The sequence below is a fragment of the Klebsiella sp. GB_Kp056 genome (assembly GCF_040064755.1).
Lineage (GTDB): Bacteria > Pseudomonadota > Gammaproteobacteria > Enterobacterales > Enterobacteriaceae > Klebsiella > Klebsiella quasipneumoniae.
Window position 1 is genome coordinate 1 of the sequence record NZ_JBEAJA010000040.1, and the last position, 55969, is coordinate 55969.

At 58.6% G+C, this 55969-nt stretch carries 55 protein-coding genes, 5 tRNA genes and 1 pseudogene; 37 read left to right on the top strand and 24 right to left on the bottom strand.

What is annotated here, in order from left to right:
* Positions 1–307 precede the first annotated feature (307 nt).
* Positions 308–1732 carry an exodeoxyribonuclease I gene (gene sbcB, locus ABLV52_RS06845; protein WP_348890203.1) on the bottom strand — a complete coding sequence of 475 codons (1425 nt, stop codon included), beginning with the start codon at positions 1730–1732 and terminating at the stop codon, positions 308–310.
* 180 nt (positions 1733–1912) lie between these two features.
* Between sbcB and dacD the strand changes: the two genes are divergently transcribed.
* From dacD to cobT, 6 genes are all read left to right on the top strand, one after another.
* Positions 1913–3076, top strand: coding sequence for a serine-type D-Ala-D-Ala carboxypeptidase DacD (dacD, locus tag ABLV52_RS06850; protein WP_023290332.1), 1164 nt, complete (start codon positions 1913–1915; stop codon positions 3074–3076).
* A 185-nt stretch (positions 3077–3261) separates the two neighbouring features.
* Positions 3262–3735 (top strand): DNA gyrase inhibitor SbmC, encoded by a 474-nt coding sequence (gene sbmC / locus ABLV52_RS06855; protein ID WP_032453434.1) that lies wholly within the window; start codon positions 3262–3264, stop codon positions 3733–3735.
* A gap of 98 nt (positions 3736–3833) precedes the next feature.
* Complete coding sequence (locus ABLV52_RS06860) at positions 3834–4892, top strand: FUSC family protein (RefSeq protein WP_004203544.1); 1059 nt, start codon at positions 3834–3836, stop codon at positions 4890–4892.
* A gap of 167 nt (positions 4893–5059) precedes the next feature.
* Entirely contained in the window at positions 5060–5383 is a 324-nt protein-coding gene (locus ABLV52_RS06865; protein WP_002911883.1) for a DUF496 family protein, read from the top strand.
* A 311-nt stretch (positions 5384–5694) separates the two neighbouring features.
* Positions 5695–6435: an adenosylcobinamide-GDP ribazoletransferase gene (cobS, locus tag ABLV52_RS06870; RefSeq protein ID WP_023290330.1), complete on the top strand. Its 741-nt coding sequence runs from the start codon at positions 5695–5697 to the stop codon at positions 6433–6435.
* A 27-nt stretch (positions 6436–6462) separates the two neighbouring features.
* A complete protein-coding gene (gene cobT / locus ABLV52_RS06875) occupies positions 6463–7530 on the top strand; it encodes a nicotinate-nucleotide--dimethylbenzimidazole phosphoribosyltransferase (protein WP_048336052.1) in 1068 nt (355 codons plus the stop codon).
* A gap of 44 nt (positions 7531–7574) precedes the next feature.
* Here cobT and ABLV52_RS06880 read toward each other — a convergent pair whose 3' ends face one another.
* Positions 7575–8684, bottom strand: coding sequence for an adenosylhomocysteinase (locus tag ABLV52_RS06880; protein ID WP_048336050.1), 1110 nt, complete (start codon positions 8682–8684; stop codon positions 7575–7577).
* 199 nt (positions 8685–8883) lie between these two features.
* Here ABLV52_RS06880 and ABLV52_RS06885 point away from each other — a divergent pair, with 199 nt between their 5' ends.
* The gene (locus ABLV52_RS06885) at positions 8884–9615 is read left to right on the top strand and encodes an HPP family protein (RefSeq protein WP_087786133.1); all 732 of its coding nucleotides are present in this window, start codon (positions 8884–8886) and stop codon (positions 9613–9615) included.
* A gap of 21 nt (positions 9616–9636) precedes the next feature.
* Here the strand turns inward: ABLV52_RS06885 and ABLV52_RS06890 are convergent, their stop codons facing one another.
* Positions 9637–10026, bottom strand: coding sequence for a tautomerase family protein (locus ABLV52_RS06890; RefSeq protein WP_348890204.1), 390 nt, complete (start codon positions 10024–10026; stop codon positions 9637–9639).
* A gap of 116 nt (positions 10027–10142) precedes the next feature.
* On the opposite strand from ABLV52_RS06890, the gene ABLV52_RS06895 reads away from it, so the two are divergent.
* Positions 10143–11099, top strand: coding sequence for a LysR family transcriptional regulator (locus ABLV52_RS06895; RefSeq protein WP_348890205.1), 957 nt, complete (start codon positions 10143–10145; stop codon positions 11097–11099).
* On the opposite strand, the gene ABLV52_RS06900 is transcribed toward ABLV52_RS06895, so the two are convergent.
* Together ABLV52_RS06900 and shiA are read right to left on the bottom strand one after the other, a co-directional pair.
* Positions 11059–11799: a lipoate--protein ligase A gene (locus ABLV52_RS06900; RefSeq protein ID WP_032453426.1), complete on the bottom strand. Its 741-nt coding sequence runs from the start codon at positions 11797–11799 to the stop codon at positions 11059–11061. The two genes, ABLV52_RS06895 and ABLV52_RS06900, sit on opposite strands and share 41 nt — an antisense overlap.
* A 46-nt stretch (positions 11800–11845) precedes the next feature.
* Entirely contained in the window at positions 11846–13165 is a 1320-nt protein-coding gene (gene shiA / locus ABLV52_RS06905) for a shikimate transporter (protein WP_023290324.1), read from the bottom strand.
* Positions 13166–13506: 341 nt separating this feature from the next.
* On the opposite strand from shiA, the gene ABLV52_RS06910 reads away from it, so the two are divergent.
* Positions 13507–13968, top strand: a complete 462-nt coding sequence (locus ABLV52_RS06910) for a molybdopterin-dependent oxidoreductase (RefSeq protein ID WP_023290323.1) — start codon at positions 13507–13509, stop codon at positions 13966–13968.
* A 10-nt stretch (positions 13969–13978) separates the two neighbouring features.
* Positions 13979–15889 (top strand): EAL domain-containing protein, encoded by a 1911-nt coding sequence (locus ABLV52_RS06915; RefSeq protein ID WP_032428929.1) that lies wholly within the window; start codon positions 13979–13981, stop codon positions 15887–15889.
* Here ABLV52_RS06915 and ABLV52_RS06920 read toward each other — a convergent pair.
* Entirely contained in the window at positions 15860–16114 is a 255-nt protein-coding gene (locus ABLV52_RS06920; RefSeq protein WP_087824153.1) for a hypothetical protein, read from the bottom strand. The two genes, ABLV52_RS06915 and ABLV52_RS06920, sit on opposite strands and share 30 nt — an antisense overlap.
* On the opposite strand from ABLV52_RS06920, the gene ABLV52_RS06925 reads away from it, so the two are divergent.
* The gene (locus tag ABLV52_RS06925) at positions 16113–16445 is read left to right on the top strand and encodes a DUF1971 domain-containing protein (RefSeq protein WP_002911866.1); all 333 of its coding nucleotides are present in this window, start codon (positions 16113–16115) and stop codon (positions 16443–16445) included. The genes ABLV52_RS06920 and ABLV52_RS06925 overlap by 2 nt on opposite strands.
* Before the next feature lie 4 nt (positions 16446–16449).
* The gene (locus ABLV52_RS06930) at positions 16450–16785 is read left to right on the top strand and encodes a DUF1869 domain-containing protein (RefSeq protein WP_348890206.1); all 336 of its coding nucleotides are present in this window, start codon (positions 16450–16452) and stop codon (positions 16783–16785) included.
* A gap of 5 nt (positions 16786–16790) precedes the next feature.
* On the opposite strand, the gene ABLV52_RS06935 is transcribed toward ABLV52_RS06930, so the two are convergent.
* Positions 16791–17705, bottom strand: a complete 915-nt coding sequence (locus ABLV52_RS06935; RefSeq protein ID WP_348890207.1) for a LysR substrate-binding domain-containing protein — start codon at positions 17703–17705, stop codon at positions 16791–16793.
* A gap of 131 nt (positions 17706–17836) precedes the next feature.
* Between ABLV52_RS06935 and ABLV52_RS06940 the strand changes: the two genes are divergently transcribed.
* The 3 genes from ABLV52_RS06940 to ABLV52_RS06950 all read left to right on the top strand — a co-directional run bounded on the left by ABLV52_RS06940 (position 17837) and on the right by ABLV52_RS06950 (position 20617).
* Positions 17837–18412, top strand: coding sequence for a hypothetical protein (locus tag ABLV52_RS06940; RefSeq protein ID WP_348890208.1), 576 nt, complete (start codon positions 17837–17839; stop codon positions 18410–18412).
* 192 nt (positions 18413–18604) lie between these two features.
* A complete protein-coding gene (locus tag ABLV52_RS06945; protein ID WP_044524034.1) occupies positions 18605–19441 on the top strand; it encodes an alpha/beta hydrolase in 837 nt (278 codons plus the stop codon).
* Positions 19442–19645: 204 nt separating this feature from the next.
* On the top strand, positions 19646–20617 hold the full coding sequence (locus ABLV52_RS06950; RefSeq protein WP_023290317.1) for a sensor domain-containing diguanylate cyclase: 972 nt from the start codon (positions 19646–19648) through the stop codon (positions 20615–20617).
* Here ABLV52_RS06950 and ABLV52_RS06955 read toward each other — a convergent pair.
* The gene (locus tag ABLV52_RS06955; RefSeq protein WP_348890209.1) at positions 20614–21717 is read right to left on the bottom strand and encodes an AarF/UbiB family protein; all 1104 of its coding nucleotides are present in this window, start codon (positions 21715–21717) and stop codon (positions 20614–20616) included. The two genes, ABLV52_RS06950 and ABLV52_RS06955, sit on opposite strands and share 4 nt — an antisense overlap.
* Before the next feature lie 253 nt (positions 21718–21970).
* Positions 21971–22046: transfer RNA gene (locus ABLV52_RS06960), tRNA-Asn, on the bottom strand.
* Between the two features lie 193 nt (positions 22047–22239).
* Between ABLV52_RS06960 and ABLV52_RS06965 the strand changes: the two genes are divergently transcribed.
* Positions 22240–23676, top strand: a complete 1437-nt coding sequence (locus ABLV52_RS06965; RefSeq protein WP_023290315.1) for an EmmdR/YeeO family multidrug/toxin efflux MATE transporter — start codon at positions 22240–22242, stop codon at positions 23674–23676.
* Positions 23677–23802: 126 nt separating this feature from the next.
* A tRNA-Asn gene (locus tag ABLV52_RS06970) sits at positions 23803–23878 on the top strand.
* Positions 23879–24046: 168 nt separating this feature from the next.
* Here the strand turns inward: ABLV52_RS06970 and ABLV52_RS06975 are convergent.
* Together ABLV52_RS06975 and pmrD are read right to left on the bottom strand one after the other, a co-directional pair.
* Positions 24047–25501 carry an AMP nucleosidase gene (locus tag ABLV52_RS06975; RefSeq protein ID WP_147733329.1) on the bottom strand — a complete coding sequence of 485 codons (1455 nt, stop codon included), beginning with the start codon at positions 25499–25501 and terminating at the stop codon, positions 24047–24049.
* Positions 25502–25630: 129 nt separating this feature from the next.
* On the bottom strand, positions 25631–25876 hold the full coding sequence (gene pmrD, locus ABLV52_RS06980; protein WP_023290305.1) for a signal transduction protein PmrD: 246 nt from the start codon (positions 25874–25876) through the stop codon (positions 25631–25633).
* 272 nt (positions 25877–26148) lie between these two features.
* On the opposite strand from pmrD, the gene ABLV52_RS06985 reads away from it, so the two are divergent.
* Positions 26149–27771, top strand: a complete 1623-nt coding sequence (locus tag ABLV52_RS06985) for an alpha/beta hydrolase (RefSeq protein ID WP_186983070.1) — start codon at positions 26149–26151, stop codon at positions 27769–27771.
* Here the strand turns inward: ABLV52_RS06985 and ABLV52_RS06990 are convergent.
* The 3 genes and pseudogenes from ABLV52_RS06990 to ABLV52_RS07000 all read right to left on the bottom strand — a co-directional run bounded on the left by ABLV52_RS06990 (position 27682) and on the right by ABLV52_RS07000 (position 30411).
* Positions 27682–28614 (bottom strand): nucleoside recognition domain-containing protein, encoded by a 933-nt coding sequence (locus tag ABLV52_RS06990; RefSeq protein ID WP_348890210.1) that lies wholly within the window; start codon positions 28612–28614, stop codon positions 27682–27684. The genes ABLV52_RS06985 and ABLV52_RS06990 overlap by 90 nt on opposite strands.
* A gap of 118 nt (positions 28615–28732) precedes the next feature.
* Entirely contained in the window at positions 28733–29647 is a 915-nt protein-coding gene (locus ABLV52_RS06995; RefSeq protein ID WP_224222706.1) for an MDR family oxidoreductase, read from the bottom strand.
* A pseudogene (locus tag ABLV52_RS07000) lies at positions 29586–30411 on the bottom strand (TetR/AcrR family transcriptional regulator). The gene ABLV52_RS06995 and the pseudogene ABLV52_RS07000 overlap by 62 nt, the downstream one beginning before the upstream one ends.
* A 62-nt stretch (positions 30412–30473) precedes the next feature.
* Here ABLV52_RS07000 and ABLV52_RS07005 point away from each other — a divergent pair.
* The gene (locus ABLV52_RS07005; RefSeq protein ID WP_186983072.1) at positions 30474–30755 is read left to right on the top strand and encodes a hypothetical protein; all 282 of its coding nucleotides are present in this window, start codon (positions 30474–30476) and stop codon (positions 30753–30755) included.
* Positions 30756–30894: 139 nt separating this feature from the next.
* Positions 30895–32529, top strand: a complete 1635-nt coding sequence (locus ABLV52_RS07010) for a Na+/H+ antiporter (RefSeq protein ID WP_102006922.1) — start codon at positions 30895–30897, stop codon at positions 32527–32529.
* Positions 32530–32623: 94 nt separating this feature from the next.
* Here the strand turns inward: ABLV52_RS07010 and ABLV52_RS07015 are convergent.
* A tRNA-Asn gene (locus ABLV52_RS07015) sits at positions 32624–32699 on the bottom strand.
* 330 nt (positions 32700–33029) lie between these two features.
* On the opposite strand from ABLV52_RS07015, the gene nac reads away from it, so the two are divergent.
* The 3 genes from nac to ldtA all read left to right on the top strand — a co-directional run bounded on the left by nac (position 33030) and on the right by ldtA (position 36024).
* Entirely contained in the window at positions 33030–33947 is a 918-nt protein-coding gene (nac, locus tag ABLV52_RS07020) for a nitrogen assimilation transcriptional regulator NAC (protein WP_004203498.1), read from the top strand.
* Positions 33948–34053: 106 nt separating this feature from the next.
* Positions 34054–35004 (top strand): HTH-type transcriptional regulator Cbl, encoded by a 951-nt coding sequence (cbl, locus tag ABLV52_RS07025; RefSeq protein ID WP_004180456.1) that lies wholly within the window; start codon positions 34054–34056, stop codon positions 35002–35004.
* 78 nt (positions 35005–35082) lie between these two features.
* Positions 35083–36024 (top strand): L,D-transpeptidase, encoded by a 942-nt coding sequence (gene ldtA, locus ABLV52_RS07030; RefSeq protein ID WP_348890211.1) that lies wholly within the window; start codon positions 35083–35085, stop codon positions 36022–36024.
* A gap of 198 nt (positions 36025–36222) precedes the next feature.
* Here the strand turns inward: ldtA and ABLV52_RS07035 are convergent, their stop codons facing one another.
* Positions 36223–36459, bottom strand: coding sequence for a hypothetical protein (locus ABLV52_RS07035; RefSeq protein WP_048297836.1), 237 nt, complete (start codon positions 36457–36459; stop codon positions 36223–36225).
* Positions 36460–36765: 306 nt separating this feature from the next.
* Positions 36766–37686: a LysR family transcriptional regulator gene (locus ABLV52_RS07040; RefSeq protein WP_032453414.1), complete on the bottom strand. Its 921-nt coding sequence runs from the start codon at positions 37684–37686 to the stop codon at positions 36766–36768.
* 140 nt (positions 37687–37826) lie between these two features.
* Here ABLV52_RS07040 and ABLV52_RS07045 point away from each other — a divergent pair, with 140 nt between their 5' ends.
* Positions 37827–38216 (top strand): RidA family protein, encoded by a 390-nt coding sequence (locus ABLV52_RS07045; RefSeq protein ID WP_180265105.1) that lies wholly within the window; start codon positions 37827–37829, stop codon positions 38214–38216.
* A 279-nt stretch (positions 38217–38495) separates the two neighbouring features.
* Here ABLV52_RS07045 and ABLV52_RS07050 read toward each other — a convergent pair.
* A tRNA-Asn gene (locus ABLV52_RS07050) sits at positions 38496–38571 on the bottom strand.
* A gap of 100 nt (positions 38572–38671) precedes the next feature.
* Positions 38672–39472 carry a DgsA anti-repressor MtfA gene (gene mtfA / locus ABLV52_RS07055; protein ID WP_072096628.1) on the bottom strand — a complete coding sequence of 267 codons (801 nt, stop codon included), beginning with the start codon at positions 39470–39472 and terminating at the stop codon, positions 38672–38674.
* Positions 39473–39562: 90 nt separating this feature from the next.
* Between mtfA and ABLV52_RS07060 the strand changes: the two genes are divergently transcribed.
* Positions 39563–39652: transfer RNA gene (locus ABLV52_RS07060), tRNA-Ser, on the top strand.
* 275 nt (positions 39653–39927) lie between these two features.
* Here ABLV52_RS07060 and ompC read toward each other — a convergent pair.
* Positions 39928–41064, bottom strand: coding sequence for a porin OmpC (ompC, locus tag ABLV52_RS07065; RefSeq protein ID WP_023290294.1), 1137 nt, complete (start codon positions 41062–41064; stop codon positions 39928–39930).
* Positions 41065–41606: 542 nt separating this feature from the next.
* Here ompC and drpB point away from each other — a divergent pair.
* From drpB to ABLV52_RS07085, 4 genes are all read left to right on the top strand, one after another.
* Positions 41607–41888 (top strand): cell division protein DrpB, encoded by a 282-nt coding sequence (gene drpB, locus ABLV52_RS07070; protein ID WP_348890212.1) that lies wholly within the window; start codon positions 41607–41609, stop codon positions 41886–41888.
* A 42-nt stretch (positions 41889–41930) separates the two neighbouring features.
* A complete protein-coding gene (locus tag ABLV52_RS07075; RefSeq protein ID WP_023290292.1) occupies positions 41931–42641 on the top strand; it encodes a phosphohydrolase in 711 nt (236 codons plus the stop codon).
* 76 nt (positions 42642–42717) lie between these two features.
* Positions 42718–44118, top strand: a complete 1401-nt coding sequence (locus ABLV52_RS07080; protein ID WP_348890213.1) for a DNA cytosine methyltransferase — start codon at positions 42718–42720, stop codon at positions 44116–44118.
* Complete coding sequence (locus ABLV52_RS07085; RefSeq protein WP_050533831.1) at positions 44099–44593, top strand: very short patch repair endonuclease; 495 nt, start codon at positions 44099–44101, stop codon at positions 44591–44593. The genes ABLV52_RS07080 and ABLV52_RS07085 overlap by 20 nt, the downstream gene beginning before the upstream one ends.
* On the opposite strand, the gene yedA is transcribed toward ABLV52_RS07085, so the two are convergent.
* Positions 44568–45479 carry a drug/metabolite exporter YedA gene (yedA, locus tag ABLV52_RS07090; RefSeq protein WP_023290289.1) on the bottom strand — a complete coding sequence of 304 codons (912 nt, stop codon included), beginning with the start codon at positions 45477–45479 and terminating at the stop codon, positions 44568–44570. The two genes, ABLV52_RS07085 and yedA, sit on opposite strands and share 26 nt — an antisense overlap.
* A 183-nt stretch (positions 45480–45662) precedes the next feature.
* Here yedA and ABLV52_RS07095 point away from each other — a divergent pair, with 183 nt between their 5' ends.
* Together ABLV52_RS07095 and dgcQ are read left to right on the top strand one after the other, a co-directional pair.
* Positions 45663–46574, top strand: coding sequence for a DUF808 domain-containing protein (locus ABLV52_RS07095; RefSeq protein ID WP_044524012.1), 912 nt, complete (start codon positions 45663–45665; stop codon positions 46572–46574).
* 116 nt (positions 46575–46690) lie between these two features.
* Positions 46691–48370, top strand: a complete 1680-nt coding sequence (gene dgcQ / locus ABLV52_RS07100; RefSeq protein ID WP_023290287.1) for a cellulose biosynthesis regulator diguanylate cyclase DgcQ — start codon at positions 46691–46693, stop codon at positions 48368–48370.
* A gap of 299 nt (positions 48371–48669) precedes the next feature.
* Here the strand turns inward: dgcQ and yodD are convergent, their stop codons facing one another.
* The gene (gene yodD / locus ABLV52_RS07105; RefSeq protein ID WP_072413467.1) at positions 48670–48891 is read right to left on the bottom strand and encodes a YodD family peroxide/acid resistance protein; all 222 of its coding nucleotides are present in this window, start codon (positions 48889–48891) and stop codon (positions 48670–48672) included.
* A gap of 136 nt (positions 48892–49027) precedes the next feature.
* Here yodD and dsrB point away from each other — a divergent pair, with 136 nt between their 5' ends.
* Positions 49028–49219: a protein DsrB gene (gene dsrB, locus ABLV52_RS07110; protein WP_004203477.1), complete on the top strand. Its 192-nt coding sequence runs from the start codon at positions 49028–49030 to the stop codon at positions 49217–49219.
* Positions 49220–49251: 32 nt separating this feature from the next.
* Here the strand turns inward: dsrB and rcsA are convergent, their stop codons facing one another.
* Positions 49252–49875 (bottom strand): transcriptional regulator RcsA, encoded by a 624-nt coding sequence (gene rcsA, locus ABLV52_RS07115; protein ID WP_348890214.1) that lies wholly within the window; start codon positions 49873–49875, stop codon positions 49252–49254.
* Between the two features lie 374 nt (positions 49876–50249).
* Here rcsA and yedD point away from each other — a divergent pair, with 374 nt between their 5' ends.
* Entirely contained in the window at positions 50250–50684 is a 435-nt protein-coding gene (gene yedD, locus ABLV52_RS07120) for a lipoprotein YedD (RefSeq protein WP_072413406.1), read from the top strand.
* Between the two features lie 41 nt (positions 50685–50725).
* On the opposite strand, the gene amyA is transcribed toward yedD, so the two are convergent.
* A complete protein-coding gene (gene amyA, locus ABLV52_RS07125) occupies positions 50726–52213 on the bottom strand; it encodes an alpha-amylase (protein WP_086075592.1) in 1488 nt (495 codons plus the stop codon).
* Positions 52214–52413: 200 nt separating this feature from the next.
* Between amyA and tcyJ the strand changes: the two genes are divergently transcribed.
* The 4 genes from tcyJ to tcyN all read left to right on the top strand — a co-directional run bounded on the left by tcyJ (position 52414) and on the right by tcyN (position 55729).
* Positions 52414–53214, top strand: coding sequence for a cystine ABC transporter substrate-binding protein (gene tcyJ, locus ABLV52_RS07130; RefSeq protein WP_004203468.1), 801 nt, complete (start codon positions 52414–52416; stop codon positions 53212–53214).
* 95 nt (positions 53215–53309) lie between these two features.
* Complete coding sequence (dcyD, locus tag ABLV52_RS07135) at positions 53310–54296, top strand: D-cysteine desulfhydrase (RefSeq protein ID WP_044524005.1); 987 nt, start codon at positions 53310–53312, stop codon at positions 54294–54296.
* A 15-nt stretch (positions 54297–54311) separates the two neighbouring features.
* Positions 54312–54980 (top strand): cystine ABC transporter permease, encoded by a 669-nt coding sequence (tcyL, locus tag ABLV52_RS07140; RefSeq protein ID WP_008804215.1) that lies wholly within the window; start codon positions 54312–54314, stop codon positions 54978–54980.
* A complete protein-coding gene (gene tcyN / locus ABLV52_RS07145) occupies positions 54977–55729 on the top strand; it encodes an L-cystine ABC transporter ATP-binding protein TcyN (protein ID WP_004203465.1) in 753 nt (250 codons plus the stop codon). The genes tcyL and tcyN overlap by 4 nt, the downstream gene beginning before the upstream one ends.
* Positions 55730–55969 lie beyond the last annotated feature (240 nt).

A 55969-nucleotide genomic window follows, 5' to 3' on the forward strand; every position in this document is an offset into this window, starting at 1 on the left:
GCAAAAAGGTAAGCACGAACCGGGGATGCAATGCCCGGCGGCGCTGCGCTTGCGCGGGCCTACGGTCAGGTGTCCTCCCCGGTCATCGTTTGTATCCCGGGTAGCGGCTTCGCCTTACCCGGGATACTCTGGTACCAGCGCCCAGGCCCGGTAAGGCGAAGCCGCCACCGGGCAAAAAGGTAAGCACGAACCGGGGATGCAATGCCCGGCGGCGCTGCGCTTGCGCAGGCCTACGGTCAGGTGTCCTCCCCGGTCATCGTTTGTAGCCCGGGTAAGGCGTTAGCCGCAACCCGGGAATTTCAGCCAATCAGACAATATCCTGCGCGTACTGCCACAGCGCCTTCAGCTGCGCCAGCTTCTCTTTATCATCCGCATACTGCTGATACAGCATCTGCAGTTCATCGGCATAGGCCTGCAAAAACTCAGGCGTAAATACCTGACGACGGTGCTCTAACCAGCGCTGCTGCTCGGCTTCATCGAGCGTGCCGGGAAAGTTGCGCGCCCGGTAGTTAAACAGCAGGCGTTCGATGCGCTTGTCGGCGAAGGTGATATCCAGCGCCGGCAGATTGCGCGGTTCCGTTTCCAGCACGATTTTCATCGCCGCGCGGTCGGCATCGCTAAAGAACCCATTGTAAAGCTGGGCGTCGACGTTTTCGGATGGCACGAACGGCTCGGCTTCGGCATACACCGCCACCACTTTCTCCCGCACCTGCGGATTCGCCCGCAGCAGCTGGGCATTCTCCAGACAGCGCTGAATGGAGATCCCCAGCCGGTCGGCATCCTGCGGGCGCAGGGTATTGGCCTGAGCCAGCACCGGACATTTATTGAGATGCACCAGCTTGATCGGCGCCGCCGGCAGATCGCCAAGCTCGGCGCGCGGGGTGTAAAGCCGCTCGCGCAGGGCGTCCGCATCCAGCTCCAGCAGCGGCGCTATATCCCCCGCCAGATCGACCATAATCACCGCATTGCGGTTTTCCGGATGCCAGGCCAGGGGCGCCACCAGGCTGGTGTTGCCGCGCGCGGCGCCGAACATGCCGGAGACATGCACCAGCGGCTTCATCTGCGGCACGTCGATGAGTGTCGCCAGCTTGCGCTTATTGCGGTGGCTGTAGAGATAGTCAAACAGCCGCGGCTGCCGGGTTTTCACCAGCTTCGCCATGGCGATGGTGGCGTACACGTCGGCCATCGCGTCATGGGCGTTCTGGTGTTCAATACCGTTGGCGACGGTCAGATGTTCAAGACGGAAGCTCGGCAGACCCTCGTCATTTTCCGGCCAGGCGATCCCTTCCGGACGCAGGGCATAGCAGGCGCGCATCACGTCGAGCAGATCCCAGCGCGAGTTATCGTGCTGCCAGCTCCAGGCATAAGGGTCATAGAAGTTGCGATAGAAGATATTCCGCGTCACTTCGTCATCAAAGCGCACGTTGTTATAGCCGACGATGCAGGTTTGCGGCACCGTGAACAGATCGTGGATGCGGCGGGCAAACGCGGCCTCGTTATCCCCTTTGGCCAGCGCTTCCTGCGGGGTGATCCCGGTGATCATTACCGCCTGCGGCTGCGGCAGGTAGTCGTCAGCGGGCTTGCAGTAAAACACCTCGGGCTCGCCCAGCACGTTCAGCTCCGCGTCGGTGCGGATGGCGGCGAACTGCGCCGGCCGGTCAAGGGAAGGGCTGGTGCCGAAGGTTTCATAATCGTGGAATAAAAATCCGGGCTGGTTGACGCTGTCTTGCATAGTCTGTTCATTATCCGTGGTGGCGTGCGACCGGTATGGTAAACGATTTGCCCGGTCATCAGAAGGGTAACGGCAAGCAACATCCTCCGCCGTGTCATATTTTCTTGCAATTAAACCCTGATATGAAACGCGAAGTTCCGTAAAAAGGACGGCGGATCTGTAAATCTAGAGGATATGCCGTTGAAAGGCCGTTTGTTTATTGCTGTATCTTTGCTCGCTTCGAGCGTTTCCTGCGCATTTGCCGTCGACTTACCTGCTACGGTCGCGCCGCCTTCCATTCAGGCTGGCTCCTGGGTGCTGATGGATTACACCACCGGTCAGGTACTGACCGCGGGTAACGAACATCAGCAGCGCAATCCTGCCAGCCTGACCAAACTGATGACCGGCTACGTGGTCGATCGCGCCATCGACAGCCATCGTATCACCTTTGACGATATCGTCACCGTGGGGAAAGACGCCTGGGCGAAGGGCAACCCGGTGTTCGACGGGTCATCCCTGATGTTCTTAAAGCCAGGGGATCGCGTCAGCGTCCGCGACCTCAGCCGTGGGCTGATTGTCGACTCCGGCAACGACGCCTGCGTCGCGCTGGCCGACTATGTCGCCGGCGGTCAGCCGCAGTTTGTCGCCCTGATGAATCAGTATGTCGAAAAACTGCATCTGCAGGATACCCATTTCGAAACCGTCCACGGCCTCGATGCCCCGGGCCAGCACAGTTCGGCCTATGACCTGGCGGTGCTGTCGCGGGCGATTATCCATGGCGAGCCTGACGTCTACCACATGTACAGCCAGAAAAGCCTGACGTGGAACGGCATTACCCAGCAAAACCGTAACGGTCTGCTGTGGGATAAAACCCTGAACGTCGATGGCCTGAAAACCGGCCACACGTCGGGCGCCGGGTTCAACCTGATCGCCTCGGCGGTGGATGGCCAGCGTCGGCTGATCGCCGTGGTGATGGGGGCCGACAGCCCGAAAGGCCGCGAGCAGCAGGCCGCGAAACTGCTGCACTGGGGGCAGCAGAACTTCGACACCGTGCAGGTGCTGCAGAAGGGGCAGAAGGTCGGCAGCGAGCGCATCTGGTACGGCGATAAAGAGCAGATTAAGCTCGGCACCGATCAGGATTTCTGGTTAGCGCTGCCGAAGGCGGAAGTGTCGCGGATTAAGGCGAAATACGTGCTGGATAAAAAGGATCTGGAGGCGCCGATCGCCGCCAACCAGCGGGTCGGCGAGATTTCGCTGTATGACGGCGACAAGGTCGTGGGCCACTATCCGCTGGTCACCCTCGAAAGCATTAATAAAGGCGGGGTGTTCTCGCGAATGAGCGATTACCTGCACCACGAGCTGTAACCACGCCAACCGCCTCTTTGCAGGCGGTTTTTTTTCGCCTGCCGCCCGGCAGACGCGGTGACAACATCGCCGTTTTTTTCATCAGCCGCAATGGCGACTCTGTGAATTCGCGCACATACTGAGGGGGGATCTCCTGTTAAATTAACTGTATATTCATACAGTCATTTATCTCCAAAGGAGGCAAGATGAACTACAGCGTCACCCCCCTCGGCAAGAAAACCATTGCCGGTTTCCATCTGGTCGGGCCCTGGGATCAAACCGTCAGGCAGGGGTTTGAGCAACTGATGATGTGGGTTGAGGGCCGGCAGGTGCCCGCCCGCGAGTGGCTTGCCGTCTACTACGATAACCCGGAGGACGTGCCGGCGGAAAAACTGCGCTGCGCCACCGTGGTCGCCGTTGACGAGGATTACGTCATTCCCGCCAACAGCGAAGGGGTGATCATAACGGCGATTGCCGGCGGGGATTACGCCTGCGCCCGCGCGCGGGTGGTGGATCACGACTTCGCCACCCCGTGGAGGCAGTTTTTCGACAGCCTGCTGCAGAGCACGGCGTATCGCATCGCCCCCCAGCCCTGCTTTGAGGTCTATCTTAACGACGGCAACCACGACGGCTACTGGGAAATCGACATGTATGTTCCCGTCGCCCGCGTCGCGTCGTAGCGATTTACCCCTGTTCCTGACAAGGATTTTTACATTCCCGGCACGCTCCGGGCGAAAAAGCAGTTACAATTGGCCTTTTCGTTTTGCCGGAGAGGGTTGTGCGCGCTGATAAATCACTCAAGCCATTTGAGATCCGCTTGTATCGCCATTATCGGGTGGTGCATGGTGTGCGGATTGCGCTGGCCTTTGTGCTCACCTTTTTGCTGGTGCGGCTGCTGAACGTGCCTGAGGGGACCTGGCCTCTCATCACCCTGGTGGTGGTGATGGGGCCGATCTCCTTCTGGGGCAACGTCGTGCCGCGGGCGTTTCAGCGCATCGGCGGCACGATCCTCGGCTCGGCGCTGGGGCTGGTGGCGCTGAAGCTTGAGCTTATCTCCCTGCCGCTGATGGTCCTCTGGTGCGCGGCGGCGATGTTCCTCTGCGGCTGGCTGGCGCTGGGCAAGAAACCCTATCAGGCGCTGCTGATCGGCATCACCCTGTCGGTGGTGGTCGGGGCGCCGCCGGGCGATATGCATACCGCCCTGTGGCGAAGCGGCGACGTGATCTTCGGCTCGCTGCTGGCGATGCTGTTTACCGGTATCTGGCCGCAGCGGGCGTTTATCCACTGGCGCATCCAGATGGCCAGCTATGTCACCAACTTCAACCGCCTCTACCAGGCCGGCTTCTCGCCAAATCTGGTGGATCGGCCGCGGCTGGAAAAGCATCTCCAACAGGCGCTCAACGACGTCGTCAAAATGCGCGGGCTGATCACCCCCGCCAGCAAAGAGACGCACATCCAGAAGGCGATCTTCGAGGCTATCCAGACCGTCAGCCGCAACCTCGTGTGCATGCTGGAGCTGCAGATCAACGCCTGGTGGGCAACCCGTCCGGGCCACTTCGTCATGCTCAATGCGCACACCCTGCGGGAGACGCAGCAGATGACCCAGCAGACGCTGTTGGCCATCGCCCACGCGCTGTACGAAGGGAACCCTCAGCCTGTGCGCGCCAATAATGAAAAGCTGAATGAAATCGTCCTCGAACTGCGCCAGCTGATGAAAGAGCAGGGGGACGATAGCCTGGCGGAAACCCCGATCCATGGCTATGTTTGGCTCTCTATTGAACTGGCGCGCCAGCTGGAGCTGCTGTCGCATCTGATCTGCCGCGCGTTGCGCAAATAAGCACCAGATGCACCGGGTAACTGCACGGGTTGTTTCGATTCAGCAGCGTTTAGGGTTATGATAAACGCAAAGGAAAAAACATTGTCATCAGCGACTGCTAGCAGTTATGTTAGCCCTATAACGCAGTCGCTTTACGAATCCGAATCTCAATTATTAGGGGTGTAAAAATGGAAACAACTAAGCCTTCTTTCCAGGACGTACTGGAGTTTGTTCGTCTGTACCGTCGTAAGAACAAACTGCAGCGTGAAATTCAGGACGTTGAGAAAAAGATCCGTGATAACCAGAAGCGCGTTCTGCTGCTGGACAACCTCAGCGACTACATCAAACCGGGCATGAGCGTGGAAGCCATCCAGGGCATCATCGCCAGCATGAAGAGCGATTACGAAGACCGCGTTGATGACTACATCATCAAGAATGCCGAGCTGTCCAAAGAGCGCCGCGACATCTCTAAAAAACTGAAAGTGATGGGTGAAGCCAAAGTCGAAGGCTAATCCCAGCTGTCCGGCGGCGGTCAGCGTCGCCGGGCTGTTCTGCACTACCACCTCCCGTCTCTTTTTCTGCGAAAACTTTGTCCCGGCAACTGCCTCTCTGCACCGACTCTTTGCTATACTGCCCCGCGAAAACGTATTGATATCGGAAAGGTTTCTCTCATCCTGGCCGGGCATCTGACGCAGCGGCGTCAGGGCGATATCTCAACACCTCTCACCTCTCCGACGATCGATTCGCCAGAAGACAAACTCAGGTGCTGACCGGGCGCGACAGAATCTCTTCCGCTGCTTTCGCCGACAGGAGTCAACCCCACGTGATTAAGTCATTCTTTGCCGCACTCTCGTTTATCAGCCGTCTGCCGGTCCCGGCGCGGTTATCTCAGGGCCTGGAGATCGAACAGTACCAGCGCAGTATCGTCACCTTCCCGCTGGTCGGTTTATTGCTCGGCGCCATCGCCGGCGCGGTGGTGTACCTCCTGCAGCCGTGGTGCGGCGTCCCGCTGGCGGCGCTGTTCGGCGCGCTGGCGCTGGCGCTGCTCACCGGCGGATTTCACCTTGACGGGCTGGCCGATACCTGCGACGGCATCTTCTCCGCCCGCACCCGCGATCGAATGCTGGAGATCATGCGCGACAGCCGGCTGGGTACCCACGGCGGGCTGGCGCTGATTTTTGTGCTGGTGGCGAAGGTGCTGGTGGTCGGCGAACTGCTGCTGCGCGATGTCAACCCCATCGCGGCGCTGGCGGCGGCCTGCGCCGTCGGTCGCGGAATGGCGGTGCTGCTGATGTATCGCCATCGCTATGCGCGGGAAAAAGGGCTGGGCAATCTGTTTATTGGCAAAATTAGCCTGCAGCAGACGCTGGTGACGATGGCGCTGGCGATCGCGCTGGCCACCGCCCTGCTGGGGCTGCAGGGGCTGCGCGCCGCGCTTATCGCCCTGGTGCTGATCTGGGGTCTGGGGTGGGCGCTGAAGCGAACCCTCGGCGGGCAGACCGGGGATACCCTCGGAGCGGCGATCGAGCTGGGTGAATTACTCTTTTTACTGGCGCTACTGTAAGGCCTGGCATCAACGGTGAGGAACAGAATGGAAACACTTTCGGCGTTACTGGCTGCCATTCCGCAGCCCGATGTGACGGGCATGGCGCGCGCGCAGCAGCATATTGATGGCCTGTTAAAGCCGCCCGGCAGCCTTGGCCGTCTGGAGAGCCTGGCGGTACAGCTGGCCGGTCTGCCGGGGCTGCAGGGGCAGCTGGCGCTGACTGAAAAAGCCATCGTGGTCATGTGCGCCGACCACGGCGTCTGGCATGAAGGCGTGACCCCTTCCCCGCAGGCGGTGACGGCCATTCATGCCGGCAATATGGTGCGGGGCAACACCGGCGTCTGCGTGCTGGCGGCGCAGGCTGGCGTGAGAGTGGAGGTGGTGGATGTCGGCATCGACGCCGAGCCGCTGCCGGGCCTGATCAACCTCAAGGTGGCCCGCGGTAGCGGGAATATCGCCCGGACGGCGGCGATGAGCCGTCAGCAGGCGGAGACGGTGCTGCTGGCCAGCATGCGTTTCACCCGCCAGCTCGCCGCCGACGGGGTGAACGTCTTTGGCGTGGGGGAGCTGGGGATGGCCAATACCACCCCGGCCGCTGCGACGATCAGCGTCCTGACCGGCAGCGACCCTGACGCGGTGGTGGGCTGCGGGGCCAATCTGCCGCTGGCGCAGCGGGGCCATAAGGTGGCGGTGGTGCGCCAGGCGATCGCTCATAACCAGCCGAACCCGGCGGACGGGCTGGACGTGCTGGCGAAGGTGGGCGGTTTTGATCTGGTGGGTATGACCGGGGTGATCCTCGGGGCGGCCTCCTGCGGCCTGCCGGTGGTGCTGGATGGCTTCCTCTCCTACGCTTCGGCTCTGGCGGCCTGCCGCATGGCCCCGGCGGCGCACCCGTATCTTATCCCTTCGCACCTGTCGGCGGAGAAAGGGGCGCGGATCGCCCTCGACGCGCTGGGTCTGCGCCCGTATCTCGATATGGACATGCGCCTGGGGGAGGGCAGCGGCGCCGCGCTGGCCATGCACCTGCTGGATGCCGCCAGCGCGATGTACCACCAGATGGGGACCCTGGCGCAGAGCAACATTGTGCTGCCCGATAGCGCGCCAGCGTCCTGATGATAAAGCGCATCGTCTCGAGGATGGGGGACGGTGCGCCGGGTTTACAGCGCCTGCTGCCAGACCGCCTGCGGCAGCAGGTAAACCTGCGCCGGGGCGCGCATACCGTCGCTGACAATATGGCCGATACCGCTGGCCATCACCGCCAGGGTGACGTCAAAGGCGTTAAGGCTGTCGCCGAAGCCGGCGGTCAGGTTGAGCATCGAGCCATTGGCCATCAGGTAGACGGTTTTGTCAGCCATGCGGTAGGCGTTGATATACGGCATCACCTCTTCCTGAGGGTACTGGCGCAGGTACTCGCCGTCGATCTCTTCCGCCACGTGGCCGACGTTAAGGATAAACACGCCCGCTTTCGCCCGGTCCAGCGCCTGGCGATTAACCACGTTTTTACCGCCTGTCGCGGTGGCTACCACGTCCGCCGAGGCGATAGCCTCCTGCAGATCGACCACGTGCCAGCCGTCATAGGCCGCCTGCAGGCGACGGGCAGGATCGATCTCCGCCACCATCACCTGGCCGCCAAAGGCTTTTGCCGCCGCCGCGACGCCCTGGCCAACCAGGCCGTAGCCGATCACCAGCACTTTTTTCTCATGCAGGGTGAGATGAGTGGTCTGGAAGAAGGTGTGCCAGGCGGTGAGTCCGACCATATGGCGGTTATGCAGCCCCTCTTTGACCGGCAGATCGTCCCAGTTAAAGATCGGATAGCCGGGCTGAATATCCCCCAGCCGATTGACGCCGGAGCCGGTGGCTTCCAGACCCGCCATGATGTTGCCGAACTCGCCGCGCTGATGGAGGAGGGTGGTGATATCGGCTCCCATTTCGCACAGGTGAGTGGGCTGCCAGGCGATCGCTTTTTCCCACGACTGTTGCCAGTCGGCATCGCTCATATTGCGCCAGGCGCAGGCCTCGGCGCCGCGCTCCACCAGCCAGGCCACCACGTCGTCCTGCACGGTGGTGGGGTTACAGGTGGTTAAAAAGACCTGAGCGCCCTTGTCGAGGATCCCCTGCACCAGCGGGATCATTTTCATGTCGAGGTGCATACAGCAGGCAAGGCGGACGCCGCTGAGGTCGGGCAGGGCGGCGACCTGACGCAGGGTACGCGGCATATTCTGGCTGGCCCATGCCACTTCTTTCGCTAAAGAGATTTTATTATTCACTGGGTTATGACCTTCAGTTCGCAAAAGGGGTATCCCCCTGACAGAAAAGGGATTCTATCAGCCCGGGCGAGAATTCACAGCCCTGTGCCGCCCGGAAATCGCCGCCCGCGCGATCCCCTGCTAAATACAGGGTTGTTAATGTAAGGTTAAAAAAAGAAAATAAAATATAAGTAACTCCTATGATCTGAGCGATAAAGCGATGTTAAGTGTTATTCCCGCGGGCCTGTTTTCACGGCTGCGGATTTTCTTTGGGCGGCTGAAGCCGCACGCGCTGCCGGTGGCTCGTCGGCATATTGTGCTGGGCTCTATCGGCGCCGGTACCGGGCTGGCGGTGACCAGCATGTTCAGCCACTGGCTGCTCGGCGAAGTCAACCTGTGGTTTATTGCCCCCATGGGCGCATCGGCGGTACTCCTGTTTGGCGTGCCGAGCAGTCCGCTGGCGCAGCCGTGGTCGATTGTCGGCGGCAATGTGCTGTCGGCGCTGATCGGCGTCACGGTGGGTATGCTGGTGCCCGACCCGGCGCTGGCCTGCGGGCTGGCGGCGGCGCTGGCCATCGCCGGGATGTATTTTCTGCGCTGCCTGCATCCTCCCGGCGGCGCGGTGGCCCTGACGGCGATCCTCGGCGGCGCCGGGGTGCACAGCGAAGGCTATCACTTTGTGCTGACGCCGGTGCTGCTCAACTCGCTGATGTTGGCGCTGCTGGCCATCGTGTTTAACAATCTGGTTGGCCGCCGCTACCCCCATCCGCTGGCGGCGGAGGAGGTCAAATCCCGTGCGGTGCCGCTGGGCATTTCGGTTACCCGGGAGGATATTCACGCCGCCCTGCTGGAAGGCCAGTTCCTCGACATTGACGAAGACGATGTCCAGGAACTGCTGGAAAATATCGAACAGCAGGCGCGCCAGCGCATCGCGGCGGCTGGCCGCCGCTGACAGCGCCCTCCCGGCCGCGGGTTAGAGATCGCCGGTAAGATACTGCGCGACCCCGCGGCCAAAACTCCAGTCGCCTTTCTGGTTGCTGATAATCGACACCATCACATCATCCCCGCTCAGGCCGCAGTGTTCCGCCAGCTCCTCCTGCAGAATGGCGAAGAAACGCTGCTTCTGCGCGTCGCTGCGCGGGCTGGTATAGACCCGCACCACCACCTGATCCCGCGTGCGGGTCAGTCCGAGGCCGGTGTCTTCAATCACCATATGATGGGCTTTGTTTTCGTGAACAATCTGGTAGCGGTCGCGTTCCGGTACTCCGAAGGCGCGCAGCACGGCGCGATGAGCGGCATCCAGCAGGGTTCTGATCTCCTGTTCCGTACGGCCTTCAATCAGGTCAAATGTCAGTAATGGCATGCAGGTGGTCCTTATCGTTAGGGAATAATCGCTGTCTGATATGGATGCTAGCCGATGCCGTCGCGGGCAAAAACCGCTATAGTTGAATACATTGTTTTTACTGGTGAACAATCAATATGAGCGAGAGTCGTCCGGAGAGTTACTGGGCCCATCTCTACTGGCTGACGGTGCTGGAAGAGCAGAAAAGCTATACCCGGGCCGCGGAAAAGCTGGGGATCAGCAAGTCGGCCATCAGCCAGAAAATCAGCGAGCTGGAGCGGGTGACCGGTAAAACGCTGGTCCATCGCACCACTCGCAGCGTCAGCCTCAGCGACGACGGGCTGCGGCTGGTGGCGGAGCTCAGTGAACCGTTTGGCCAGCTGCGGGATATTTTCACCGGCGCCTGCGATGAGGGCGGACCGCTGCGGGGGACGTTGCGCCTGACCGCGCCGGTGGCCTTTTCCCGTCAGCAGCTGGTGCCGGCGATCGCGCCCTTTTTACATCAACATCCCCAGCTGCATCTGCAGCTGGAGGTGACCGACCGGCTGGTCTCTCTCGGCAGCGAAGGGTTCGACCTCGCCATCCGCCACTGTCGGCGCGAGGCGCTCCCGGACACCCACGTCGCCTGGCCGCTGTGCCACACGGCCACGCTGATCGTCGCATCCGCCGAATATATTCGCCGCCATGGCCGCCCGGAGACGCCCGACGATCTGCGTCAACACCAGTGCCTGACCTATCCCCGTGGGCCCCAGCGCCCGCAGTGGACGTTCGCCTCCCGCCAGACGCCCGATGAGCGGGTGACCATCAACGTGCAGGGGCCGTTCGCCACCAACAACAGCGAGTCGCTGCGCGATGCGGTGCTGGCGGGGTTGGGGGTGGCGCTGCTGCCGGATTTTAGCGCCCGGGAGGCTATCGGCCGCGGGCTGGTGCAGGAGCTGCTGCCGGCGTGGCAGCCGGTGGAGGTGTTCGCCGATCGGCTGTACGTCATCCGGCCCTATACTCCGCGGGTGTCGCGCGCGGTGGAGACCTTTAGCCGCTACCTGAAAGCGACCTTCAGCGAGCCGCGTCCAGCTCCCGGGCCAGCGCCTCGCTGAAGCGGGGGAGCAGATGGCGCTCGCCGGGAAGCAACTGCGCCAGGGTGACGGTTTTGTCGGCGCGGTAGACCCGCCCGCTGCCGAGCTGCGCTTCGAAGGCGTTCGCCGCCTGATGCGCCGCGCTAAGGTCGGCGTCAATAAGGATCACCGCATGGGCCAGCACCACATGGCCGCCGCTCGCCGTCTGCGGCCGCCAGTACTGGGCGGTACCGACAATCTTGCGCGCCTCCTCTCCCTCTCCGCAGGCGAGGTTATACCGGCCATCGCAAAAGGAACCGCTCACCGCCCGGGCGTGGCTGGCAACGCCGAAGCGCGCGAGGGTGCGCTGCAGCACAGCGCACAGCGAGTGATAGATGGGTTCGGCGGCCTCGCCGAGCGGCTGCTGCACCGGCCAGGCGAGGCTGAGGTTGATAATCCCCGGCCCCTGGGGCACCAGACCGCCCCCGGAGCGGCGGAGCCATACCGGCCAGCCCCGCGCGGCAAAACGCGCACTGACCGCCGGCAGGTCCGCAAACTGACGATAGCTCCCCGGCACCACGAATCCCTGCGGCGCCTGCCAGAGCTGGGCGACGGCCTCGCCGGCGCCGGCTTTGGCAAACAGCGGTTGTTCCGCCTGGGTGGGGTCCTCGCAAAACTGCAGCGCCAGCGAGGCGGGGGTAAAGCGGCGTGGCCAGCAGTCGGCCAGGGGCAACAGAGACATGCGTTCTCCTTACCGGAGGGCGCGGGTCGCGCCCTCCGAAGGCTGGTCAGTCGACGGTATGCTTTTTCATCAACAGCGCGGTGAGCGCTGACAGCAGGCATCCCGCGGTCAGATAGAGGGCCACGCTGTGCCAGGAGCCCCCGGAGAAGGTGACCAGCGCCGCGGCGATAAAGGGCGTAAAGCCGCCGCCGACCACGCTCGCCACCTGGTAGCCGACGCCGGCGCCGCTGTAGCGATAGCTGGCGCCGAACAGCTCGGTAAACATCGGCTGCTGGACGCAGACCACCATATCATGGGCGATATTGGCCAGCATCAGGGCGAAGAACAGGATCCAGAAAACGGACTGACTCTCCAGCGCCATAAAGAACGGAAAACCGCTCAGCGTGCCGATCAGCGCCCCGGTAATATAGATCCGCCGGCGGCCAAAGCGGTCTGCCAGCCAGGCGAAGCAGGGGATAGTCAGACAGCTGAGGCCGCCCACCAGCAGGCCGATGTTGAGGAACAGCTCGCGCGGCAGGCCGAGGTTTTGCGTCGAGTAGTTGAGGGCGAAGGCGGTGACGATGTACATGGTCAGCAGTTCGCACAACCGCAGGGCAATAATCAGTAAAAACGCCCCGGGATGGCGAAGCAGCGCTTCCACCACCGGCAGTCGCTTTTTCACCTGCGGCGCGTTGGCCTGGCTCTGCTGGGCTTCAAACTCCTGCGATTCGGCCATACCGTTACGGATCCACAGCGCAATCAGGACCAGCGCCACGCTGAACAGGAAGGGTAAGCGCCAGCCCCAGCTGAGGAACTGCTCGTCGGTGGTCAGGCTGCTGATCAGCGATACCAGCCCGGTGGAGAGCAGCAGGCCGACGCCGTAGCCCACCTGCACCCCGCTGCTGTAAAAGGCTTTTTTTCCCTTCGGCGCGTTCTCCACCGAGAGCAGCGCCGCGCCGCCCCATTCGCCGCCGACGGCAAAGCCCTGAACCGCCCGCAGGAACACCAGCAGCACCGGCGCCCACCAGCCGATCTGGCTGAATGAGGGGAGCAGGCCGATGCAGGCGGTGGCGATACCCATCATCCAGACGGTCATCATCAGCATCCGCTTGCGCCCGAGACGGTCGCCGAAGTGGCCAAAGATAATCCCGCCCAGCGGGCGAAAAAGAAACCCGACGCCGAAGGTGGCAAACGCGGCAAGGGTGCCCATCGCCGGGCTGATTTGCGGGAAAAATTCGCGGTTGAACACCAGCGCGGCGGTAATGCCATAGAGAAGAAAATCGTACCAGTCGACCACGGCGCCGGCAAAGCTGCCCCATGCCGCCCGCCGGGCCCGATGCAGCGAATCCGGCGCCTCGCCGGGCTGCACGCTTATTGTTGAATCCATACCCTGTCCTGTCAGTCACGTAATTCGTTGTTATTGGAATGAGACGCTTTTCGCGTAGCGTCTGCACTGAGACTACCGCGCAGCGGCCGTGGAGGAAAGTAGTTTGCCTGCTAAGCGGCGAGCTGGTGCAAAAATAAGCGACCGGAAAGGCGGGCGAAATCACACCCTTTACTCAACATTCTGGCAATTTGCCAGCAAGCTTATACTTTTAATTAAATCAACGGATAACAAAGAGGAGCACCTTTTAAGAATTGACGTAAATGGTTTACACTTAACATGTCTCCTTCTCTGGAATGGTGAGTTAAATGCGTCTACTTCTTGCAGTTTTATTTTGTTCTGTCATGTTGCCTTCTGCTTATGCTGAAAAACTGCCTGCGCCGACAGGAAAACCTGTACTGACCATTTCCGGCAAAATCGGAAATACGAACGTCGGTGACAAGGCGGTTTTTGATCTCGCGATGCTGGAAAAGTTGGGCATGAAGACGGTGGAAACCACCACCCCCTGGTACACCGGCAAGGTCCGTTTTGACGGCATTCCCCTTAATAAACTCATGGATTTAGTCGGCGCTAAAGGTCAATCCGTCCGCGTGCTGGCGCTCAACGACTACACCACCATTATCCCGATGGACGATTTTTATAAATTCCCGGTCATTATGGCGTTAAAAATGAACGGCCAATATATGCGCGTTCGGGATAAAGGCCCGTTATTTATCGTCTACCCTTACGACAGCAGCGCTGAATTACAGAACCAGATCTATTATTCCCGATCGGCCTGGCAAGTTTCTAAGATTATAATAGAGTAAGGGTCGGATCTTGAATCGAATACTCACGGCTATTATTTTGTCGTTGTTTATTGTGACTGGATATATTACTTATCTGGTGCATGAGCGACAAAGTGAGTTGCAAAAATTTACCCGCTATACGGACTCGTGGTCAATGTCGCAGATGGTATCGGAATATATGCGACTGGAGTCTCGTCTGGCGGGAATGGCGATTGGGGCCGAAGGGGCGGACCACGATGAGGTGCGCCTGCGCCTCGAAATCATGATGAGCCAGATCGAACTCCTGCAGGAGGGCGATCTGGGTCGCTTTATTAATAAAAGCGAACAGCGGAAGGCGGTGGTCGCCACGCTGATCCGCAATCTCCATTTGCTTGATAAACAAGTTGATACCATGACGCCGGCGCAGGTTAAAGCGATCCTGCCGGTGTTAAGCGAGCTGGATGGCCCCCTGACCTCAATGGCGGCCGCCACGCTGACGCAAGATATTAATATCGTTAATATCACCCATGATAAAATTCAGCATCTCTATTATATCTACTCGGTGATCTCCATTCTGCTGATCGCCATGTGTATTTCCCTCGGCCTGCTGATGCTGCGGCAGAATAATAACCTGCGGCGCGCCCACGTTCGTATGAAAACCCTGGCCAACGATCTGCAGGCCTCGAAAGAGAAGCTGCAGGTGCAGAACCGTCGACTGCAGTACGATGCCTACCATGATTCGCTGACCGGTATGCCCAACCGTCTCTCTTTCTGGCAGCGTCTGCAGGAGATCGTCAATCAGGTGCGCCCCTATAATGGCTGCGCCGTGGTGATGCTTTTCGACCTCGACAGCTTTAAGGATGTAAACGATACCCTCGGGCATGACGCTGGCGATAAGCTGCTGCAGGATCTGGCCAGCCGCCTCTCTTTTTTCCGTAAAACCTCAGAGACGCTGTATCGTCTCGGCGGCGATGAGTTCGCGATGCTCTCTTACGATCTGACCGAAGAGATGGCGCTCGAGCGGGCCAATGTTATCCGGGAGAAGATCAGCCAGCCCTATCAGATCTACGATGCGCAGATTAATATCGACGCCTGCATCGGGATCGTGATCTCTGATGGCGAAAGCCGGACCGATTATCTGTACAAGTGCGCTGACCTCGCCCTGTATGAGGCGAAAAAAGAGGGCAGCGGCCATGTGCAAATCTTCCGGCCGGGAATGCTGCAGCGTCTGCAGGAGAATAAATCGTTTGAAGACGATCTGCTGCAGGCCCTGGCCCATGACGAATTCAAAGTCTACTACCAGCCGATCGCCGATACCGTTACGCGCGAAATCTACGGTTATGAAGCGCTGGTTCGCTGGTTCCATCCGGTGCGCGGCGCCGTGCCGCCGACGGTGTTTATCCCGGTGGCAGAGAAAATCGGCCTTATCAATGCCCTCGGCGAGTGGGTGCTGAAAACCGCCTGTGCCGAAGCGGCCAGTTGGGCGACGCCGCTCAAGGTTTCGGTCAACGTTTCACCGATTCAGCTGATGAACACCTCGCTGACCGACACCATTATCAGCGTATTGCAGCAGACTGGCCTCGATCCGCGACGGCTGGATCTGGAGATCACCGAGTCGGATGTGTTCAATGAGAACACCCGTTCGCTGGAAATTCTCAGCCAGCTGCGCGAGCAGGGCATTCAAATCTCCATCGATGACTTTGGTACCGGCTATTCTTCGTTGTCGCGTTTAAGCTACTTCCCGTTCGATAAAATCAAAATCGACCGCTCGTTTGTTATCAATATTCCGGAGCAAAAAGACGATCTGGATATCGTGCGCCTGATTATCAGCATGGGAAAGAGCCTGCATATGCGCATTGTGGCTGAAGGCGTGGAGACCGAAGAGCAGTTGGCCTCGCTGCAGGCGCTGGGCTGCGACCTGGTGCAGGGCTATTTAATCGGCAAACCGAGTCCGCTGCGCTAAATGAAATATGAAGGCCCTTAAAGATATTATTCCGGGCGATTTCAGCAAGCTGAAATCGCCTTTTTTATTTTCCCTTAGCGCTAATCCCAGAGGGGTATAAAAAGGAGTAGAGATAAAATTCGCCAGGAAAATAATATCCTTCACCTTTGAAAGAGGTATATGATATGCATCATATAGGCTATTTCTGACCGTATCCTTTGCGACGGTAAAGTGAGGCGCAATCATGCAGCGAATTATTATTCCCACCCATTACGTTCATACCCGCAGCACGCCGCTGTGGACTAAGGAGACCGCTCCGGCCTCTATCTGGCGCCGCCATCTGGACGCTGGCACCCGCCAGGGGGTCTATCCCCGGCTGTCGGTGATGCAGGGGGCGATCCGCTATCTCGGCTATGCCGATGAAACCAGCCCCGAACCGGTTGAAACGCTGACCATTGAAGCCGGCCAGTTTGGCGTTTTTCCGCCGGAAAAATGGCACTGCATTGAGGCCCTCTCGGAGGACACGGTATTTAATGTCGACTTCTATGTTGATCCGAAAATTCTCATCGAGGGATAAAATTATGAACAGTGAAAATAAAGGTTATACCTTAGCGGTAGAGAATGGCCGGCTTCAGCGGAAACAAGAAAAAATATTCCTCAAACCGATGGTCTTGTATATTCCGCAGCAGGCGGTAGAGGCCGTTAATGGGCTGCTGAGCGCTCTGCCGGACGACAATTTAGAGGGGGAGTTTGTGCTGACGGTCACCAATAACAATAACGGCGTCTCGGTCGATAAAAGCTTTTCCTCGCTGGCGGCGCTGCGCGACCCGCTTAGCGCGGCCGATGCGGTGAAGGAGCTGATCACTATCGTCCGCGGCTATGAGTCCGACGAAGAGACCAACGTTTGCGGCTGGTAAGGCCGCTATCCCGCTGCCGGCTGGCCGCTGTCGCCCAGGGCCATCTGACCCACCAGCCACTCCCGCAGCGCGATAATATCCGCCCGCTGCGCTGCCGCTTCGGTGGTGACCAGATAGTAGTTGGCGCCCGGCAATGCGCCGCTGAATGGCGCGGATAACACCCCGCGCTGCAGCAGATCCCGCGCCAGCAGTTCGCTGGCGATCACCGCCCCCTGGCCGGCCACCGCCGCCTGCAGGGCATGGGTTTCATCGCTAAAGGTTAACCCCGCGTCAATATTCAGCGTCGGCGGTCCATAGCGGCGACGCCAGTTCTCCCAGCTCGGCGAATCGGCCGGTACGTGCCGGTTGGCGACGTGAAACAGCGTCACCTGCGCCAGATCGTCAGGCCGGCTGAGGGCCAGCGTCGGGCTGGCGACCACGATAAAGCGATCCTTATGCAGCAGGGTACAGCACAGATCCGGCTCGGGCGTTTCGCGATAGCGAATCGCGGCGTCCACCGTGCCCAGATGCAGATCCACCCGTTCGACGCTGGTGTGCAGACGCAGGTCGATAGCCGGAAAGCGGGCGGTGAAGTCCGCCAGCCGTGGCACCAGCCAGTGGGTGAGAAAATTGGAGGTGGTGGTGACGGTTAAGGATGGCGGCTGGCGGGCCTGGGCTATCTGGACGACGGCCTGCTCCAGGGCGCTGAAGGCGCGCTGGGTAGCGGCGTAGAGGATCTCGCCATCGGCGGTCAGGCTGACGCCCTGCGCGCTGCGTTCGCAGACCCGGCACTCCAGGACCGATTCCAGCAGTTTAATCTGATGGCTGACCGCCGTCGCGCTGACGCCGAGCGCTCCGGCGGCCAGTTTAAAACTACGCTGGCGGGCGACGGCGTGAAAGGCGCGCAGGGCGCCCAGCGGCGGCAGGCGGGGGGTTCTCATGGCTGAGTTTTTCTCATCTATGGCTGAAAACTATGCGTTTGTGTGTCCCTGTATAGTGGCGATAGGCTACGGGCATGTAAAGACGATGACATGAGTTATTTTCATGCCGTTTAATGTGTCAGGAGCTGAATATGCACGTTTTACACCACCATGCCGCCGCGGACGCGGCGGGAGCCATCGACCCGCGCGGTCGCGCCATCGCCCTCAGCGTGGTCTTCGCCGCCGGGTCCTTGCTGTTCATCATGGCCCCCGTTATCGGGGCGAGCGGCACGCTGGGTCTGCTGGCGCTCCTGATCGCGGCCTTCGGCGCCGGATGGGGATTCGCGCGCGCGCAGCCCTGGCTCTATCGGGCGCCCCTGACGGCGACGCGCTGGGCCTTCCTGGTGTCGGCGGCCGGCTGGCTGCTGGCGCTGGTGGCCTGGTATGGCGGCCAGGCCTGGCCGGCGCTGCTCCCCGGCGTGATGTTCGGCAGCGCGGGGGCGGCTGTCGCCTGGCGCGTTGCCGCGGGACGGGCGGCACTGTCGGGTCGCCACGTCAGCGGCGCCACGGCGCTGAGCGTGGCTGTCGCTATCGCGGCGACGCTGCTGACCTGGCACACCGCCGGGGCAGGACGCGGCGGCGTGAACTTTGCCTTCGCCGTGCTGCTGGACTGGGCGCTGCTCGGCGCGCTGATTGTGCGGATCCGCCAGCAGGAGAGTGCGGCGTAGCCGCCGCCGCTTGCCGGGTTCAGGCGAGCCGATCAAGCGAAACGGGATAAGTCGTCCGGCGGGGTGATAAATTTCTTCTACACTGTTACTGGCATCACATTCCTGCGCGGCTGGCTTCTCAGCCGGCCGCCGTCGGCATTCAGTCCAGGCACGGGCCTGCAGGCTGGTTATCCTGAAAGAGGAGTCTGTAACATGGCATTTGTCACCACCCAAGACGGCGTCAATATTTACTTCAAAGACTGGGGTCCAAAGGAAGCTCAGCCGATTGTTTTTCATCACGGCTGGCCGTTAAGCGCCGACGACTGGGATAACCAGATGTTGTTTTTCCTTGCCGAAGGCTTTCGGGTCATCGCCATCGACCGCCGGGGCCATGGCCGCTCCGATCAGGTCAGCGAGGGGCATGATATGGACCATTATGCGGCAGACGTCTCGGCGGTAGTGGAGCATCTGGATCTGCACAATGCGGTCCACGTCGGGCACTCCACCGGCGGCGGCCAGGTCGCCCGCTACGTGGCCCGCTACGGCCAGCCGCAGGGGCGGGTGGCGAAGGCGGTGCTCATCAGCGCCGTTCCGCCGCTGATGGTCAAAACCGAACAGAATCCTGGCGGCACGCCGATCGAGGTGTTTGACGGTTTCCGCAAAGCGCTGGCGGCTAACCGCGCCCAGTTCTATCTCGACGTCGCCTCTGGCCCGTTCTATGGCTTTAATCGTGAAGGAGCGGAGGTGTCGCAGGGGACGATCCAGAACTGGTGGCGACAGGGGATGATCGGCAGCGCCAAAGCCCATTATGAGGGCATTAAGGCGTTTTCAGAAACGGATCAGACCGAAGATCTTAAGTCGATTACGCTGCCGGTGCTGGTCATGCAGGGCGATGACGATCAGGTGGTTCCCTATAAAAATGCCGCTATCCTGCAGGACCAGCTGCTGCCCAACAGCCAGCTGATCGTTTACCCTGGCTTCCCGCACGGGATGCACACTTCCCACGCCGATACCATCAACGCCGATCTGCTGGCGTTTATCCGCGCCTGATCTTCCCTTTCGCCGTGCGGAATGCCGCAATGGCCTTCCGCCAGCGCCCCGGCCGCCCGTCGCCGGGGCGCGCCGGTTGACGAGCAGGGGAAATCTGCTTAACTCATGGAATACCTGACGACTATTTTTCCCCTGGCAGGATAAAACGCCGGGTTTCCCGCGGGAAGCCCGGTGGAATTCTGCGCAAGAGACAAGAGAGAGACAATGAAATTAGCCGGACTTCATCCCGACGAGCAGCGTCGCCTGCAATCGCTTCGCTCTTCCGGGCTGTTGAATAGCGGAAAAGAAGAACGCTTTGATCGCCTGACCAGGCTTGCCCGTTCGCTGTATAACCTGCCGGTGGCGTCCATCAGCCTGGTAGGGGAAGATCTGCTGCATATCAAATCCTGTGCCGGTCTGGATGTGGACACGGTGCCGAGAGACATTTCATTTTGCGCCCATACCATTTTGCAAACCGACCCGCTTATCGTTAACGACATGCAGCAGGACGAGCGTTTTCACGACAACCCGCTGGTGATCCAGGCGCCGTTTATCCGCTTTTACGCCGGGTACCCGGTGCAGCTGCCGGATGGCGCGACGGTGGGGTCTTTTTGCCTGATGGACCATCAGCCGCGTTCGTTTTCCGCGCATGAAATGCAGATCTTAAGCGATCTGGCGGCGATCGTGGAGGATGAGTTCAAGGTGCTGGATGCGGCAACCTCTGATGAGCTGACGGGACTGTTTAACCGCCGGGGATTCCTCACCCTGGCCGAGTATGCCCTGCTGACGGCCCAGCGCCGTCATGAGCCGGTCAGCCTGGCGTTTGTCGACCTCGATCGCTTTAAGCACATCAACGATACCTGGGGGCATGAAGAGGGCGATCGCGCGCTGATCGCCATCGCCGATTTGATGAAAGCCGCCTTCCGTGAATCCGATATCCTCGCCAGGCAGGGGGGCGATGAGTTTATTATTCTGTTCGCCAATACCAGCCGCCACGATGCCGCGGCGGCGATGGAGACGCTCAGCCACAACGTGGCGCGTTTCAACCAGCAGGCGGCTCACCCCTGGCAGCTGGCGTTCTCCTGGGGCTGCGTGGAGTACGATCCCGCCAGCCACCCCAGTCTCAACGCGCTGGTGGCCACTGCCGACCGCCTGATGTATCAGGCGAAGCAGAAACAGGGGCGCGAGCGCCGTTAATCCTTTGCGGCGGCGGCATTCAGCAGGTACTCCTGCGCCTGCTGCCGCTTCTGCGCATAGTCACCGAGCAGCGCCTGCTGCGATTTCCCCGCGTTGTCATAAAACAGGCCGCCCTGATCGGCGATAAAGTCATAATGCTGTTCCAGCTGGCCTATCACCCAGTCGATACGTTGCAGGGTGAGCAAGGTGCAGGACTGGCCATGCAGGTCGTCTTCAATATCCAGCACGTGTGAGCGGAAGGCCTCCAGGGCAAATAACCGGCTCAGCGCGGCAGGGTCCGCCAGCGCCGTTTCCCAGCGCGCCGTTATCTGCTGAAAATGAGCCTGCACCTGCGGAGATGCCCGCCGGGCGCGAAGCCAGACCAGCTTGCGCCGGTAGCTTTCGACCGCCAGCCGCTTCATCTCGCGATATTGCGCCAGCTGCTGTTCGGCATCGGGCACCCGGGTCATCAGCCAGCTAAAAAAGAAGCGGGTCTCAAAGCGCTCGACAAAGTGAAACTGGGGATCGGCCAGACCGTTGCTGTTGAATTCTCTCAGCGGGTCGAAGGGATACATATAGCCAAAATCGAACAGCCACAGCTGCTCCTCCCGGTCCACCAGCAGGTTCCCGCTACAGAGATCCCACTCCATCAGCCCCTGCTCCTCACAGGCTTCCAGCGTGGTGAACAGCTGAGCGATCAGCGGCGGGGTCAGCTGGTGAATCGGCTCGCCATCGATCCAGGGGGAGAGGAGGATGCCGAGGCGATAATCGGCATACAGCGTCGGGACGATGTGGGTGAAGCGCGGCGCGGTATTTGGGTCATCCTTCAGCCGTTGCAGCGCCTGCCGGCGCTGTACCTCGTTTAAAAACGACAACTGCCCGTTAAGGTTGGCAACGCCGGCGACGGCGCGTCGTTTCTTTAAATTGTACTCCTTGCCGGCGATGCGCAGCCGGTAAACCTCGCCGGTCAGCCCCGAACCGTATACCTGCACCACATAGGGTGAATCCGCAGCCAGCGCGGCGAGGGTCTCCGGCGGCAGTGGACAGTGATTGACGTCGCCGACGATAAGAGGTTCTCCGCTGCGATCGAACGCCTGCTGCTGCTGTTGTCTGAGGTTCATGGCGCCTCCTTAAAAGACATGGGACAGAGTGATTCATTCACGCTATCTCACCCGCAAGCGTCAGCAAAATCATCCTACCGCCAGGCGCTTTTTCAGGCTGAGCGGTGGCGCGTTCATGGAGGATACCTGGGGCGTAGGGCGGCGGCCCTGACGCCGTTGTCAATGAGGTGTTTGCCAGGCTGGGTGCGATTCAGAGTTAACGCCAGAGACGCAAGAAAGCAAAAAGCCTGCTCGAAAGCAGGCTTTTTAAATTTGGCTCCTCTGACTGGACTCGAACCAGTGACATACGGATTAACAGTCCGCCGTTCTACCGACTGAACTACAGAGGAATCGTGTGGAGTCGTATCTTAGCGGCGAAAAATCTTTTGTCAAACATCAATTCGCCCGTTCAGGTGCAACTGCCGCTTCCATCAACAATTTGTTGTCATTTCCGACAATGATTACGGAAAAATACTTTGCAGGATATCCATTTCTCGATCATCATTTGAAATGTTGTTTCAACATCTCTCACTAAGGTCTCTCTTGAACGTCACCTCCGCCGTACGCCAGGCCGTCGAACGGACATCCTGGTTTAAAAAACGTCAGCGTTATCGTGTGCTGTACTGGCGCGAAATCAGCCCCCTCGCTGTGCCCATTCTGCTGGAAAATGCCTGTGTGCTGTTGATGGGGGTGTTGAGCACCTTCCTTGTCAGCTGGCTGGGCAAAGAGGCCATGGCCGGGGTGGGCCTGGCCGATAGCTTTAACATGGTGATCATGTCGTTTTTTGCCGCTATCGATCTGGGTACCACGGTGGTGGTGGCCTTTAGCCTCGGCAAGCGAGATCGGCGGCGGGCGAGAGCGGCCGCGCGCCAGTCGCTGGCCATTATGACTCTGTTTTCCATTGTGCTGGCGGGAGTGATCCACGCTTTTGGTCAGGAGATTATTAATTTTGTCGCCGGCGATGCCACCCCGCAGGTGAAGGACCTGGCGCTGACCTATCTCGAGCTAACGGTGCTGAGCTATCCGGCGGCGGCGATTGCGCTGATCGGCAGTGGGGCGCTGCGCGGCGCCGGGACCACCAAAATCCCGCTGTTGATCAACGGCGGGATGAACATCCTCAATATCCTAATCAGCAGCGTGCTCATCTATGGCCTCTTCTCCTGGCCGGGGCTGGGCTTTGTCGGCGCCGGTCTCGGGCTGACCATTGCCCGCTATATTGGCGCCATCGCCACTATCTGGGTGCTGATGGTGGGCCTCAATCCCGCGCTGCGGCTGTCGCTGAAGGGCTACTTCAAACCCTTTAACTTCGCCATTATCTGGGAGGTGATGGGGATCGGCATCCCGGCCAGTATCGAATCGGTTCTGTTCAATGGCGGTAAACTGCTGACCCAGATGTTTGTCGCCGGGATGGGCACCAACGTTATCGCCGGCAATTTCATTGCTTTTTCGGTGGCCTCGCTGATTAACCTGCCGGGCAACGCCCTCGGCTCCGCCTCGACGATCATTACCGGTAAGCGGCTGGGGAAAGGGCAGATTGGCCAGGCGGAATTCCAGGCCTGGCATGTGTTCTGGCTGTCGACCATTATTCTGACGCTGATTGCCTGGGGCAGCGCCCCGTTCGCGGGCTTTATCGCCTCGTTCTATACCCATGAAGAAGACGTAAAAGAGGTGGTGAAGCAGCTGCTGTGGCTCAACGCCCTGTTTATGCCGATCTGGTCGCTGTCGTGGACTTTACCCTGCGCCTTCAAAGGCGCCCGTGACGTACGTTATACCATGTGGGTGTCGATGCTCGGCATGTGGGGCTGCCGGGTGGTGGCGGGCTATACGCTGGGTATCGTGCTGGGGATGGGCGTGATCGGCGTCTGGTTAGGGATGGTGCTCGACTGGGCAGTGCGCGGCGCGCTGTTTTACTTCCGCATGGTGAGCGGTCGCTGGCTGTGGAAGTACCCGCGGGTGAAGGCCTCAACGCCGGATACCTGATCCGTTTGCCGGATAAACGCCATTTTTTGCGCAAAGTGAGGAATAATTCGGCAAACGATTCATTTTATTAAAAACAGGCTTTACAGCGTCCGGCGTCATCGTTAATATGCGCCCCGTTCACACGATTCCTCTGTAGTTCAGTCGGTAGAACGGCGGACTGTTAATCCGTATGTCACTGGTTCGAGTCCAGTCAGAGGAGCCAAATTTAAAAAAGCCTGCTTTCGAGCAGGCTTTTTGCTTTTCTGTCTGTCCGTTTCCTTGCGGACTCAACATCCGCAGCCACCGCCGGGACGTTTGTTTCGCTCACCCGGGCACTGACGCTCCCCTGCGGGGAACGCCAGCGTTTTCCTCTCTCTTCCCCCGTCGCCGGTTAGCGGAACGGCGGTTCGTTGAAGGTGCGTAGCTTACGCGAGTGCATGTGATCCCCCTCGGCGCGCAGCAGGTCGATGGCCCGAATGCCGATCTGCAGATGCTCAGAGATGGCCCCCTCATAGAAGCGGTTGGCCTGACCGGGGAGCTTGATCTCACCGTGCAGCGGCTTGTCCGAGACGCAGAGCAGCGTGCCGTAGGGGACGCGGAAGCGATAGCCCTGGGCGGCGATGGTCGCGCTCTCCATATCGATAGCCACCGCGCGGCTGAGATTAAAGCGCAGCGCGGAAGCGGAATAGCGCAGCTCCCAGTTACGGTCGTCGGTGGTGACCACCGTCCCGGTACGCAGCCGCTGCTTCACTTCCTCGCCCGGCATCCCGCTCACCTGCTTGGTGGCGTCGTACAGGGCGCGCTGCACTTCGGCAATGCTGGGGATGGGAATATCCGGCGGTAGCACCGCATCCAGTACATGGTCGTCGCGCAGATAGGCGTGGGCCAGCACATAGTCGCCGATTGCCTGGCTTTCACGCAGGCCGCCGCAGTGGCCGATCATCAGCCAGACATCCGGGCGCAGCACCGCCAGGTGGTCGCAGATGGTTTTGGCGTTGGCCGGGCCGACGCCAATGTTAATCAGGGTGATCCCTTTGCCATCGTGGGTGATCAGATGCCAGGCCGGCATCTGGTGCTTCTTCCACGCCAGATCGGAAATGGCCTGCTCCGGCGCTTCGGTTTCGGCGGTGATCCAGATCCCGCCGGCGCAGGAGAGGGCGATATAGGGGCTGTCAGGATCGAGGATCTGGCTGCAGCCCCAGCTGACAAACTCATCCACGTAGCGGGTATAGTTGGTGAACAGCACATAGGGCTGGAAGTGTTCCGCCGGGGTGCCGGTATAGTGCCGCAGACGCGCCAGCGAAAAATCGACGCGCCGGGCGTCAAAGTGCGACAGCGGATAGAACTCGGTAGGATGGAACAGGCCGTCCGCGGTCTCATCGCCAATCTGCGACAGCTCGGTGGTGGGAAAATAGCGCGTCAGACCGGCGCTCATCGAACGGTCAAGGGTCAGGGTGGAACCGTCTATCACGTAAGGGTAGGGGATTTCATGCTGTGACAGCTCGACGCTAATATGGGCGCCATAGTCCTGAAACAGCAGGGTCAGCTGTTCGAGCAAATAGTGGCGGAACAGTTTCGGGTTGGTGATGGTAGTGGTATAGCACCCGGCATGGGTGAAACGTCCCCAGGCGCGCGTTTTAAGGGCTTTATGATCGGCGCCGTCCCAGGAGACCGACAGCTGCGGATAGACAAAAAGGCCTTCCGCGCGGGCTTCGGTATCAGGGAGCGTATGATGGTCAATATAGTCGCCGATGGCTTTGCGCAACGCCGTGACCGAGGCTTCATAACGCGCTTCCAGCTCGGCAAGCGCTTGTTCCGGGGTCAGACTGGCGGCCTTGTTATTCATGATTCGCTCCTTGTTTCAGGTCTGCTGACATTCCCGATAGTATGTCACAGCGGGAAAAGGGCGAAGGGGAATTTATCTGTCAGTTGCGAAGATACTCAGATCAATACCGGCACAGGGGCCGGACTCGATTTATTTACCGGCGTTTGCCCAGCGCGCGCTGCTATAATGGCTGGCGTTGCGGATCTTCAATGTCTGCGCCGGATTATTATTCAGACAATAGCGCGCATCGGCCAGCGGTGTGAGTTTATCCCCTTCCCGCAGGCGGAGGCGACAGGCTTCAATCTCAGCGATCATCTCCAGTGCGCCGCTCTGGAGCACGACGCGGCAGGGGCTGGACGGAGAATTATCCTGGACTTTTTTTACCCACCACTCCATCTGTTTTTTTCCTCTCCTGGTGACACATCCGCCGATAATTCATGTTTCTTAAAAATCTGACAATAAGATTATCCCGCTGGTTTATGCAGTGTTTAAAAACAGGCGACCAAACGTTGATCTCAGCGGTAGGTTTTTTTTCGCCGGCAGGGAATGATCTGCCGGGTTTAATTTGCCGGAAGCGATGACTATGCTGAAAAGCAGACCGTGAGAAGCGCCTGTCAGGAATAGGGCAGAACGCGTTCGGCTACGCAATAAATATCAGAGAGAGCGTTATGAAGCATCTATTACGACACTGGCGAACGTCGGGCGCCGTTATCGGCTCACTGCTGAAAAAAGGGAGCATTGCGGTGCTGGCGCTGCTGGTGGTGTTTCTCGCCGGACGGATCTATGAGTCGCAGCGCGGCCCGGCGCTGCATCGCTGGCATACCTGGCGCGGCAACGAGATGGCGGCCAAAGAGATCGACCAGGCGACCTTTGCCCAATATCTGGCGCGGGAGAAAACCATTTTCGCCGATCTTCAGCGCGAGGTGACGGATGCTTTACCGGAGGAAGATAAAACCCCCGTCAACCGCTTTTATCGCCACAGCCGCGTCTGGCCGGGACAGTTTACGCAGGACTGGAACCGTTCTTTTATACTGTTGCCGCAGGGCAAGCCGCGCGGCAGCGTGGTGCTGCTCCATGGCCTGACCGATTCGCCCTACAGCGTGCGCTATCTGGCGCAACTCTGGCGGCAGCGGGGCTATGTGGCGGTGGCGCCGCGTTTGCCGGGCCACGGCACCGCGCCGGGAGCGTTAACCGCCGTTGACTGGGAGACCTGGCTGGCGGCAACGCGTTTGGCAGTGCGGGAAGCGACGCGCCTGGCCGGGGCGGACGTGCCGCTGCATCTGGTCGGCTACTCTAACGGCGGCGCGCTGGCGCTCAAGTATGCCCTCGATAGCCTGGAGGACAGCCACTTGCGCCAGCCGCAGCAGATTATCCTGTTGTCGCCGATGATCGGCGTGACGGCGTTTGCCCGTTTCGCCGGTCTCGCCGGGCTGCCGTCCATCTTCCCGGCGTTTGCCCGCGCGGCCTGGCTGAACGTGGCGCCTGAGTTTAATCCGTTCAAGTACAACTCGTTTCCGGTAAAAGCGGCGAGACAGTCCTGGCTGTTGAGCCAGGCGCTGCAGCAGCAGATTATTCGCGCGTCCCGTCAGGGGGCGCTGAAAGCGCTGCCGCCGGTCCTCACCTTTCAGTCGATAATGGATTCCACCGTCAGCACCCGGGCGGTGGTGGAGTCCCTGTATCGCTACCTGCCGGACAACGGCAGCGAGCTGGTGGTGTTCGACATAAATCAGGCGGCGGATCTCCGGGTCCTGTTCCGTCCCGCGCTCTATGCGGCGGTGAATACGCTGTTGCCGCCGGCGCCGCGGGCCTATACCACGACGGTGGTGACCAACGCGACGGCGCACACCCTGCAGACCATCGCCCGTACCACGCTGGCGCAGGAACGGGAAGAGCATCGTTATCCTTTACACCTTGCCTGGCCGGCGGATATGTACTCCCTGTCGCATGTGGCAGTGCCGTTTCCCCTGAGCGACTCGCTGTATGGTCGCGAGCCGGACGAGAAGAACCGCTACGGCATTAGTCTGGGCACCATTTCACTGCGCGGAGAGACCGGGACGCTGAGCGTGGGGCTGGAGACGTTAATGCGCGTCACCTCCAATCCTTTCTTTCCGTGGATGCTGGCCCGCGTCGATGAGCATATCGCCTGCGGCGAGCAGGCGGCGGTGGTGGCCTGCCTGAAGGCGCAGGCCAGCGCGGAGGCGTTAAAAGAGGATCAGGTGCAGGACGGTGCGCAGCAGAATGCCGACGATCGCCGCGGGAGCCACGAAGCGAAACAGGCGGACAAACCGTGAGCTGATGCCGAGGAAAATACCGATTCCGGGCAGATCGAAGGTCTGGATCAGCAGGCCTGCTGAGGCGTTGACCTGGCTGACGGTGACTTTGCCCTGCTGGATCAGCTCGGAAATGACGCCAAAATAAGCAGTGCCCCCGGCGACGCACTTCACCAGCGCCGGCAGGACAAAGTTCTGCGGAATATGCAGCCAGCCGAGCACCGGTTTCAGCAGCTGCTGCAGCAGGTCGATGACGCCAGCGCCCTGCAGCAGTCCGACGATGGTTAACGACAGGATCAGCATCGGCACCGCGCCGAGCGCCAGGCGGATGGCGTCGGAGCCGGCGCTGTTGATCACCGCCAGAATGCCCTGACTGTTCTGCTCGGCGTTGGGCAGCGCTTCCGCGCGAGGGTTCTCGACGACCGATAGGCGCCGTCCGGTGACGTGCCAGGCGACCGCCGCCGCGCACAGGCCGCCGACCACTGAGATAACGATCGAGGCCAGCCAGTGCAGGCCGAAAGGGGTGAGGGGATAAAAGACGTTGCCTTGCCCCATGGCGAAGACCATGGCCAGGGTGGCGGCCATTTGCCGGTCAGAAACGCCGCGTTTGTCCATAATCGACAGCGTGGCCAGCGGGGCGGCGAAGCTGACAAAGTTAATCTGGATCAGGGCGAAGGCGCTCATCCCGGTTAAGCCGAAGGGCTTCAGCAATGGCGCAACCCAGCGCACAATCACATCGAGGATGCCGCGGACCTCCAGATATTTCATGATAATCAGCATGATCACCATGATCGGCAACAGCGTATACAGCGCGACGTCAACGGACGATTTGCCCGCCGCCATAATGATGCTTATGACATCCATTTACGTTCTTTACCACTCGCAAAGCCATTCGTTCGCGTCATCATAATCCCGTGGGGAAGGAAATGATATGTCAGGATCGCCCTGGGGACCGGCGCCGTGGGGCGCCGGGAGGAGAGGATTACTGGCCGATATTGACCAGCGTGCGGCCATGAATATTGTTGCTGAGGAAATCTGCGGCATACGCTGGCGCCTGCTCCAGCGTGATTTCCGTGGCTGCCTGTTGGTAGTAGCTTTCCGGCAGCAGCTGGGCCAGACGCTGCCACACCGCGTCGCGTTCTGCGGTGGGCACCATCACCGAATCCACCCCCTGCAGACGCACATTGCGCAGAATAAACGGCATCACGGTGGTTGGCAGATCGAAGCCCCCGGCCAGACCGCAGGCGGCGACGCAGCCGCGATAGTGCGTTTGCGCCAGCACTTTGGCCAGCATCGTGCCGCCAACGGTATCCACCGCGCCCGCCCACAGCTGTTTCTCCAGCGGGCGGGTCTCTGCAAAGTCGCTGCGCGGCAGGATGGCGTCGGCCCCGAGCTGGCGAAGGTAGTCGTGCGTCGACTCGCGGCCCGATACGGCCGTCACCCGGTAGCCGAGCGCTTTCAGCAGTACCACGGCGGTGCTGCCGACCCCGCCGCTGGCGCCGGTGACCAGGATATCACCGCTTTCCGGGGTGATGCCCGCGCTGACGAGGGCATCGACGCACAGCATCGCGGTGAAGCCGGCGGTGCCGATGATCATCGCCTGGCGCGCGCTGAGCGCCTCCGGCAGGGCAACCAGCCAGTCGCCTTTGACACAGGCCTCGGTGGCCAGACCGCCCCAGTGGTTTTCGCCCACGCCCCAGCCGGTGAGGATCACGGCCTGGCCGGGAACAAAGCGCGGATCGCGGCTTTCACTTACCCGGCCGGCAAAATCAATCCCCGGCACCATCGGGAACTGGCGGATGATTTTGCCTTTGCCGGTGATCGCCAGGGCATCTTTATAGTTGAGACTCGACCAGTCGATGGCGACCCGCACATCGCCTTCGGTAAGGGCGGGCAGGTCAATCGCTTTGACGGCGGCCACGGTGCGGTTGTCAATCTGGTCCAGAACTAATGCTTTCATGACTGAGTATTCCTCGTCTGAAGGGAGTTATCGGCGCTATCGCCGTCCTGTGCAGGTGTTATTGTCATCATAGTGTGCGCAAAGAAATCCCAGTACTGGTTAAGGGGAGCGGCGGACTGGACCAGCCTGGCGCGCATCACCGCGCCTTCCCAGCCGATCCAGAACACCTGGGCCAGCGCCTCCGGTGAGGTGTCGCTGGCGATCGTCCCGGCAGCCCGCGCCTCGTGCAGGCAGCGGGCCACGCGCGCCTCCCATGCCGCCAGGATGGTCTGCAACCGCTGGGGAAATGCCTCGGGCAACAGGGGAGCTTCCTGCAGCAGGTTGCCTACCAGGCAGCCGCGACGAAACTGGTATTTCTCCATTCCCTGACCGGCATCACGCACGAAGGCCGCCATCCGTTCCAGCGGCGGCACGGCGTCGTCCAGCAGGAATTTATCTAATTTATGCGCAAAATAGTCGCCATAGGCGGCAAGCACGGCGAGGCCAAAGGCCTCCTTGCTTTTGAAACAGTGGTAAAACGACCCCTTCGGCACGGCGATGTTCTTGATCACCGCATCAATACCCGCCGCGAGATAGCCCGTTTCGGTCAGCACCTCCAGGCCCGAGCGAATCAGCGCCTGTCGCGTGTCGACAAACTGGCGATCGGCCTTGGGCGGTCGGCCGCGGCGGGGCTTCTGGTTGGCGGAGGTAGCGGGATTCATCATTTAGACCGTATGGTTTAATTGTTTGTCAGGGTACCCCCAATCCCGGTGGGGGGCAAGCCATGTATGGCAGAGAAGGGCGGGATTTCGAGGCAGAAGGCGACGCGGATTATCATCAATTATTAATGCGTGGTTCTCCGCGCGGCTGCTGCAGAGAATATCAATCCGCTGAGGCTATTCCGCTGACCATATATCTCTCTGGTCGCCACGGAATGATAAGGATGAATGGTAGCGATTATATTGCCGGGCTGGCGATGATTGGCAGACTCTGGCGGATTGACAACTCCGGCATGATAAAACACATTGTCCCCCCTGAAGGGGCACCGGTTGCCGCCTCAGTTTAAATAATAACGCCGCAACACAGGAAAGCCTGTCCTTTATTATCGGCGTCTGGATAAATAACCCGCCGCCGAAACCACACCTGCGAAAAAGGAATAACAGCCTGATGTACAGAATGAATATTGCCGTCAAAGGAGGGGATGAATGTCGCTAATCGCTATTGTGCTGGTCTTTATGATGGCCATCGTGGTGACGGTGTTCATTTCCCATCTTCTGCCCGTTAAAGTGCCGCTGCCGCTGATCCAGATCGCCGCGGGCGCCGCGCTGGCCGCCGGAGGTTTTCAGGTCGATTTCGATCCGCACATCTTTTTGCTGTTGTTTATCCCGCCGCTGCTTTTCCTTGATGGCTGGCGGATCCCGAAAGACGCGTTTTTCCGCGATATGAAGCCGATTCTGTCGCTGGCGATAGGCCTGGTGATGGTCACTATCCTCGGCATTGGCTTGTTTATTCACTGGCTTATTCCGGCGATCACCGTGGCGGCGGGGTTTGCCCTGGCGGCGATTCTGTCACCCACCGATCCGGTGGCGGTATCGGCAATGACCGCCAGCTCGCCGCTGCCTTCCCGGATGGCGCATATCCTCGAAGGGGAATCGCTGTTAAACGATGCTTCGGGCCTCGTCGCTTTTAATTTCGCCATCGCCGCGGTGCTGACCGGCAGCTTCTCCCCGGGAGAGGCGGTGATGAAGTTTTTCCTGATGGCGTTCGGGGGCATCCTCAGTGGGCTCGTGGTGGTGTGGGTCACCGGCAAATGTAATAACTTTCTGGTGCGGCGCACCCGCGAGGAGCCGGCCATCCAGATCCTGATCAGCCTGCTTATCCCCTTCGCCGCCTACCTGCTGGCCGAGGCGTTCCATGTCTCCGGCATTCTTGCCGCCGTCGCCGCCGGCATTGCGATGCACTATGAACAGCTGTCGGGGCCCCGGCTACCCGCGACGCGCATGAAAAGCAGCGCGGTGTGGTCCATGCTGCAGACTACCCTCAACGGGATGATCTTCCTGATGCTGGGCGAGCAGTTGCCCCGCATGCTCAGGACGTTGCCGGCGGTAGCCAGCCAGGCCGGCGTCCCTTCGCCCTGGTATCTGCTGCTGTACGCCGTGGCCATCACCCTCGCGCTCGGTCTGATGCGTTTCGCCTGGGTATGGCTGTCGATGACGCTGACCATTTTTCGCCGCAAACGCCGGGGCAAAGCCATCACCGTCCGTCCGCGATTCAGCATCCTCGCCGTCATGGCGCTGGCGGGGGTCAAAGGCTCCGTGACGCTCGCCGGTATTCTGACGCTGCCGGCGGTGCTGGCGGATGGTTCACCCTTCCCGGGCCGCGAACTGCTGATCTTTCTCTCAATGGCGGTGATCCTGATGTCGCTGGTGGTGGCGGCTATCGGCCTGCCGTTCATGACCCGCTATCTTGCCGATGATTTACCCCATGACACCGGCAAAGACGATATTGGCGCCGTCATGACCGAAGTGGCTATCAACCGGCTGAATGCGCTACTCGACGAGCCGGTGGAGGAGCCGACTGAGCAGGCCCTGCGGGCTGATGCCGGCAATATGCTGCTGGAAACCTACCAGCGGCGGCTGCACTATAACGACAATGACGAAGGGCAGGACGTCGGGCTGGAGCTGGCTAAGCGCGCCAGGCTGGAGAAATATATGCAAAGAGAGGTCATTATCGCCCAGCGTCAGGAGCTGTTCCGGCTGCGTCGCGCCCACAACATTAGCGATATCACCTTTTATGAGGTGCTGCGAGAGATAGACCTGAAGGAAGAGAGCTTGCGCTAGGGGCGCCATCGCCGGAGGGGGGATCCTTCGCCTTCCGGCAGCGCGGCTGGCGCGGAAAAGCAAAAAGCCTGCTCGAAAGCAGGCTTTTTAAATTTGGCTCCTCTGACTGGACTCGAACCAGTGACATACGGATTAACAGTCCGCCGTTCTACCGACTGAACTACAGAGGAATCGTGTGAACGGGGCGCATATTAACGATGCCACCCGGCCTTGTCAAAGCCTGATTCAAAGAATTGCGTTCGACTGCTGACAATTTCAGCAACCCCCGCGCATGCGCTGTTTTTTTCACCAGATTGCACCGTTGTAGTGCGAATGTACCCCTAATGGGGCATACCACAATCTGCTTACCGGGCAAATAAAAACCGGATTGCTATCACTATCCCTTATAACACCGCCTGTGGCGGGCAACGGCAGCGGAAATGAAAAGCTGGCAAGCAAATTGCAAAACCAGTTTCATCATACTTCCAGCGTTGACGCTGGCGTTCCTTACAGGAGGCAAAATGAACTTAAGACGACTGAAATATTTTGTGAAAATCGTCGATATCGGCAGTCTGACCCAGGCCGCTGAAGTCTTGCACATCGCCCAACCGGCCCTGAGCCAGCAGGTCGCGACCCTGGAAGGTGAAATGGACCAGCAGCTGCTGATACGCACCAAGCGAGGGGTCACGCCAACGGAAGCCGGTAAAATCCTTTATACCCATGCGCGGACCATTCTGCGCCAGTGTGAGCAGGCGCAGCTGGCGGTCAATAACGTCGGCCAGACGCTGCGTGGCCAGGTCTCGATCGGCCTGGCGCCGGGCACAGCGGCCTCCGCCATTACCATGCCGTTGCTGCAGACGGTGCGTAATGAGCTGCCCGAGGTGATGGTCTATCTGCAGGAAAGCAGCGGCACTGCGCTGAATGACAAGCTGCTGGCGGGCCAGCTGGATATGGCGGTGCTGTATGAGCGTTCGCCGGTGGCCGGCATCGTCAGCCAGCCGCTGCTGAAAGAAGACCTCTACCTGGTCGGCACCCGCGACTGCCCGGGGCAGAGCGTGGACCTTACGGCGGTGGCGGAGATGAACCTGTTCCTGCCGCGAGATTACAGCGCGGTACGGGCGCGGGTCACCGAGGCGTTCACCCTGCGTCGTCTGTCGGCGAAAATTATCGGCGAGATCGAATCCATTACCACCCTGACCGCGGCCATCGCCAGCGGCATGGGGGCGACGGTCCTGCCGGAATCCGCTGCCCGCTCCCTGTGCGGCGCGGCGAACGGCTGGATGGCGCGGATTAGCACGCCGTCAATGAGCCTGTCGCTGTCGCTGAACATGTCGGCGCGCGGCGGTTTGTCGCCGCAGGCGCAGGCGGTGAAGGAGATCTTGCTGTCTCTGGTGAGCCGTCCGTCGCTGGAGAACCGCGAACTGCAGCTGGTTAGTTAGGCTATATTCTCTTAAGGAATAAGTTGCTGGTTTTTATTATTTGTTACCCGGGACAACAGACTTTAACAATAGCAGATACGTTAAGTCCATTGGCCCGGAGGAAAGGGTGAACTTCCAGCAACTGAAAATTATCCGTGAGGCGGCCCGTCAGGATTACAACCTGACGGAAGTCGCGAATATGCTCTATACCTCGCAGTCAGGCGTCAGCCGCCATATCCGGGAACTGGAAGAGGAGCTGGGGATTGAGATCTTTATCCGTCGCGGCAAACGCCTGTTAGGCATGACCGAGCCGGGTAAAGCGCTGTTATCCATTGCTGAGCGGATCCTCAATGAAGCCAGCAACGTCCGGCGGCTGGCGGATCTCTTCACTAACGATGCCTCCGGCGTCTTAACCATCGCCACCACCCATACCCAGGCGCGCTACAGCCTGCCCCCGGTGATTAAAGCTTTCCGCGAGCTGTTCTCCGACGTTCGCGTCGAGCTGGTGCAGGGCACCCCGCAGGAAATCGAAGCGCTGCTGCATAACGGCGGAGCGGATATCGGCATCGCCAGCGAGCGTCTGAGCAACGACCCGACGCTGGCGGCTTTCCCCTGGTTCCGCTGGCATCACAGCCTGCTGGTACCCAAAGACCATCCCCTGACCCAGGTGTCTCCTCTGACGCTGGAGGCGATTGCCCGCTGGCCGTTAATCACCTATCGCCAGGGGATCACCGGCCGTTCGCGGATCGATGAGGCCTTCAACCGCAAAGGGTTGATGCCGGATATTGTGCTGAGCGCCCAGGATTCCGATGTGATCAAGACCTACGTCGAGCTGGGGCTGGGCGTCGGGCTGGTTGCCGAGCAGTCCGGGGATGCCCGCGAAGCGGATACCTTTACGCGGCTCGATACCCGCCATCTGTTTGATGCCAATACCGTATGGCTGGGACTGAAACGGGGTCAGCTGCAGCGTAATTACGTCTGGCGCTTTATCGAATTGTGCAATGCCGGACTGTCGCTGGATGAGATCAAGCGCCAGGCGATGGAGCCGGAAGAGGCCGCTATCGACTATCAGATTTAAGGAAATGCTGGCCAGCGGATCGGGGAGAGGAAATGCCGCTATAATTCACACACGAGAGTCGCGACTGAGGAAGGGAAAATGACGATGCGGCGTGTGACATTACTCTGTTCGGCGCTGATGCTGTTCGCCAGCCACAGCGCGCTGGCCGTCAGCTATCCGCTGCCGCCGGAGGGGAGCCGTCTGGTGGGCAGCGCTTTTACCATTGCCGTGCCGGAGAACAACACTCAACCACTGGAAAGCTTTGCCGCCCAGTACGGCCAGGGGTTGAGCAATATGCTGGAGGCGAACCCCGGCGTCGATGTTTATTTGCCGCACTCCGGTTCGACGCTGACCATTCCGCAGCAGCTGATCCTGCCTGACACCGTGCGTGAGGGGATCGTTATCAACGTCGCCGAGATGCGCCTCTATTATTACCCGCCGCTGGGCAATAGCGTGGAAGTCCTGCCAATCGGCATTGGCCAGGCGGGACGCGAAACGCCGCGTAACTGGGTGACGGTGGTAGAGCGCAAGCAGGAAGGGCCCACCTGGGTACCGACCGCCAATACCCGCCGTGAATATGCGAAAGAGGGCAAAACCCTGCCGGCGATGGTGCCGCCCGGCCCCGATAATCCGATGGGGCTGTATGCGATCTATATCGGCAGGCTGTACGCCATCCACGGCACCAATGCCAACTTTGGCATCGGGCTGCGCGTCAGCCAGGGATGCATCCGCCTGCGTAATGACGACATTAAATTCCTGTTTGATAACGTACCGGTGGGGACGCGCGTCCAGCTGATCGATCAGCCGGTGAAGTACACCGTGGAACCGGATGGCAGCCACTGGCTGGAGGTGCACGAGCCGCTGTCGCGCAACCGGGCGGAATTTGAATCCGACAGAAAAGTCCCCTTGCCGATGACCTCGGCGCTGCGCGAATTTACTCAGGGGCCGGGAGTGAGTCCTTCGCAGGCCGAGCAAACCCTGCAGCGCCGCTCCGGCATGCCGGTGAATATCAGCGCCACAGCGGCGCAGGGGAGTTTGTAGCGGGTCGTTTAGTCTGATTAACGGCTATTGTCAGAAGGCTCTTTTGCTGTCGATGCATTCAACGTTGTTGGGGATAAGGATCGGGAAACCGATCCTTAACTTATCAACAGTGGCGGTGATGGCGTGTTAATGAGGGCGCCAGGAGAGGCTCAGGCGGAGATGATAAAGTCTGCAAATATATCTATGGACTTAATATTGTTACTGAGGATCTTTTTTTTGGCTGCCATTGTCCATGAAAGCGAATATCCCCGTTATGATAGCCAATATCCAGAATATAATACTGATGAGTGCTGCAGAATCCATATTGTCAAAACACTCCTGACCACACCCACTACCGCTGACCCCCATCCCGACGATCATGAAGCTCATCATGCCGCTCAGCAATGCCAGAATCACGAAAACTACGGTGATGATAATTTTTATACCTTTTGTCATAAATTAATATCCTTATTTTATTAAATGCAATTTTCTATAATTATAATGAATGATGCGGGAATGACGCTATTAAATATAAAGTGTACCTCATCGGTAATCCCATGAATACTGTAGTTAGGTAAACAGGCTAGTGTTAGGGAAATATTTCCAGCAAGTTCGGAATAGGACTGCAATCCCGCATTATAGTTCTCGGATTCGTTATAAATATTTAAATTGGGAAAACGATTTCTATTATTCACTTTCGTTCAAAACAACGGGAATGACCCCCATCGTCGTTGATAAGCGAATCAGGGGGCTGGGATGTCGTTATTTATTGTTGGCAATCGGGACATGCTGCTGCATCACTTCAACGATCCAGTCAATAAAAACGCGCAGCTTGGCGTTGACATGGCGGTTCGGTGGAAACGCCAGGTACAGAGGCATTGGGCTAATCCGCCATTGTGTAAATAACGGAATCAAAGCGCCAACGGCCTGATGCGCTGCCGCCATATAGTTGGGCAGCGCAATCACGCCTAAGCCAGCTAACCCAGCTTCGAGGTAAGCATTGCCATCATCCACGGCAAGGACGTAGTTGCCCGTGATTTCAATACGTTCATTCTCACTGCGCAGTACCAAAGGATCAATCTTACTGGTGCGTGAGGACAAGAATCCCACTATGCAATGGTCAGTATTTTGCAGCTCTCGCGGGTGTGCGGGAGCGCCAAGGCGTTCCACATAACGGGGGGCGACGTAGACGCCGATTGGCAAATCGCCGACATGGCGTGCGATTAGGGACTGGTCGGTGATTTCGCCACCGCGCAGGACGCAATCCACGTTGTCGCCGATCAGATCTACCTTCCGGTCGCTCACGCCCATGTCGAACTGGATATCAGGGTAGCGGGCGTGGAAAGCCGGTAGCGCCGGCACCAGGATGAGGCGGGCGAGCGGACTGGGCACATCCACCCGTAGCCGTCCCCTGGGCGTCATCGCCGCACTGGACAGGCTGTTTTCAGCATCCTCCATGTCCGCCAGCAGGCGGATGACGCGCTCGTAGTAGACCGCGCCATCGGGAGTCACTCCAAGCTTGCGGGTGGTGCGATGGAGCAATTTGACGCGCAGTCGCGCTTCCAGTTGCTGAATGAGTTGCGTCACCGTGGTTTTGCTCATATGAAGCGTTTGGGCAGCCTTCGTGAAGCTCCCTGCCTCCACCACCCGAGCAAAGGCGCGCATCGCATCGAAACGATCCATTTCTTATCCTGTCTTTCATCGATTGCTTGGATATTACAAACAATGAGGGACAAAGTCGCTTGTTTATCCGCCCGATCTGGCCGTTGTACAGTGTCTTTACATTCACCGGGCTGATTTCGCCCCAGTATAAAGGTACAAACATGACAGCACGCGAAGCCGTTTTTCCCCACGGTCGGCAGGCGCTCTATGAGCGCAATCGTTATTCACCGGCCATCAAATCCAATGGTTTCTTGTTTGTTTCGGGGCAGGTGGGTAGCCACGAGGATGGTTCGCCTGAGCATGATCTGGAAGCACAGGTCAGGCTGGCGTTCAAAAATCTTAATGCTGTGCTCGCAGCGGCGGGCTGCACGTTTAGGGACGTGGTTGACGTTACCCTCTTTGTCGTCGATCCTGAGTCAAATCTCGACGCTATCTGGAGTATCCTGCCAGAATATTGGGGAGAAGCGCCTTACCCTACGCTGACCGGGATCGGCGTGACGTGGCTTTATGGATTTAAGTTCGAGATTAAGGTTATTGCCAGGCTACCCTAAGCGTTACGGGTCTTTCCGCCAGTTGGGCAGTCCGCGCTGTCTGCAGCGGTAACTGCCGAATCGGGATCGTCTGCTACCCAGCAGTAGACCCAGTGGTTACCGTCGGATCGAAAGTCTGTAGCCATAAGGTTGGGAGCAGCGGCGCTGCTTTTCACCTGCGGGGATCGCATACGGAACGTTGGACGGTACCAACGGTACGATGCTGCTTATACCCGCTGGCGTGGGGCTCACGGAAAGCAAAAAGCCCGCTCAGGTTTCCCTGAGCGGGCTTTTTAAATTTGGCTCCTCTGACTGGACTCGAACCAGTGACATACGGATTAACAGTCCGCCGTTCTACCGACTGAACTACAGAGGAATCGTGTGAACGAGGCGCATACTACTGGCCCGGCATTTTTGTGTCAACACTAAAATTAACCTGCTGATTCAAATGGCTAAATTTAGCTCAACACGTTGTTTTAGTGAACAATGCGCCGCTCGTCTTCGTCCTGCAGGCCATTTTCACGTCTGCGCGCCAGCGGATCCTGGCGGTAAAAATGGCAAAAACGTTGCCACAGGGCCGGGAAGCGGGGCGCGAACAGTTCAGGCGCGCTGAAAAAATATTCCGAAAGGACGGCGAAGCACTCCGCAGGATCGGTGGCGGCATAGGCGTCAATGCTGGCGGCGCTTTCCCCTACCAGATCTATCTCATCCTGAATGTTGTTCATCGCCGCGTGGAGATCGTGCTCCCAGCCGGCGACTTCGCGCAGTGGGATCAGCGGCACCCCGCTGGCCCGATCGCCATTCCGCGCATCAAGCTTATGCGCCACCTCATGCACCACAAGGTTAAAGCCTGACGCATCAAAGGAGTCCTGAATATCCAGCCAGTTCAGCACTACAGGACCCTGCTGCCAGCTTTGCCCCGACTGCACTACCCGCTGGTTGTGGACCAGACCAATATCATCCTCCCATTCATCATCCACGACAAAGGGGGCAGGGTAGATCAGCACTTCGTGAAAACCGTCCAGCCACTCAATCCCCAGCTCAAGTACCGGCAGGCAGAAGAGCATAGCTATCCGCGCCTGGTGCAACGGAGTCAGTTCCAGCCCCTGAAGCGCCACCAGACGTTTTTGCTGTAAGAAACGGGCAGCCATCTGCGTCAGCTTGTGCTGCTCAGCGGGCGAAAGGTGGGCTAAAACCGGAATGGCAAGCGCTTGCTCCCAGGGCATCTCTGCGTTGCCGGACTCATCATCTGCTTTCCAGGGCCATTTAAACATCATATTGCTCGCAAAGTCGTCACTTGAACACGATTACCGAAACGGGAGCTATTAAAATGCCAAAGATCCTGGCATTATAGCAACCACAACAGCGGAGAGATGCCGGAGCGGCTGAACGGACCGGTCTCGAAAACCGGAGTAGGGGCAACTCTACCGGGGGTTCAAATCCCCCTCTCTCCGCCAACTATTCTTTCTCTGACCATTCCCCTTCAATAACACCGTTAGCTTCAGGTATAACGCCTGCGCTGGGGTATCGCCATCATCATCGTCCTGGTTTCAGCGTAAAGACGCGGTAGTGCGCCTTGTCCTTTTGTGGTTTTACCGCCGCAATTTGCCCGAACGAGCTTAAACGCATCATAAAGAGGGAAGGTACGCCTGGAAAGCGGCAATGTTGAAAAGAGTGATCTCAACGGAGCGGGAACAAGAAAAAGCCCGCTGAGCGCGGGCTTTGATGGGGATCAGAACTGGTAAACGAGACCGAGGGCCACGATATCATCGGTCGAGATACCGTTGTTGCGGTAGAAGCGGTCGTCTTCATCCAGCAGGTTGATTTTGTAATCCACATAGGTGGACATATTCTTATTGAAGTAGTAGGTCATGCCGATGTCGACATACTTGACCAGATCCTTGTCGCTATAGCGAGAGTAGTTGTAAAGATCTTTCCCCTTCGATTGCAGATAGGCCACGGATGGACGCAGCGGTAAATTATACTCATCGAACTGGTACTGGGCGACGACTTCAAAGTTCTGCGTCTTGTTGGCAATAGCGCCGTTGCCGTAGAAGGTCATGTTGCGGGTTTCCGCATACATGGCGGCCAGATAGATGTTGTTGGCGTCATATTTTGCGCCGACGGTCCAGGCCTCGGCTTTATCACCGTTAGCGTAAATATGGCTGCTGCGTGCTGCCGCCAGCTGGTTATGGGTACGGTCGGAAGCCGAGTAGGCGGCCCCGAAGCTGATGCCCATATCGAGATCGTAGTAGCTGGAGATACCAAACCCGTCGCCATTTTCCCGCGCCAGTTTACGAGCGCCGCCGTTGTTTGTGCCTTCGCCAGAACCGGCGTTTTCATTATTCCCCTGATATTGCAGGGCGAAATGCAGGCCGTCGACGAGGCCGAAGAAATCGCTGTTACGGTAGGTGGCCACCCCGTTGGTGCGGCCGGTCATGTAAACGTCGGTCTGAGTGTAGGTATCGCCGCCGAATTCCGGCAGCATATCAGTCCAGGATTCGATGTCGTACACCACGCCGTAGTTACGGCCATAGTCCAGTGAGCCATAGTCAGCAAACTTCAGACCGGCGAAGGCCAGACGAGTCCATGAATTCGCGCCTTCTCCTTCGCTGGTGTTCGCTTTGACATTGTATTCCCACTGACCGTAGCCGGTTAACTCAGAAGCGATCTGCGTTTCGCCTTTGATGCCTAAGCGAGCATAGGTCTGGTCGCCGTCCTCGCTGGTGTCGTCAGAGAAGTAACGCAGGCCGGCGACTTTTCCATAAAGGTCCAGTTTGTTGGCGTTGTTGTTATAAATTTCTGCAGCATTAACGGCATTGACCATGAGTAATGCCGGTACCATGAGTGCCAGTACTTTTCTTTTCATTATATATTCCCTTTTAATAATAATTTCTGTGAATTATGACAATCCCTCCGGAATGCCTGTCAGATACTAACGACTAAGTTCATTTTTATTTAAAATAAAATATGTAAATAAATAATGTAAGATATTACAAAATATTTCTATGTGGTTCATTATATTAAATTTAAATGAATCTGTTTTAATGATTATTTTGTTGTATAGCAATAGGTTATGTTGCTGTGTTGCGATCGTGGTTAACTGAATGAAATTATTTGTATTAATTTACAGTGAGCTGGTTATTCAGCCTTTAAATATAATTTATTAGTCAATGCCGCCGGCGGATTGATAATTACACTACGCGGCATGGCTGGGTGTCGTTAATGTTTAAGCCCGTGGGTAAAGAATAAAAAAAACCACCCCTGCGTATTTCCATTGGCAGAATAAGTGATAAGTGGGTGCAGAAGACAAGGATGAAACTGCTGCCTGTGGCGCAGCATGGCGGTATAATGTGATGAGCGTCACGTTTTTGAGTGGCGGTAGTATGATTTGTCACGGAGAGGAATGAGATGGAAGAGCAGGCAAAACGCAGCCCGGGCGGCAAACTCGCGCTATGGGCGTTGTATGCCTTTTGCGGATATTGTGTCTGGGTCATTGTGCGTTACTGGTGGGTGGTGGGAAAAATTCACAGCGTCCCCGGCGCCAGCGCGGAGGGCGACTTTGGCACCATGGCAGGGAAATGGCTTGGCGCCCTGTTGGGAATGCTGGTGCTCGCCGGCATTGGCACGATCCTCGGCGCTGTCGTCTGGTATACACGGCCCTCCGGAAGCGGGCGGGATCATCGGTCGTAAAGTTGCTATGCTCGAGGCTGACCTACAGATAAAGGAACGCCTATGAACCTGGTTGACTGGCAGCAGCGATTTGAGCACTGGATATTGACGCATCACGCCCGGGAGGATGCGGCGCACGATCTGTCCCATTTTCGTCGCGTCTGGGCCACCGCCACCCGGCTGGCCGCCGGGGAGGAGGAGGTCGACGGACTGGTGCTTCTCACGGCCTGCTATTTTCATGACATTGTCAGTCTGCCTAAAAATCATCCGGAGCGAAGCCGCTCCTCGATGATGGCTGCCGAGAAAACCCTGGCTATTTTGCAGTCGTCGTTTGCCGATTTTCCCGCAGACCGGTATGCGGCGGTCAGCCACGCTATTGAGGCGCACAGCTTCAGCGCGGCGATCCCGCCGCGCACGCTGGAGGCGAAAATCGTCCAGGACGCCGACCGTCTTGAGTCGCTGGGGGCGATAGGCCTGGCGCGGGTCTTCGCCGTCGCCGGCGCCCTGAACACCATTCTGTTTGATGCCGACGATCCTTTCGCCGACCGGAGAGCGCTGGATGACAGAAAATATGCCCTCGACCATTTCCAGTGCAAGCTCCTGCGCCTGCCGGAAACCATGCAGACCGCCGGAGGAAGGGCTATGGCGCAGCATAATGCGCGCTTCCTCGTCGAGTTTATGGCCAAGATCAGCGCGGAGCTGAAGGGGGAACCCCTGGCGCTGGATGAGGCGGTTTTACGCCGCTTTGCACCGCAGCCGTCAACCGACCAGTGATTTATGGTACTCTCTGCAAAAATCGTCCGCGCTGGTTGAGGATATGCCACAAAAGTTAAGCAAGGAAAACAGGTCGTTGTCATTGACGGAACCGGCCGGTGAAGAGGCTCAGGCGCTGCTGCGCCAGCTGATGACGATCTACGATGTGAAAACGCTGGTCGCCGAACTGGTGAGCGTCGGGGAGCAGCACTGGAGCGCGGCGATCCTCAAGCGCGTGGCGGCCCTCAGCCGCGCGGCAGCGCGTTTGCGTCCGCAGGAGGTCGCTCATCTGGCGACGCTGCTGCCGTCGCCGCCGGCCCATCATCCGCACTATGGATTCCGCTTTGTCGATCTGTTTGCCGGTATCGGCGGGATCCGCAGCGGTTTTGAAGCTATCGGCGGGCAGTGCGTCTTTACCAGCGAGTGGAACAAGCATGCGGTGCGCACCTATAAGGCCAACTGGTATTGTGATCCGCAGCAACACCGTTTCAATGAAGATATTCGCGATATCACCCTCAGCCATCGCCCCGACGTTAGCGATGACGAGGCGGCGCAGCATATCCGCGAGACTATCCCGCAGCATGATGTGCTGCTGGCCGGCTTTCCCTGCCAGCCTTTCTCACTCGCCGGCGTGTCGAAAAAAAATGCCATGGGTCGCGCCCACGGCTTTGCCTGCGAAACCCAGGGGACGCTGTTTTTTGATGTGGTGAGAATTATCGCTGCCCGTCAGCCGGCGATCTTTGTGCTGGAGAATGTTAAAAATCTCAAAAGCCACGATCAGGGGCGGACCTTCCGCATCATCATGCAGACGCTGGATGAGCTGGGGTATGAGGTCGCTGACGCCGCGCATAGCGGGCCGGACGATCCGAAGGTGATCGACGGGCGCCATTTCTTACCGCAGCACCGGGAGCGCATCGTGCTGGTGGGCTTCCGTCGCGATCTGCAGCTGCACGAGGGGTTTACGCTGCGCGATATCGCGGCGCTGTACCCGGCGGTTCGGCCAACATTTGGCGAGCTGCTGGAGCCGACGGTGGATGCTAAATTTATCCTCACGCCGGTACTGTGGAAATATCTTTATCGATATGCCCGCAAACATCAGGCGCGGGGCAATGGCTTTGGTTATGGCCTGGTGGACCCCGCCAATCCCCACAGCGTGGCCCGGACGCTCTCCGCCCGCTACTATAAAGATGGCGCCGAAATTCTCGTCGATCGCGGCTGGGACCGGCCGCTGGGCGAGACGCATTTTGACGATCCGCAGAATCAACAGCGGCGTCCTCGTCGGTTGACGCCGCGGGAGTGCGCCCGGTTGATGGGTTTCGAATCGCCTCAGGGGGCGCGTTTCCGCATCCCGGTGTCGGATACCCAGGCCTATCGTCAGTTCGGCAACTCGGTGGTGGTTCCGGTCTTCGCCGCGGTGGCGAAGCTCCTGGCCCCGCGCATCGCTCAGGCGGTGGCGCGTCGCGAAGCGGGTGATAACGATGGCGGATGTTCACGATAAAGCCACGCGCAGTAAAAATATGCGGGCTATCGCCACGCGCGATACGGCGATCGAGAAGCGGATAGCGGCGCTGTTGACTCAGGCGGGATTCACCTTTGTTGCCCAGGATCGCGAGCTGCCGGGACGCCCTGATTTCGCTTTACCCGATTACCGTTGCGTCATCTTTACCCACGGCTGTTTCTGGCATCACCATGACTGTTACCTGTTTAAGGTGCCGGCCACCCGGACCGCGTTCTGGCTGGACAAGATCGCCGGCAACGTGGCGCGCGATGCCCGTGACCGGCAAAAGCTGGCCGAGCAGGGCTGGCGGGTGCTTATCGTCTGGGAATGCGCCCTGCGTGGTCGGCTGAAGCTGAATGACGAGGCGCTCACCGAGCGTCTGGAAGAGTGGATCTGCGGCGCCGGACACGACGCGCAGATCGACACCCAGGGGATCCGCGAACTGGCGCTTATTTCGACGCCTTACAAGGGGTAGCTTCGCTGCGAACCGGGAAGAGATATTTCCCCAGCGTCACCAGCACGACGGCGAAAATAATCACCGCCAGCGCCAGCCACTCGATCAGGGACAGGCTTTCGCCACCGAATCCGGTACCAAGCAGAACCGCCACCACCGGGTTAACATAGGCGTAGCTGGTGGCCACCGCCGGGGTGACATTGCGGATCAAAAACATGTAGGCGTTGATGGCAATCAGCGAGCCAAAGATAGCCAGGTAGGCCACAGCGGCGATCCCGGACCACGACGGAACACGGGTTAAGGTTTCGCCGCTCAGCCATGACGCGGCCAGCAGGACGATCCCGGCGGCGAGCATCTCGATTGCCCCCGCCATCATGCCGGTCGGCAGCTCGATCCGCGAGCCGTAAACCGAGCCGAAGGCCCAGCTCAGGGAGCCAATCAGGATCAGCAGCGCGCCCCAGGGGTTGCCGTTCAGGTTGCCTCCGCTGTTAAGCATCACAATACCCGCGAGGCCAATGGCAATCCCCAGCCATTCCAGTTTACGAGTGGCGATGCCGAAAAAGCGGCTGAAGCACAGGGTGAACAGCGGAACGGTGGCGACCATGACCGCGGCGATCCCGGAGGGAACGTGCTGATGTTCGGCCAGGGTGACAAAGCCGTTGCCGACGGCCAGCAGCAAAACCCCGATCAGCGCGGCGTTAAGCAACGGTCCGCGGGCCGGCAGTTTATGGCCGGTGGCCAACAGCCATCCCAGCAGCAGCACGCCGGCAGAGAGAAAGCGAATTCCGGCCATCATCAGCGGCGGCCAGCTGGCGACGCCGACGGCGATGGCGAAATAGGTAGAGCCCCAAATGATATACAGCGCAAACAGCGCCCCGATAAGCGGTAACAGCTGACGGGTAGACATACTTCCTCACGACGGTGCAGAGATAGAAAGGGGACATATAGTAAACGTGAAAACTATCCTGCTGGCGAGCGCTTAATTTGCGTCAGGTTGTTAAATTTATATTGACTAATTGTACCTTGGGCAGCGGCCGTTTTTTAACGCATACTCGAGGGAGACATTGATGAAAAGAGAAGGAAAATCATTTTGGCAGGAAGTAGTCTTTTAACATTACTCGATGATATCGCCACGCTGCTGGACGATATTTCCATGATGGGCAAGCTGGCGGCGAAAAAAACGGCGGGGGTGCTGGGCGACGATCTCTCCCTCAACGCCCAACAGGTGACCGGCGTGCGGGCAAATCGTGAGCTGCCTGTGGTCTGGGGCGTGGCGAAAGGGTCGTTCGTCAATAAAATCATCCTCGTGCCGCTGGCCCTGCTAATCAGCGCCTTCATTCCCTGGGCGATTACGCCGCTGCTGATGTTGGGCGGCGCGTTTCTCTGTTTTGAAGGGGTGGAAAAGGTGCTCCACAGCCTGGAAGCGCGTAAGCACAAAGAGGACCCAGCGCAACGGCAGCAGCGTCTTCAGGCGCTGGCGGATCGTGATCCGCTGGCCTTTGAGCGTGACAAAGTCAAAGGGGCGATCCGCACCGACTTTATTTTGTCCGCGGAAATTGTCGCCATCACCCTCGGCATTGTCGCGGAAGCGCCGCTGCTGAATCAGATCCTCATTCTGTCGGGGATCGCGATTCTGGTCACCGTCGGGGTCTATGGCCTGGTGGGGGTGATCGTCAAACTAGATGACATGGGCTACTGGCTGGCGGAGAAACGCAGTACCCTGGCGCAGTGGCTGGGCAAAGGGTTATTGACCGTGGCGCCCTGGCTGATGAAAGTGCTCTCTATCGTCGGAACGCTGGCCATGTTCCTCGTGGGCGGCGGGATTGTGGTTCACGGTATTGCGCCGCTACACCATGCCATTGAGCACTGGAGCGCGGGGCTGGGCGGCATGTTGGCCGCCTTGCTGCCGATGGTGGCTAATCTGGTGCTGGGTTTTATCATCGGCGCGGTGGTGCTGGCGGGCGTCAAGGCGGTCAGTCGCCTGCGTGGCGCGGTGAAGTAGTCAGGTGCGGCGCCGCATGACGGCGCCGCGTGGTCTACGCTAAAAGCGCCTCCGGTATCGACAGAGACCGGGCGTGCTGACGACGTCAGATTTGCGCAACGTACTGCGAGAGAAAGATGGAAAAGCCACTACGGTTGAAGTTGAAAAAACTCTACCACCTGACTCGCCCGGCGCATGTGGTTAACATTTGTTTTATCGTGGTGCTGTTTTTCTCCACGCTGCTGATCTGGCGCGAAATCAATGTCCTGGAAGAGGCCTACGTGGCGAACCAGCGCAATAATCTGGCTAACGTCGCGCATGAAATGGATGGCCTGCTGCAGTTCAACATCGACAGGATGATGTTTTTTCGCCACGGTATGCAGTCCGCGCTTGAACGCCCGCTCGACGTCGATGTGTTGCACGAAGCCAGCCAGCGCTATCTGAGCCAACGCCACCAGGAGACCTGGCGGGTGGCGCTCCCCAACCGCCGGACGCTGCCGGTGTTTGGCGTCTCGGAGGGCGTCGTCAGGGATCACCCGCTGCTCTTGCCGGACGATCCGCTGGTGGTCAATGAACTGATGGCGACGCTGGAGCTGGGTTATCTGTTAAACCTGACGCAGCATGACCGCGATTTTGCCGAGCGGATGCAATATATCTCCCGCAGCGGTTTTTTCACCTCGACCCTGCCGCTGCGCGATGAATCGCAGGTGAAGACCTACTATTCGCGCGCCATCAGCGCCCTCTGGTTTACCCGGCAGACCCAGCGGAACAATCCGCACCGCGGCGTTATCTGGCAAACCTTTCCTGACGATGACCCGCAGCTGGAAGAGCAGGTGGTCACCGCCTCGATACCTCTGGATTTTGCCGGTTACTGGCGCGGCGTGCTGGCGATGGATTTCTCAGTCAGCGAAATAAAAGCATTTTTAATCAGCGCGATGCAGGGCGGGCAGGAGGGGGAATACCAGCTTTACGACAGCCATCTTAGCCTGCTGGCCTCTTCTGCGCCGGGGAATGTCCTTACGCTGCTGTCGCCGCGCGAACAGGAACTGCTCAGCCGCGCGTTTGCCCATGATAATCAGGGCGGTCTGCGTCTGCTGACGCGCTATATCAGCTGGGCCAAACTGCGCAATTTTGATGGCGTGCTGCTGCGGATCCATACTCTGCGGGAAGGCGTACGCGGCAACTTTGGCACCATCACCATCGCCCTGACCCTGATGTGGATCCTCTTCACCTTAATGCTGCTGCTCTCCTGGCTGGTGATCCGCCGTATGGTCCGCAATATGAGCGTTCTCCAGACCTCCCTGGAGTGGCAGGCCTGGCACGATGCCTTAACCCGCCTGCTCAATCGCGGGGCGCTGTTTGAGAAGGCGATGGCGGTAGCCAGCGACTGCCAGCGCAGCGGACGACCGCTGGCGGTCATCCAGCTCGATTTGGATCACTTTAAGGGCATTAACGATCGCTATGGCCATCAGGCGGGTGACAGAGTGCTGTCGATGGTGGCCAGTACGCTTGCCGGCACCGTCCGGGACGGTGATTTGCTGGGCCGCGTGGGCGGAGAGGAGTTTTGTGTCGTGCTGCCGAATACCACGCTGCAGGAAGCGGCGGCGGTAGCGGAGCGGCTACGCCTGCGTATTCATGGCCGGGAGGTCTTTTTGCATAACAACGTGACGCTGCGGGTCAGCGCGTCGTTAGGGGTGAGCGGCAGCGAAGAGCGGGGGGAGTATCACTTTGAAGCCCTGCAGTCGGTCGCCGATGGTCGACTGTATCTGGCCAAGCAAAATGGCCGCAACCAGGTCTGGTATCGCAGCGAAGCGTGAGCAAAACGTTTCGCCCGAATCAGGCAAAATGAGATTTTTCTTAAAGTGTTCGACGGGGATCGCGCTATCGAATGAAACCGGTTTGCGGCTAAGCCTTATCGCATCAGCCCTGCAGCCCTTTCTGCTGCGAAGCGCCAACTTTCTCAATATTTTGCGCCATGAATATCGCTTGTCATGCAAAATAATTGAGGATAATGTTTCAACGCATCGGATTTCCCGGTGTAACGAATTTTCAAGTGCTTCTTGCATTAGCAAGTTTGATCCCGACTCCTGCGAGTCGGGATTTTTTTCGCCCATCGCTAGCGGTTGGCTTCACTGGCGCTGAAATCATGAATATCGAGTTCAAATGCCTCCGCCAGTTCACGCCAGGTATGCGCCCCGCGGCCATCGATACTGGCGTGCTGTGGGTCATCGAGGATGCGATGGACTTCGCTTTCGCTGATCTCATTAATCGCCGCCAGCAGAGCATCAACGTTGACATCAACGTCGTTCCCGGTCTGGTCTGTCAATCGGTTCTTCATCATTACCCCCCCTCGCTGAGCGTCGCTCAAGCCTCTTTAAGTATAGTCGGTCTAAAAAAACGCCAGTCACTGCCCGCGACGCTGCGAGCGGCGTGGTTTTGTTCTACACTGGCTGGAAATAGAGAGGAGATGGATTATGCAGGTGAACGATCGTGTCACGGTGAAGACCGACGGTGGCCCACGTCGATCGGGCGTAGTGCTGGCAATTGAGTCGTTTAGTGAAGGGACGATGTATCTGGTTTCGCTGGAAGACTATCCCCTGGGGATCTGGTTTTTCAATGAAATAGGGCACCCGGATGGGATCTTCGTGGAAAAAGAAATCTCGTAAAACCGAACTGGCGGGACCACCGCCAGTTTGTTTCAGCGTAGATTCACCTGAATACCGCTGGTAATGTTTTCGGTCAGCCGAACGATGTGGTAAATCACCTGCTTATTATGCGTCTGTATTTTCTTTTTAATATTGCCTTTATGCGATGATACCGTTTTCGCTTTGATGTTCATTTGCGTTGAAATTTGCGAAGTACCATGCCCGGCCATCCACATTTGCAGCATATTTGATTCTGTTTTGCTCAGCGACAACGTCGGTAAATTTAACTGCCCCAGACTCGTGTTCTTGTATTTAAGATAATTAACCAGAATGACATCAAGGTCTTTTGGAGTGATCGATTTTGAGCTGATTAGCAGGTTCTTACGCACCCGTAGATAGCGGTCAAAATGGATGTTCGCCAGCGACATAAAAATCACAAACAACGTCGCCGGGTTTTGCGTGATGATCTGGCGAATAATGCTATTACTTTCATCATCATGCACAAAGCAATCTTCATTCAGAAACACCACCGCCGGGCAACATGACGCACAATGCCTGTGCAGATCCTCAGCGCAGTTGACCTCAACGATTTCCTGTTTTTTAATTCCCCGACTGGTCAGATATCCCGTTAGTCCCAACCGGGTATAACTGCACAAATCCATAATCATCGTTGACATGACCCATCCTCAATCAACACGTAACGATATACACTTCACACTGGCTGTGCGAAGCAGTCCTTGCGGGCGGTGATAATAGTAGGTTTAAGAAAGAACCCATTAGTTCCATTAAACTATTCCGCATCTCTGTATATAATTTGCCAGGAAAACTCTTAAAGTAAAGTCAAGAACCGGTAGTGTGAGCGAATTAAAAACAAAAAGTGCCCACGGATGCTATGGTTAGGCCCCAAACATTCTTTTACTTTCAGAATTTCCTTATTTCAAATGAAGGCTGCGATGCCTGGCCGTGTTTTGCCCGGCTTCTCCGCCTGCGGCGGGGGTGGAAGGCTCAACGCTTTAATGCCACAATACTTTTTTATCAGCTTGTGGGATGAATGATGAAACAGTTAGTTTTTGCTGGCATGGTGCTGGCGCTGGCCGGATGCGTGCAGGTTGATCGTTACGAAGAGGTTGTTAAAGCGCCAGCGCCGGCAGGCCTGGAAGGCTACTGGCAGACGAAAGGGCCGCAGAGCGAGATGATGAGTCCGGACGCCATCGCCAGCCTGATCGTCACCAAAGAAGGGGACACCTTCGACTGCCGCCAGTGGCAGCGTGTGATCGCCCAGCCGGGGAAACTGATGAACCGCGATAGCGATATCTACAACGTGACCGCTTCCCTGGATATCTACCCGATCGAGCGCGAGGGCAACACCCTTTCCTACGATCGTATGACGTTGACCCGCGTTGAACGTCTCACCCCGGAGTGCGAGAAGGCGTGGGCTAAAGCGCGTGCGGCCGCTCCGGTCAGCGCGCCGACCACCGCGCGCTAAGGTTCCGGCGGGCCACTGCTGGCCCGTCCGGCGTCAGATGACTACAGCACCGCCTCCAGCACCCACACGCTGACGCTTCCCCCGTTACAGGTAAAGGTTGCGCAGCCTTCGTCGTCGGTTTCGACAATCTCTTCCCGGTTGCCCAGGAAATCCCGCCAGCGTTTGTTGCCATAGTTCTCGCCCAGCGTCAGGGTCTTTTCTCCCTCATCACCATTGGACATCACCACCACGCAGCCGGGATCCTCGTCGGTGCCGCTGCGGCTGAAGGCAATGCAGTTGGGGTGATCGAACCAGAGAGTCTGCACGCCGTGGGCAAAGCGCTGACGGGCGTCGATTAGTTCGTGTAGCTGCTCGATGACGGGCATTTCTATGGCGTAGGTTTGTCCGTCGCCGCCGGTATCTTCATAGGAAGCGCCGAAGAGATCGGCATAGAAGACCGAGGGCACGCCATTTTCACGCAACAGGATCAGCGCATAGGCCAGCGGTTTAAACCATGGCTCAACCGGCGCCTCGAGCGCCTGCAGCGGCTGGGTATCATGGTTGGTGACCAGGGTGACGGCATGGAAGGGGTCGGCTTCCACCAGCGTCCCGCTGAAAATCTGGCTCATGTCGTAATCGCGCCCCTGGCGGGACGCTTCATGAAATTTCATCTGCAGCGGGGCATCGAACAGCATCGTCTTGCCCTCGACGAGGTCGATATACTGCTGGAGCTTTTCCACTTCATGGGACCAGTATTCCGCGACAATAAACAGCGGCTGCGGGGCCACCTCCTGAACATGTTCGATCCACGCTTTGTAAAACCAGGCGGGGATATGCTTTACGGCGTCAAGACGAAAACCGTCGCAGCCGGTCTGCTCCATCACCCAGCGCGCCCAGTATTTGATCTCTTCGGTGACGGCGTGATTACGAAAATCGATATTGGCGCCCATCAGGTAGTCGAAGTTGCCAAGCTCATCATCGACCTGCTCATTCCAGCCTTCGCCGGTGTAGTCGTTGACGATTTTAAATACACCGTCTTCCGTCGGATTCTCGATGTGGTCAATGCCGCTAAAACACTTGTAGTCCCAAACAAACTGCGAATACTGTCCGGCGCGCACCGGGAAGGTATAGCGAGTCCATGCCTCGCACTCTAAGATGGTCTCGTCAATTTGCGTGCGATCCTGCTCATCGACGCGCTGTACGCGCAAGGCCTCTTTTTCATCGGCGCCCATTTTATGGTTCACTACCACGTCCAGCAGCACGGCGATGTCGTGCTCCTTCAGGGCGTTAACCGCCGCCAGCAGTTGGGTTTTATCGCCATATTTGGTGGCGACAGAACCTTTTTGATCAAACTCGCCGAGGTCGAAGAGATCGTAGGTGTCATAGCCGACGGAATAACCGCCCGAGGCGCCTTTGTAGGCGGGTGGCAACCAGACCATATTGATGCCGATTTCGTTAAGACTGGGGGCCAGCGCTTCGACTTCACGCCACAGTTCGCCGCCGGCGGGGTAGTACCAGTGAAAACATTGCAACAAGGTGGGGTTTTTCATCTTCCATGCTCCAGACGTCAACAGGCTGACCTTTGCAGTATGGGAGATATCCCGCAAAACGGGTGAGGAAAGCCCTGAATTTCGCTATACCCTAAAGCGGATCATATATAATAAATTTGCATAAGATGTAGCGTAACGATGTTGGTGTCGGGCCGTTAAGCGCCTTACACTACAGGAAAATCCTAATCTTCGGGGTATCTATGAAATTAGCACTTCTGGGTCGTCAGGCGCTGATGGGCGCAATGGCCGTTGTTTTGATGGCTGGCGTTAGCGTGAAAACTTTTGCGGCGGAAAACCTGCTCAATCAGATTAAAGAGCGCGGCACGCTGCGCGTGGGCCTCGAAGGCACCTATCCTCCCTTTAGCTTCCAGGGCGATGACGGCAAGCTGACCGGCTTTGAAGTGGAGTTCGCCAACGAGCTGGCGAAACATCTGGGCGTGAAGGCCGACCTCAAACCGACCAAGTGGGACGGTATGCTGGCCTCGCTGGACTCCAAACGCATTGACGTGGTGATTAACCAGGTCACTATCTCCGATGAGCGTAAGAAGAAATACGATTTCTCTACCCCGTACACGATCTCCGGTGTGCAGGCGCTGGTGAAGAAAGGCAACGAAGGCGCGATTAAAACCGCGGCGGATCTGAAAGGCAAGAAAGTGGGCGTCGGGCTGGGCACTAACTATGAAGAGTGGCTGCGTCAGAACGTCCAGGGCGTGGATGTCCGCACCTATGACGACGACCCGACCAAATACCAGGATCTGCGCGTAGGCCGTATTGACGCCATTCTGGTTGACCGTCTGGCGGCGCTGGATCTGGTGAAGAAAACCAACAATACGCTGGCGGTCACCGGCGAAGCGTTCTCCCGTCAGGAAGCTGGCGTTGCGCTGCGTAAAGGCAACGATGACCTGCTGAAAGCGGTAGATGGCGCGATTGCGGATATGCAGAAAGATGGCAGCCTGAAGGCGCTGTCCGAGAAATGGTTTGGCGCTGACGTGACAAAATAACGGCCAGCGGTGAAAAAAGGCGCTCCTGGAAGCGCCTTTTTTTATTTAGCGCGTAACTGTGTGCATAATGAAGCATAACTGAGTCAGGAGGGGCCATGTCACTGCAAAATTTAACCCGCTTTCCGCGTCTGGAACTGATCGGCGCGCCGACGCCGCTGGAGTATCTTCCGCGTCTGTCCGATCACCTCGGGCGCGAAATTTTTATCAAACGTGATGATACGACGCCGCTGGCGATGGGGGGCAACAAACTGCGTAAGCTGGAGTTTCTCGCCGCCGATGCGCTGCGCGAAGGGGCGGATACGTTAATCACCGCCGGCGCGATCCAGTCTAACCATGTGCGCCAGACGGCGGCGGTCGCCGCCAAACTGGGCCTGCACTGCGTAGCGCTGCTGGAAAATCCCATCGGCACCCGGGCGGAGAACTATCTGAGCAATGGCAACCGCCTGCTGCTGGATCTGTTTAATACCCAGATTGAGATGTGCGATGCCCTGACCGATCCCGCAGCCCAGCTCGACGAGCTGGCGACCCGTATCGAAGCGCAGGGGTACCGCCCGTATGTCATTCCGGTCGGCGGCTCTAACGCCCTTGGGGCGCTAGGCTATGTAGAAAGCGCGCTGGAAATCGCCCAGCAGTGCGAAGACGCAGTGGAGATTTCGTCGGTGGTGGTCGCCTCCGGGAGCGCTGGCACCCATGCCGGACTGGCGGTCGGCCTTGAACAGCTGATGCCGCAGGCGGAACTGATCGGGGTGACGGTGTCGCGCGCTGTTGCCGACCAGTTGCCGAAAGTGGTGGCGCTGCAGCAGGCCGTGGCCAACAGCCTTGAGCTGCAGGCGAAAGCCGACATCATCCTGTGGGATGATTACTTTGCACCGGGCTACGGGACGCCAAACGAGGAAGGGATGGCCGCCGTGAAGCTGCTGGCGCAACTGGAAGGTATTTTGCTTGACCCGGTCTATACCGGCAAAGCGATGGCCGGACTTATCGATGGCATTACGCAGAAGCGCTTTAAGGATGAAGGGCCGATTTTGTTCGTCCATACCGGCGGAGCGCCGGCGCTGTTTGCCTATCATCCTCACGTCTAATATAGAAACCACAGCATGCAAGAAAGTATCCAACTGGTCATCGATTCCGCGCCTTTTCTGCTGAAAGGCGCCGTCTTTACGCTGCAGCTGAGCATTGGCGGGATGTTTTTCGGCCTGGTGCTGGGCTTTATCCTGGCGCTGATGCGCATGTCGCCCCTCTGGCCGGTAAAATGGCTGGCGCGCATGTATATCTCCATTTTTCGCGGGACACCCCTTATCGCCCAGCTGTTCATGATCTACTACGGTTTGCCGCAATTTGGCATTGAACTTGACCCGATCCCGGCGGCGATGATCGGCCTGTCGCTGAACACGGCGGCCTACGCGGCGGAAACCCTGCGCGCGGCCATCGCCTCGATTGACAAAGGGCAATGGGAAGCGGCGGCCAGTATCGGTATGACCCCGTGGCAGACAATGCGTCGGGCTATTTTACCCCAGGCGGCGCGGGTCGCTTTGCCGCCGCTCTCTAACAGTTTTATCAGCCTGGTAAAAGATACCTCGCTGGCGGCGACGATCCAGGTGCCGGAGCTGTTCCGTCAGGCGCAGCTTATCACCTCGCGTACGCTGGAGGTCTTCACCATGTATCTGGCAGCCTCTCTGATCTACTGGGTGATGGCGACGGTACTCTCCTCGCTGCAGAACTATTTTGAAAACCAGCTGAACCGCCAGGAGCGTGATCCGAAATGAGTGCGATTGAAGTAAAAAGCCTGGTGAAAAAATTCCATGGCCAGACGGTTCTCCACGGTATCGACCTGGAGGTACAGGAAGGCGAAGTGGTGGCGATCATCGGTCCCAGCGGCTCGGGGAAGACTACTCTGCTGCGCAGCATTAATCTGCTGGAGCAACCGGAGAGTGGCACTATCCGCGTCGGCGATGTGACGATCGACGCCGGTCGCAGCCTCGGGCCGCAAAAAGGGCTTATTCGGCGGCTGCGCCAGCACGTTGGTTTTGTCTTCCAGAACTTTAACCTGTTTCCCCACCGGACGGTACTGGAGAACATTATTGAAGGGCCGGTCATCGTAAAAGGCGAAGACAAGCAGGAGTCGATGGCGCGGGCGCGCGATCTGCTGGCGAAGGTAGGCCTCAGCGGCAAAGAGAACAGCTATCCGCGCCGCCTCTCCGGCGGTCAGCAGCAGCGGGTCGCCATTGCTCGCGCGCTGGCCATGCGTCCGGACGTGATCCTGTTTGATGAACCGACCTCGGCCCTTGATCCTGAGCTGGTAGGGGAGGTGCTCAATACCATCCGCCAGCTGGCGCAGGAGAAACGCACCATGGTTATCGTGACCCATGAAATGAGCTTCGCTCGCGACGTTGCCGATCGGGCGATTTTTATGGATCAGGGACGCATCGTTGAACAAGGCGAGGCCAAAGCGCTGTTCGCCTCGCCTCAGCAACCGCGTACCCGCCAGTTCCTCGAAAAATTCCTGATGCAGTAGAGCAGGCGCTGGCGCGGCGGCGCTCCATCGCGAGGGCCACCGCGTTCAGCCCGCTTCCACGCCGGGGGAACGCCCCATCATCACATTTTCGTGCTATTGACTCCCCTGGCCGTATACACCGCTTCCCATCCCCCCGTGTAGGGTGTAGAAAATGAAGGGAGGGCCTTAGTTTCAGCGCAGCGAGCGGAAAAAAGGCAAGCCTTCAGGCTAATAAATGCGACAGCTACGATATTTTATACA

Bases quoted from the DNA above. Each gene is read 5' to 3' on its own strand.
- tcyL (WP_008804215.1), top strand. From the start codon at position 54,312: ATGCAAGAAAGTATCCAACTGGTCATCGATTCCGCGCCTTTTCTGCTG.
- ldtA (WP_348890211.1), top strand. From the start codon at position 35,083: ATGACGATGCGGCGTGTGACATTACTCTGTTCGGCGCTGATGCTGTTC.
- ABLV52_RS07035 (WP_048297836.1), bottom strand. From the start codon at position 36,459: ATGACAAAAGGTATAAAAATTATCATCACCGTAGTTTTCGTGATTCTG.
- ABLV52_RS06945 (WP_044524034.1), top strand. From the start codon at position 18,605: ATGGCATTTGTCACCACCCAAGACGGCGTCAATATTTACTTCAAAGAC.
- tcyN (WP_004203465.1), top strand. From the start codon at position 54,977: ATGAGTGCGATTGAAGTAAAAAGCCTGGTGAAAAAATTCCATGGCCAG.
- shiA (WP_023290324.1), bottom strand. From the start codon at position 13,165: ATGGATTCAACAATAAGCGTGCAGCCCGGCGAGGCGCCGGATTCGCTG.
- ABLV52_RS07005 (WP_186983072.1), top strand. From the start codon at position 30,474: ATGTATGGCAGAGAAGGGCGGGATTTCGAGGCAGAAGGCGACGCGGAT.
- dgcQ (WP_023290287.1), top strand. From the start codon at position 46,691: ATGGAAAAGCCACTACGGTTGAAGTTGAAAAAACTCTACCACCTGACT.
- ABLV52_RS07085 (WP_050533831.1), top strand. From the start codon at position 44,099: ATGGCGGATGTTCACGATAAAGCCACGCGCAGTAAAAATATGCGGGCT.
- ABLV52_RS06930 (WP_348890206.1), top strand. From the start codon at position 16,450: ATGAACAGTGAAAATAAAGGTTATACCTTAGCGGTAGAGAATGGCCGG.
- nac (WP_004203498.1), top strand. From the start codon at position 33,030: ATGAACTTAAGACGACTGAAATATTTTGTGAAAATCGTCGATATCGGC.
- yodD (WP_072413467.1), bottom strand. From the start codon at position 48,891: ATGAAGAACCGATTGACAGACCAGACCGGGAACGACGTTGATGTCAAC.
- sbmC (WP_032453434.1), top strand. From the start codon at position 3,262: ATGAACTACAGCGTCACCCCCCTCGGCAAGAAAACCATTGCCGGTTTC.
- ABLV52_RS06890 (WP_348890204.1), bottom strand. From the start codon at position 10,026: ATGCCATTACTGACATTTGACCTGATTGAAGGCCGTACGGAACAGGAG.
- rcsA (WP_348890214.1), bottom strand. From the start codon at position 49,875: ATGTCAACGATGATTATGGATTTGTGCAGTTATACCCGGTTGGGACTA.
- ABLV52_RS06985 (WP_186983070.1), top strand. From the start codon at position 26,149: ATGAAGCATCTATTACGACACTGGCGAACGTCGGGCGCCGTTATCGGC.
- ABLV52_RS06990 (WP_348890210.1), bottom strand. From the start codon at position 28,614: ATGGATGTCATAAGCATCATTATGGCGGCGGGCAAATCGTCCGTTGAC.
- ABLV52_RS06885 (WP_087786133.1), top strand. From the start codon at position 8,884: ATGTTAAGTGTTATTCCCGCGGGCCTGTTTTCACGGCTGCGGATTTTC.
- yedD (WP_072413406.1), top strand. From the start codon at position 50,250: ATGATGAAACAGTTAGTTTTTGCTGGCATGGTGCTGGCGCTGGCCGGA.
- ABLV52_RS06975 (WP_147733329.1), bottom strand. From the start codon at position 25,501: ATGAATAACAAGGCCGCCAGTCTGACCCCGGAACAAGCGCTTGCCGAG.
- ABLV52_RS06900 (WP_032453426.1), bottom strand. From the start codon at position 11,799: ATGTCTCTGTTGCCCCTGGCCGACTGCTGGCCACGCCGCTTTACCCCC.
- ABLV52_RS06950 (WP_023290317.1), top strand. From the start codon at position 19,646: ATGAAATTAGCCGGACTTCATCCCGACGAGCAGCGTCGCCTGCAATCG.
- ABLV52_RS06940 (WP_348890208.1), top strand. From the start codon at position 17,837: ATGCACGTTTTACACCACCATGCCGCCGCGGACGCGGCGGGAGCCATC.
- ABLV52_RS06920 (WP_087824153.1), bottom strand. From the start codon at position 16,114: ATGATTGCGCCTCACTTTACCGTCGCAAAGGATACGGTCAGAAATAGC.
- mtfA (WP_072096628.1), bottom strand. From the start codon at position 39,472: ATGATGTTTAAATGGCCCTGGAAAGCAGATGATGAGTCCGGCAACGCA.
- ABLV52_RS07010 (WP_102006922.1), top strand. From the start codon at position 30,895: ATGTCGCTAATCGCTATTGTGCTGGTCTTTATGATGGCCATCGTGGTG.
- dcyD (WP_044524005.1), top strand. From the start codon at position 53,310: ATGTCACTGCAAAATTTAACCCGCTTTCCGCGTCTGGAACTGATCGGC.
- ABLV52_RS06935 (WP_348890207.1), bottom strand. From the start codon at position 17,705: ATGAGAACCCCCCGCCTGCCGCCGCTGGGCGCCCTGCGCGCCTTTCAC.
- ABLV52_RS07075 (WP_023290292.1), top strand. From the start codon at position 41,931: ATGAACCTGGTTGACTGGCAGCAGCGATTTGAGCACTGGATATTGACG.
- drpB (WP_348890212.1), top strand. From the start codon at position 41,607: ATGGAAGAGCAGGCAAAACGCAGCCCGGGCGGCAAACTCGCGCTATGG.
- ABLV52_RS06895 (WP_348890205.1), top strand. From the start codon at position 10,143: ATGAGCGAGAGTCGTCCGGAGAGTTACTGGGCCCATCTCTACTGGCTG.
- ABLV52_RS06925 (WP_002911866.1), top strand. From the start codon at position 16,113: ATGCAGCGAATTATTATTCCCACCCATTACGTTCATACCCGCAGCACG.
- pmrD (WP_023290305.1), bottom strand. From the start codon at position 25,876: ATGGAGTGGTGGGTAAAAAAAGTCCAGGATAATTCTCCGTCCAGCCCC.
- cobT (WP_048336052.1), top strand. From the start codon at position 6,463: ATGGAAACACTTTCGGCGTTACTGGCTGCCATTCCGCAGCCCGATGTG.
- ABLV52_RS07040 (WP_032453414.1), bottom strand. From the start codon at position 37,686: ATGGATCGTTTCGATGCGATGCGCGCCTTTGCTCGGGTGGTGGAGGCA.
- sbcB (WP_348890203.1), bottom strand. From the start codon at position 1,732: ATGCAAGACAGCGTCAACCAGCCCGGATTTTTATTCCACGATTATGAA.
- amyA (WP_086075592.1), bottom strand. From the start codon at position 52,213: ATGAAAAACCCCACCTTGTTGCAATGTTTTCACTGGTACTACCCCGCC.
- tcyJ (WP_004203468.1), top strand. From the start codon at position 52,414: ATGAAATTAGCACTTCTGGGTCGTCAGGCGCTGATGGGCGCAATGGCC.
- dsrB (WP_004203477.1), top strand. From the start codon at position 49,028: ATGCAGGTGAACGATCGTGTCACGGTGAAGACCGACGGTGGCCCACGT.
- yedA (WP_023290289.1), bottom strand. From the start codon at position 45,479: ATGTCTACCCGTCAGCTGTTACCGCTTATCGGGGCGCTGTTTGCGCTG.
- ABLV52_RS06865 (WP_002911883.1), top strand. From the start codon at position 5,060: ATGGAAACAACTAAGCCTTCTTTCCAGGACGTACTGGAGTTTGTTCGT.
- ompC (WP_023290294.1), bottom strand. From the start codon at position 41,064: ATGAAAAGAAAAGTACTGGCACTCATGGTACCGGCATTACTCATGGTC.
- ABLV52_RS06955 (WP_348890209.1), bottom strand. From the start codon at position 21,717: ATGAACCTCAGACAACAGCAGCAGCAGGCGTTCGATCGCAGCGGAGAA.
- ABLV52_RS06910 (WP_023290323.1), top strand. From the start codon at position 13,507: ATGTTGCCTTCTGCTTATGCTGAAAAACTGCCTGCGCCGACAGGAAAA.
- ABLV52_RS07045 (WP_180265105.1), top strand. From the start codon at position 37,827: ATGACAGCACGCGAAGCCGTTTTTCCCCACGGTCGGCAGGCGCTCTAT.